Origin of the sequence: Rhodococcus sp. 14-1411-2a, from assembly GCF_002259485.1 — a bacterium.
In the GTDB taxonomy this organism is placed as follows: Bacteria; Actinomycetota; Actinomycetes; order Mycobacteriales; family Mycobacteriaceae; genus Rhodococcoides.
On the sequence record NZ_NPGA01000007.1, the window covers coordinates 55,921 to 113,591 of the forward strand.

The following is a 57,671-nucleotide window of genomic DNA, read 5'->3' on the forward strand; positions in this document are numbered from 1 at the left end:
TGCCGATGATGCCGAGTGCTGCTGTGCGCGGGTCGACAGGCCTGAATTCCCCTGCCCTGACGCCATTTTCGACGACCGTCACGAACTCCTTGAGCACGTGCCTGCGACTCTGCTGGTACGTCCGCGAAATCTCCTCGGGCAGATCGGCTTCCGACCTGATGATGAGCTTGAAGCGGTCGGCGGTTTCGGCCTGGTTCAGGGCGATCGCGGTGGCCATCTTGCGTAGCTTCTCGGTAGGGCCGAGATCGGATCGCGCATTGATCTCGTGCAGAACTGCGGCCGGGGTCTCGGTGCTCTCGCTGATCAGGCGCGAGAGTAGCTCGTCCTTGTTCGCGACATAGTGATACAGCGCCGGGCGGGTCAGACCGGTCGCGTCCGCGATGTCCTGCAGTGTGGTGCTGGCAAAACCCTTCTCGGCGAACAATCGCGTGGCCTGGTCGAGAATTTGCTTCTCGACCAGCTCCCGACGCGGATTGCGCGCCGATCCTCGTGGTGAGTCCTCGCGTGTCATGACCGAAGAATAACCGTCACCGTCGTCGAGAACCGACAAACACGAGGTGGGTACGCGCACTGACCAGACCTGCCACCGCATCGGACAAACACTCCTCCGGCACGTCGACGACGACGAGCGCACCGGTGCTGCGCATCATTCGCTCCGCGACATCGAGTCGGGTCAGGACGTGATCACGCTCGCCGGACCCCGTCAACCACACCGTGGAACTTGCCCTGGACTCGTCGACGATGGCCGTCGCCTTCTCGTTCCACGCAGATTCGACGTCGACGGAGACCACCGTCGTCGTCGGGTCTTCGCGCAGATCGGGCGGGGCGAATCGATCGGAAAACGACCGCCCACCGTGTTCGATGCGCCGCGAGAGGATCCAGCGGGACACATCGGCAGGAACCTCCGAGTCCGCGGGAACCCGCGCGTAGCTCGCGATTCCCTTCCACGCCACCTCGGGAGCAGATTCGAGGAATCGCTCGAGACCGACCTTTCCGGCGCGCGTCATGTACGCCACCATCAGTTGGTCCACGGGCAGATCCATGCGCTGCGGAAAGGACTCCCACCACTGTTCACTTCGCACGGCAATCTGCTGAAGGTGTTCGACCGCGGGGCGACGCACCCGTTCGTACTCGGTGAGGGCATCGCCGACGGTCGCAGCCGACGCCAGTGCCGCATCGAGGGCGATGGCGTCCTCCATCGCCAGCTTCGTTCCCGATCCGATCGAATAGTGCGCAGTGTGCGCGGCGTCTCCGAGAAGAACTATGTTGTCCACCGACCACTTTCGACACTTGACCGTTCGGAACTGCATCCACCGGGTCCGGTTTCCGATGAGGCTGTGATCCTGAAGAGTGACGGAGAACGCTTTCTCGAGATAGCGCAACGATGCCTCGTCGCTGTGGGCTGCGCCCGTGGCAGTAGTTGTGACGTCGAAGCCCGCCCGGTGCCAGGTATCGAGATCCGTCTCGATCAGGAACGTACTGCGATCCGGCGCATAGGGATACGCGTGGGCAACGAACGTGCCGTGCTCGGTGGTGACGGGTACGAATATGGCGCTCTCTAGTGCGAAATCCGTTCCACACCAAAGGTAGAGGCCTGTTCCGGTGGTGATGTCGGCACCGAATCGACCGTCGGCCGTACGGGTCGCGCTGTTGATTCCGTCCGAGGCGATCACGAGGTCCACATCGAGGTCGGCGGGTTCGCGGCGTTCGCCGAACTCCAGCCGAACTCCTGCATCGCGCGCTTGTTCCTGCAATACGGACAGCAGAGACGTCCGCGCTATCGCGAGAAGATCACCGTGAGCCAAGCGGGCCGTTCTGTTCCCTACCTGCATCGACATCTCGTGTGAGTACGCTTGAGCGACAATCGCATCGAGTGACGCAGCGTCGGCCTGACGGAGATTCCGCTGTGTCCGTGAGGCGAGGCCGACTCCGAACCCGAACGTGGTGTCCGGTGAACTCTGTTCGTAGACGGTGATCTCCGCCTTGGGATTGGACAGTTTCAGCAGCCGTGCGGCGTAGAGGCCGCCGGGGCCCCCGCCGATGACTGCGACGCGGTCGAGTTTCATGGTTGCCTCTCGAGCTTCGCGGCGATGTCCAGCCGCAAACGCTTCTTGTCGATCTTGTTGACGTTGGTTCGAGGAAGCGCGTCGAGCCATTCGAGGCGCTCCGGCCATTTGAACTTGGCCACACCGAGACCCGCGAGATGCTCCTGCACGTCGGCCATCGTCAACGGGTCCCCGTCGGTGACGAGATACGCGCACGTCTTCTCGCCGAGTCGAGGGTCGGGCATCGCGACGACGGCCGCGCCCACGATCGCCGGATGGTCGAGGAGGAGCAGTTCGACCTCCTCGGCATTGATCTTCTCGCCGCCGCGGTTGATGAGGTCCTTGATGCGCCCCTCGATCGTGATGTACCGCTCGCCTTCTACGACGGAGATCGACGCCAGATCGCCGGTCCGGTAGAAGCCGTCCGAGGTGAAGGCAGTCCGATTGTGCTCGGGGGCCCCGAAATACCCGGTGATCGTGTACGGGCCACGGCAACACAATTCGCCGACTTCCCCGTCGGACAGCTCGATCTCCGTGCCGGGATCGAGGATGCGCACCTCGTCCTCGGCGCAGACAGGAGTGCCGACGGTGGTGATTCGAGCGTGGCGAGGGGCGGCTACCGGGGTGACGGTGAGCAGCCCCTCGGACATCCCGAACAGCTGACCCGCCCAATGGTCTCCGCCGTCGTCGACGCGGTCCATCAGCGCCGGTGACACTTTGGCCCCGGACAGGATCACGTGCCGCAGACGCCCACGCACCCGATCGAACTCGGGACTCAGTACGGCCTGGTAATGACCGTGGCCGATCAACACCTCGGTGGCCTCCGCACGCTCCATGAGGTCCAACGCCGATCCGACATCGGCGGTGGAGAGCACGAGACACGCGCCCACCGAATGCGAGGCGTGCAGACCGCAGGCAATGCCTGCGTTGTGCACGATGGGTATCAGATGGGCGACGCGGCTGTCCGACGTCCACTGCAGCCGCTGCGCATACATGAGTGCGTTGTTCCAGTATTCGGCATGGATCCGCGGAATGACCTTGGGTACTCCCGTTGTGCCGCCGGACAATTGGAACGCAACCACATCCTCGGGAGCCGTCTCGGCCTCGATGGCTTCGACGAGAGCTCGGGCCTCGTCGGGGTCGATGTCGCGGCCGATGTCCTCCAACCGCAGTCCGTCACCTTCGTTCGCCCCGACCGTCACCACGTGGCGAACGGTCTCGCTCCCTGCGGCGTGTTCGTGGGCGAACGAGACCAGGTCGAACGACGGCAGACCGGCTTCGACCACGTGCGCGACCGCGCCCACCGCGGCACCGATGTGCGCGATCTCGTGCATTCGGTGCGCGGCCAGTGTGGCGACCGGAACCAGTCCGGCCTTGATGCAGCCGTACCAGGCCAGCACCGTCTCGAGCCGGTTCGTCATCTGGAACAGCACAGGGTCCAGGCGCACCAGTCCCTGTCGAATCAATCCGGCGGCGATGGCATCGGTACGACGATCGAGTTCGGCGAACGTCATCGAGCCCTCGGCGCTGATGATCGCGAGCCTGTCGGGATACCGAAGTGCGATGTCGTGGAACCGGCGACTCGTGGGAAGTGAGCTCCACGAACCACTCCGGCGGTAGCCCTGCGCGCGATCCTCCGGGTATCCCACCAGCCTGCCGTCCCAGTCCGAGTGGGTCGTCTCCGTGGTCACCGTCATCGTTCGGCCACCGCAGGAAGTAGTCGAGAGATCTCCAACGAATGATCGGGATGATCGGCAGGAACGATTCCCGAGTACACGGCAGTCCAGCATCCCGGGCAGCACAGCTGACGGAACACGATGGGTGTGTCGACGTAGATGGAGGGATCCGATGTCACCTGCGGCCCCGCCGCCGAGGACGGCCCCTCGTAGCGAGCCAGATCCAGTACACCACTCGACTTCTCGTCACCGAGGAGCCGGCCGCACTGTGCGCAGGCGATGACCCGAACGTCCCCGACGGTCACCTCGGACAGGTTGTCGTCGAGACGTCTTGCCAGCGAGAGATCCATGGTGGGAGCGTCGGAGTGCTGGGTGGAACGCGTGCGCCGTTCGTCGATCATGTCTCGACGTCGTCGCGCAGTTGCTGCCTCGTCCACCTTTCCCGCGTCGATGACCACGCCGTAAACGACGTTCGCCCCCTCTGCGGTGACCTTGCCCTCGCGTAGGTCCACGACCACAGCCGCCGGATCGCGATGCAACGGATCTCCGTAGCCGCCGCCTCCCTGCCAATGCATGTACAGCACCTCACCGGGAGCGACATAGCTTTCGGCGTAGCACGCGCCGAATTCCTTTCCGCCGCCAAGATCTTCGAGGGCTCCGGGAATCTTTCCCGCTGCGAACTGCTCGATGACGTCGGTACTGCGCGCCAGAATTTCGAGTCCGGTGTTGCCGGGGTACCCGCCGGCCAGGCCGTTGTTCTGCGCCACGGCTTTACCCGCCGAGGCGAGGACGAGGCCCATCGGGAGCGAGGTGCCGTACGGCGTCACAGCGAGCGATGCACTGACGCCACCGCGTTGACGACCGGGTCCACCCGAGTCGGGCTCCTCACGACGCCACAGTGTGAGCAGCGGGTAGAGGAACTCGGTCATTTCCGTATCGGGGATGCGCCCCATCGGAATACAGAAGAGTCCGCCGGTGTCCATGCCGTCGGCGGTCGGTCGTGCGCCGTAACCGCCTGCCATCGGTTCCATCATGATGTTCAGGAACGGAACGGGTTGGTCCCCGCGTTCGTCGAGGCCTGCGATCACCGCGGTGTCCCAGGTACCGCAGCACGCGGCCTGCACGCTCTTGCCGAGGTCGACCGATCGGTCGAGCATCTGCGACAGGCATTCCGCGATGAGGGTTCCGGTCAGCCAAGCGGGTCCGATGGGACCACGGCTGACCGCTGCCGGGAAGCTCGCGTTGTTGATGGTGCCCTCCTCGGACACCAGGTCGAAGCAACGCATCAATCCGCCTGCGGACCAGGGAATGTCACCCGCGAGGATCGGAAGCAACGCGAGCATGACGCCGCCGCGCATCCCAGCGTAGGTGCAGTTGATGACGCCCGTCTGCTTGTCGGTGCCGGTGAAGTCGAACGTGAGATGGTCGTCGGTCTTGCTCATCGCGACGGTGATCTTGTGAACCTCGCGGTCACCGGTGTGCGACTGGTCCTGGTAGCCGGTGGCCTTCCAGGTCCCGTCGGGGAGCGAGGAGAGCTTGCTGCGCAGTCGCCCTTCGGCGTCGGTCATCATGCGCTTCATGACGGCTTTGACGGTGTCGGCACCGTACTGCTCGATGACGGCCAGCATGCGGTTGCGTCCGACGGTGTTCGCCCCGATCTTGGCACGCAGGTCGAGTCCGACCAGCATGGGAACGCGGGAGCGTCGAACCCAGAGGTCTGCGACGTCGCGTTGTAGCTCGTAGTCGCGGACCACCTTGACCGGTGGAGTCGGAAGCGATTCGGAGAAAACATCTTTCGCCGACGGATCGAACGATCCGAGACCGGAACCACCGAGATCGGGTTCGTGGCAGATCGCGCTGGTCCAGGCGAACAGCTTGCCCTCGTGGAAGATGGGTTGGTAGACGATGACATCACTCTGATGTAGTCCCCCGCCGACCCATGGATCGTTGCAGAGGAACATGTCGCCCTCCACGATTCCGGGGTTGGTGGCGCGGTGCTGCAAGGTCCAGTAGATCGCCAGGTCAACGGCTCCGACCAGCATGGTGTTGTAGAGGCCGACCTGAACCTCTTGTCCCAGTTCGTCACTGATCGCGAAGTCGAAATCGTTCGCGTCGGTGACGATGGGTGAGCCGGACATTCGTTTGAGTGCCTCGCCCATCTCGTCGGTGACCGACCAGAGTCGGTGCCGGATGACCTCGTAGGTCAGCGGGTCGAGTTCGTCGATCTGCTGCTGGGTGACGGTGTGCACCGGCAGCGTCGGCGGGAGCGCGCGGGCGAGGGCGTCGGGGTCGACGGGGCGGGACGAGAAGATCTCGGACCCGGGAATCGCTGATGTCATGTTCGGTTCTCCTGTGGTCTCAGCCGGCGACGATGTTGAGGTTGCCGAGGCGGTCGACAGTTCCGGTGGTGCCGTGCGGGACGACGACAGTGGTCGTCGGGACTTCGACGATGGCGGGGCCGGCGAGCACATGCCCGGCGGCGAGCTTGCTGTAGTCGTAGATGTCGGTGTCGACATAGCCGATTCGGCCGTCCAGGTTGACCTTTCGAGTGCCGATGCGAGCGATCGAGGCGTCGGCGGAGTCGGCGGACTTCAGTTCGGGGAGGGTAGGCGAGAACGGCAGGACGCCGGTTGCACGCACGCGATAGGTGATTGCTTGGATACCTGCTTCACGGAATCCGCTGTCCTTGCCGTACAGATCTGCGTAACGCTGCTCGAAGAGATCGGAGGCGTGTGCGACGCTCGCCGAGTCCAGCGAGCCCTCGGGAATGGTTGTTGCAACCTCTGCCAACTGCATCGTGTACCGCATGTCGATTTCACGTTCGACCTGGACAGACGTGAAATTGAGCCCTTGTCGACCGAGGGCTTCGCGGACGCGCTTCTCGAGACTGTCGAAATTCGCTTCTGCGCGAGCAGGATCGAGCGGCATCGCTGCCGGGTCGGACAGCTCGGCCGCGAGCACGATGTTCGACGACGCAAGACCGTAGGCCGAGAACGCCGATGCCACCTGCCCGAGCGGAACGATGACCTCCTTGACGCCGACTTCGGCTGCATAGGCGGCGCAATGTGATGGGCCGGCTCCGCCGAACGCGTAGAGAACGAAGTTGCGCGGATCGTGCCCGGCTTCGACGACGGTCTTGCGCAGAAGGTCGCCGGTCTGTGCGTTCTGGACGGCATAGATCGCGGCGGCTGCGTCCTCGACCGACAGACCGAGCGGTTCCGCGATGCGGCGTCGAATGGCCTCGCGCGCACGCTCTTTGTCGAGTGGTTTGCGTCCTCCCAGCAGGCCGCGCTCGGGGAGAATCCCGAGGACGAGATTGGCGTCGGCGTTGGTGGGTTCGGTGCCGCCCTGCCCGTAACAGGCAGGTCCGGGTACCGCCTGGGCGCTGTGCGGACCGATCTGGAGGTTGCCACCCGCATCCACCCACGCTATGGCACCGCCGCCCGAGCCGATGGCGTGCACCTGCAGGGTGGGGACATTGATCGGGTGGTGGTTGATGATGGTGCTCGACGCACGCACCGGCTCACCGTCCACGACGAGGCCGACGAGGAATGTGGTTCCGCCGACGTCGGTGGCGATGATGTTCTTGTGACCGAGCTGCTTTCCGAGTGATACCGCTCCGACCACGCCGCCGGTCAACACGGACCCGACTGTGCTGATGGCGTTCTTCGGGGCCTCGGCTGCGGCAACGGCACCGCCGTTGCTCTGCATCACCAGCAGTGGTCCCGCGAGATCGAGGGCACGTAGCTTCTTTTCCAACGAGCCGAGGTAATCGCGCAACCCTGGGCCGATCTGGGTACTCATGATCGTGGTTGCGTTACGGGCGAACTCGCGGATGCGCGGGCTCACCTCGGAGGACAGCGAGACGAACATGTCGGGGTCGATCTCGTGCACGAGTTCACGAATGCGTTGCTCGTGCACGGGGTTACGGAACGACCAGAGCAGCGAGACCGCGATGCCGGAGACACCGTCGTCGACGAGGCTTCGGATGGCGATACGTGCGGACTCTTCGTCGAGGGCTACGACGACGTTGCCGTCTCGATCGAGGCGTTCGGTGACCTCCAGCGCATGCCGCTTGGGAACGAGACCGTGGGACTTGCTCTGCCCCAACACGTTCTGCAGTTGCTCGGGCGAGCCACCGAGGTACCGGCCCTCGACGTTCATGATGTAGATCGAATCGCGATGCCCCTTGGTGGTCAGGAACCCGACCGGCGGGACGTTACCCATCACCAGAGCGTTGAGCGAGGACGTGGTGCCGTGCGCGATGTGGTGGGTGTTCGCCAGCATTTCCTGCACCGGGCATCCGAGTTGCTCGGCCAACGCTTCGAGAACGTCGATGACGCCCTGTGAATAGTCGGGCGGAGTCGAGGGCGCTTTTGCAGCGACCACGGTCCCGGAACTGTCGTCGAGTACTGCGTCCGTGAACGTTCCGCCGACGTCCACTCCGATCACATAGGTCATGCCGGTGTGCTCCTTAGGTCCGAGTCGAAGACGTCCTGGCGTGTGAGAGCGAAACACCCTCGAACACTGCTTACGTCTGCGTCGAGTATTCGACGTAGACGACAACATGTCAAGCACGAATGTGAGTGCTGTCACCCTCCTCGATACTGCACGAACGGACGCATCGATTCGATTTCCCTGGTCCAAGCAGCTTGACGAATCGTCGCAGACGTCGAATACTCGTCATCAGCGTCAATTACCGAAAGGCAGTTCATGAGTATTCATCGTGTGGGCTTGGTCGTACCGAGCTCCAACGTCACCGTGGAAACGGAGATGCCCGCATTGTTGGCGCGACATCGACATGCCCGGTTTTCGTTCCACTCCTCGCGCATGCGCATGCAGGCCGTGTCGCCGGAACAATTGCGGGCCATGAATGCCCAGCGCGAACGGTGCATCCTCGAATTGGGCGATGCCGGAATCGACGCTGTTCTCTATGCGTGCCTCGTCGCCCTCATGGTCGCCGGGCCCGGGGAACACCAACGGGTGGAGGGGCTCGTCGCGGAACAACTCGCCACGGGCGGGTCCGATGCAGCCGTCAGGTCGAGCGCGGGCGCTCTTGTGGAAGGCCTTCGTGCCCTGGACGCCAAGAACATAGTTCTCGTGACGCCGTACATGCGACCACTCGCGGAGAAGGTCGTCGACTACATCGAGGCCGAGGGCATTCGCGTACTCGATTGGCGCGCGCTGGAGGTGTCCGACAACGCCGAAGTCGGCTGCATCCCAGGCGAACGAGTCATGGACGCGGCACGGTCGTTGGATCTCACCGGTGCCGACGCCCTGGTGATTTCCGCGTGCGTACAGATGCCGTCCCTACCGCTCGTCCAGGCTGCCGAGGACGAATTCGGCATCCCCGTTCTGTCGGCCGCGACGGCAGGTGCCTACAGCCTGCTCCGCGCGCTGGACCTACCCGTCGATCTTCCGGACGCCGGCTCACTTCTTCGGGCAGACGCCGTCGTCACGTCCTAGATCGTCACTTTCGTAGAGAGGAAATCTTCATGTCCGACTTGCCACACAAGGTGCGGGGCGTCGACCACGTCGCCTACCCCACGTTCGATCCGGCAGCAACGGTCGAGTTCTACCGTGACGTTCTCGGGTTCCCCGTCGTCCACTCCATCTGCGCAGCAGGATGGGGCCCGGAGAAGCATCCGGACTTCATCCACTTCTTCTTCGACATCGGCAACGACGACCGACTCGCGTTCTTCTACTACTTCGGTCTCGAACCGTTCGACGGAGGACCACAGGGTGATTCGTACTCGCGCTTCGCCGAGGACGTACCGATCTTCTTCATCCGCTCGCGTCATCTCGCGATTCACGTCGACAGCGAAGCGGACCTGATGGAATATCGGCGACGGTTGGACGGCAGTGATTGGCCCGTGGAGATGCAGATCCAACACGAGACGATCGAGTCGATCTACACACACGATCCCAACGGCTACATGATCGAGCTCACCCGCGCGATGCGTCCGGTCACGCCGCAGGAAGATCTCGACGCGAACCTGACGATCGACGCCCTGATCGACGTAGTGCGCGGACCCGACCCGAGCATGGCGAACCTGTTGACCCGCAAGGCCGAACTGATCGTCGAACGTGCGGCCGACTGGTCGGCCGAGAACGAGGTGGGAGTGTCGTGACCACGTTGTACGTACTCGACATTCCCGAGAACACCAGTATCGCCTCGGTGGCCGACGTCGACCCAGCCGTACGCGTCGACCACGTCGGCCCGTACTTCCGCATAGTCTCGGACAAGGACATCGTCATCGACCGTCGGGCCACCGGATGCAGGCACGCCGTCTGGTACAGCAGCGTCTCCGGCCTGTCGGAGTCTCGAATCACGCAGTGGGACAAAGACGCCCTGCGCGTCGAGCAGTCATGAATCGGACCCGACTCGGTGCTGGACGCTACCTCGATGCGGCCGAGGCACCGACGAACACCGTCACGTCGACGCACGAGCTGACCACTGCCGATGGCGCCAAGGTCAGTGGAGTGTTGAGAACGGTTCCCGGCGCGGACCTCGTCGTTGCGTTGATGCACCCGCGCCAGGATCTGACGCATCACGTTCTCGTGCCAGAGCTGCTTGCACGCGGATACGCAGTGTGGACCCAGGGCACGCGATCGGTGAACAACGACATCTCGCTGGTGCACGAGCAGGCTTTGCTCGACGCCGCGGCCGGGCAGGTGTTCCTTCGCTCCCGCTCTTTCGACCACGTTGTCACACTTGGACACTCGGGCGGTGGACCGCTGTTTGCGTTCTACTGCGAGCAGGCCGGGCTCACGCCCGAGGAGCGGCTGGCAGCAACGCCGGCCGGCCGACCGATCGACCTCGCATCCGCGGAGATGCCCGTACCGGACGGTGCGATTTTCATGGCTCCACACCCGGGACAGGGCGCGCTGCTGCTGCGACTGATCGATCCGTCCGTGGTCGACGAATCGGACCCCATGTCCGTCGACCCGGCACTCGATCCTTTCGACAGTGCGAACGGATTCGTCGAGGCACCGGAAAGCTCTCACTATTCCGCCGATTTCGTTCAGAAGTACCGCGCCGCTCAGCTCGAGCGCGTCACTCGCCTCGACGCGATCGCGCGGTCACGGGTCGCCGAAGCATCCGAGGCCCGACGGCGTTTCAAGACAAACGGCAACGCCCACGACCGTCGAGAGGCGTTGGCACCGCGGATATTGACCGTCTATCGCACCGATGCGGACCTGAGATTCACCGACCTGTCGCTCAGTTCCAACGCCCGCCCCTACGGTTCACTGTTCGGCCGGCGGCCCGATCTGACGAACTACGGACTCGTCGGCTTTGCGCGCTTGTCCACGCCGGATGCCTGGCTGTCGACGTGGTCCGGTCTGAGCTCCAATGCCGACTTCGTTCGGTGCGCACCGTCGGTCACGGTCCCGTCGTTGTTCGTCGAATTGACCGGCGATCAGGCGTGTTTCCCGGAGGACGCGTCGAGAATGGTCGAGGCTCTGGGCTCAGTGGACAAGTCTCACGTGGCGATCGAGGGCACCCACTTCGGTGGCCCCATTCACGATGGCGCGCCCACCGGCGCGTCTCTGGCCGCCGCCGATATCGGTGACTGGTTGTCCCAACACTTCATCTGACCCTCTCGCGAGCGGAATATCATGTCACGTAACACTTTTTCTCCCGTCGTTGCGCTGTGCCTGGCGGCCTTGACGTTGGAGGGGTACGACCTTCTGATGTACGGAACGGTGGTGCCGTCGCTCCTGGCGTACGAGCCGTGGGACCTGGATCCGGCGACCGTCGGTGTACTCGGATCCGTGGTGGGAGTCGGCATGCTGGTCGGGGCACTCGCCGCGGGCAGCATCGCGGATCGTTGGGGCAGACGACGCGCCTTGATCGCCGCGGTCGCCCTGTTCTCGGCCGCAATGGGATGCTGCGCAATTGCACCCTCGCCCGAATTGTTCGGAGCAGCGCGATTTGTCGTCGGCGTCGGTGCTGGGGTTCTGATGCCGACCGCGGCGTCGATGCTGATCGAATTTTCCCGCCTCGACACCAGAGCGAGAACGGTCGCACTGGGGTTCGTGGGCACCAGCGTCGGCGGTATCGCAGCGGGGATCCTGTCGCTGTGGCTCGTCCCGGCATTCGGCTTCCGAGCGATGTTCGCAGCTGGGATGATCCCGGCGTTGTTGATTCTGCCGATGATGATCGGATACCTCCCCGAGTCGCCCGCCTTCCTCAACGCGCGGGGTAGGACGGATGCAGCACAAAGGATCTCGACTCGTTACGGACTCGAGGACACAGTCGAGGTTTCCGGTGGTGAGCCGACATCGACAGATCGCGGAATCGCTGCACTGTTCACCGCGAACCGTGCGCGAGTGACGTTGTCCTTCTGGGTGATGACCCTGCTGTGTCTGCTCGTGTTGTTCGGCGTCGCGACCTGGTTGCCTGCAGTGATGCGATCGGCCGGATACCCGCTCGGTGCCGCCCTGTCATTCCTGCTGGTGCTCAACGTCGGCGGTGCAGTGGGCGCGCTCGGCGGCGCTTACCTGGCGGACCGGTTCGGCATCAAGCCGGTGACGACCCTCGGATTCCTTTGTGCAGCAGTGTCGTTGGCATTGATCGCGACCACTCCCCCGATCGGGATCGTGTACGTTCTGGTGCTGATCGCAGGAATGGGAACGACCGGGACGCAGATCCTGCTGAACACCTTCATCGGTGGCTACTACCCCGTGTCCTGCCGGACCACAGGACTGGGCGTCGCGCTCGCGGTGGGGCGACTGGGCGCGATCGTGGGTCCTACCTACGGTGGACTGTTCGTCGCCGCGGGTGCGGGAACCAGCACTCAGCTTCTGGCTTTCGCCTTGCCGGCGATCATCGGAGCCGGGGTGACGATTCTGATTCCGGCGGGACGACAGCTGCGTAGCAGCCGAGCCTCTACGTCGGAAGGTCTACACCAGGTACCCGAGGCAAAATGAGTGCATTCACGATCGGATTCACTTTCCGGTCCATATCGGGTCCCGTTTCTGCATGAAGGCCATGATTCCCTCGACAGTGTCCGCCGATCGGCTCAGTGACTCCAGGGCCTGTTCGCTGAGTTCCCAGCTGCGGGCTTCCGTCTCGATCTCGCCGTCATTGATCCCGCGAGCGACGCGCTTGCTCGCCTGAACAGCGAGAGGTGCGTTCGCGGAGATGACGTCTGCGAGGGCAAGAGCAGTGCTCATCACTTCGGCCTGAGGAACGACGCGGTTGACCAATCCCCACCGGAGCGCGTCCTGGGCGCTCATGGCGTTCCCGGTCAGCAGTAGCTCCAGCGCGACAGCACGCGGCAGGGCTGTGGTCAATCTGAAGACCCCTCCCGCTCCGGCGATGAGACCGCGCTTCACTTCGGGAAGTCCGAAGGTCGAATTCTCCGCGGCTACAACGAGATCACCGGCCAATGCGAGTTCCGTGCCACCGCCCAGGGCGCTGCCGTTCACTGCGGAAATCACCGGTTTCGCAATGTGGTGTTTGACGATTCCGGCGAAACCCCAGTGCGCGGTCTCGGGTGGAGTCACTCCCGCGGGCCCGGATGTGCCGAGAGCTTTCAAATCTGCTCCGGCGCAGAAGATTTTGTTGCCTGCGCCCGTCAACACCACAACTCGAATGTCGTCTGTCTCCTGCGCAAGCTCCCATGCAGCGCCCAAACCGCGGTGCACATCGGCGTTGATGCTGTTGGCTGCCTCCGGCCGGTCGATGGTGACGACGAGGGTGTGTCCCCGCACTTCGGTGAGTACCACTTCGGACACGTCGATCCTCATTCCTTCGGGCCGTGAGACCCCACAACACTAATTCAGACAGTCACTGTCTGCAATGGTTCGGCCTGTAGCCCGGTCGTTCAACGGCTAACTCAACGCTCGCAGAACGGTGTCGACGACCACTGTCGAGTGGTCAACGGCAGCAGTGGTTCTCGATCCTGAGTGCGCCTGCGAGAAGAGCGCACGCGCCAACACCGCTCCCGTCACGAGTTCGAGCAGTAACGTCGTCGACGTGCCCTCGGGCAGCTCTCCACGCGCGACAGCCCGGCGGACGATGCGTCGAGCAGTGACGAGGCGGCTCTGGTTGAGAGTGTCGGTGAGATGGGACAACAGGTCCGGATTCACCCTCGCGTCGAGAGTCACCCGTAGCGAGACCAAGCCGGAGAGCTCCCCGTAGCCGACGGCCAATTGTTCCGCGAGTTCGACGAGGTCCCCACGGACCGATCCGGTGTCGATCGGCGTCGACAGCGGCGACCGAGCTTCGAGCGCCTGGACCAGAAGTTCTTCCTTGTCGGCCCAGCGGCGGTAGAGCGCTGCCCGGCCGACCTTGGCCCGCCGCGCGACTGCGTCGAATGTGAATCCGCGCCAACTGGTTTCCCAGTACACCTCGAGCACGGCGGTGTACACGCGGTCCTCCATGTCCGCGTCACGGGGCCTGCCCGGTCCGCGGGGAGAATCTTCAGACATGACTGCATCCTCTCACCGGTCTGCCGGCCGAACGCGACGATCACATGCAGAAATCGACGGCAAGGTTCCCTTCGCTGTCCACCAGGTCTATTCGGCGTCCGACGGCCGACTCGTTCTGCACGGACACGAGGTCGTGAAGCGTCGTTGCGAATTCATGTCCAGCTCGGCCCGCTACCCGCGCCCCATCGTCGGTGGCAGCCACGACAAACGCTTGCTCCGGCAGGCCGCTACGGTCGTACGTGACCGTAGCCGTCTCGATGGTCGCCGTTCCCGAGTAGCCGTGCACGACGCGTGCCGGCGTACCCGACACAGTCACCTGCTCCGGGTCGCCGATGTATCCGTCGCGATGAGCTCTCGTGGACAGCAGCACCACGTGCTGGTACGTCAGATAACCGCCGTTTGCATGAACCAATGCGACTCCGGAATTCTTGCGCAGCAGTCGCGTCGATTCCGCAATGGCATGGAGCGAGTAGCTGCTCAACGGCCCACCGAAGAACGAATGTCCTCCCAGGACAGTGGGAGTCGCCCCCTCGGTCAGGCCGAGCTCGTCGGCCAACAGGTTCGGCACGATCGGAAAGCAGCTGTATGCATCGACGAATGCCAGGTCCTCGCTGGCCACCTCGGCCCTCGACAGTGCCCGCCGCACGGCCGCGCGAAGAGCTGGTGCGTCGTCGAACACCGGGCGCGCCAACACATCCGGATTGTCGACTGCACCCGCACCACCCCACAGGTACACGATTCGATCCTCCGCCACACCGGCCTCACGGGCGGTCGCCAAGGAACAGACCATGACCGCAGCTGCTTGATCGACGAACGGCATGGCGTTCATCGATAGCGGATAGCAATCGGACACAGACCGATTCGATGAACTGACGGTGCCGATGTCTTCCGGCGTGCGTGCAACAGGGCTCCATGCAACGGGATGTTCGGCCGCAATTGCCGAGAAGCGGGAGTACATGTCGGCCGATTCGCGCAGCCCCTGGTCTGGGTTCAGGCCACGGCTGTGGGCACGCGCGTTCTCGAAGAGCGGGTAGATCTGTACCGGTGCCAGGATTCCTGCTCGCTGCATTTCGGCGCTGCCGAGGTCCTCGGGCGAGAACGACGGAGGGCCTCCCGGTACGGTCGTCCAACCCGATTCACCGGGGTCCACACCCGCTTTCGTCATGGCACGGACGGAGGCCTGCGCCTCGCCGCCCACCACCAGTGCTGCAGCAGTGCGTCCTTCGGCGATATCTCGACCGACCTGGTCGAGTAGGCGCGCGGGGTGATGCCCACCGATCGTGCTCGAGGAGCTGGATGTGAGGGTGACGCCCAACCTCTCGGCGACCAGAGCCGGAAGATCGGCGTAGTTCCAGCTCGTGGTGCGAACTGCATGTATCGCATCGACCTGCGCGCTCAGACCCGGTGCTCCTGTGTCCTCGATCGCCGCATTCACAGCGCGCAGAACGAGATCGAGCGGCTCGATGGCGCTCTGCGCAGTGCCGTCGCCTGTGAACTTCAGGTCACCCACACCCACGATGACCGGGACTCGTTCCGCATTGATGGACATGCACACAGGCTATACGGACACAATTTGTCTGCAATCGATAACCGTCCTGTCAAGAACAGCGACTCACCGAGTGACCGCCGGCCGAATTCGGAGCGTCCGTGCACCCACTCCCCCACCACCCCGACCTGGTGATTGACATCACAGGGACCGGCCGCTATCTTTCAAACTGACATCAGTTCAGTTTGACGAACGTTGCGGCTGGTTCGAGCGCGTACGTGAAGTCTGCGATCGATGTCGCCCGACTCCACGTCAAACGATGGCTCGCCGAGTTCTTGGGAAGTCATCGACGTGCCCGAAAGGAACGCAGGCATGAATAAGTTCAGGACGACGCTCGTTGCCGTGATTGCAACGGCCACGATGGTAGGCCTCACCGCATGCGGAGGCTCGTCTTCCACCGCGTCCGCTCCGGTGGAGGGCGACTGGGATGCCGTGATCGCTGCCGCGAAGGAGGAGGGCAGTGTGATGCTCTACTCCAGCCAGAAGCCGGCCAACCTCGATGCGCTGACAGCGGCTTTCGAGGCGCAGTACCCGGAGATCGACATGGAGTACGTGCGCGGCACCGACTCCGAGATCAATCCCAGGGTAGAAACCGAGAACCGAACGGGGGCAGGGATCGCTGACGTCCACATGACCACCGACGCCTCCTGGATCGAGAATGCCGCCGAATCCGGCCGATTCTCCACCGACCTCATCGGCCCCGACCTGGATGCGCCCGCTTTCGATCCTGCGGACAGCGTCATCAACGATCGGTTCTTCCTCTCCAGCGCAGCGGTGTTCGGACTCGGGTGGAATACCGCAGCGGTGCCGGACGGCGTCGACGCTCCCGAGGACCTGATCGATCCGAAGTTCCAGGGCAAGATCGGCATCGTCAACCCCACCGGGTTCGCGTCGTACGTCGATCTGTACAAGTACTACTCCAAGACCTTCGGAGAGGACTACTGGAACCAGATCGCCGAACTCGCGCCCCGGGTGTACCCCAGCGCACTCGCAGTAGCGCAAGCTCTGACCTCGGGTGAAGTGACTGTCAGTCCCATGGTTCAGCCTCTCGTCACCGAGGTTGCCGCAGGCGCGCCGGTCGACTGGGCATTGCCGGACAGTCCGTGGGGAACACCTTGGTACTCAGAGGTTCTCGGTGCTTCCCAGCATCCCAACGCAGCGCAGGTGCTCGCGAACTTCATGGTGACAGCCGAAGGACAGCAAGCACTGAACGGCGGCTACGCGGCCGTTCTGCCGGATATCGAGGGTGCAGTCGCGCGAGCCCAGGACATCGCATCGCCCGACCTCGCCGAACTGACGCCGGAAAAGGTCGAGCAATACTCACAGGAATGGCAGACCCTGTTCCAAGGCTGACCCTCCACTGTTACCGAGTTCGCCTGGGCGCTCGACCCACGACATGCACTGTGACAGCCACGCACACCGATACTCCGAAAGTGAGTACGCAATGACCTCTCGATTCGCGGTCTCCGGACTGACGAAGAAGTACGGTACGAACGTCGTCGTAGACAGCCTCGACCTCGAGATCGAGCAGGGCGAATTTCTGGTCCTGCTCGGGCCGAGTGGTTGCGGCAAGACCACGACGTTGCGGTGCCTCGCCGGACTGGAGACACCCCAGGGCGGCTCCATATCTTTCGCGGGCCGGACAGTGTTCGATGCGTCGTCGAAACTCCATGTGCCTGCGCACAAGCGGAACATCGGCATGGTGTTCCAGTCGTATGCGCTGTGGCCCCACATGACGGTCGCAGAGAACATTCGGTACCCGTTGACGGTGCGCAAGCTGAAGAAGGCGATTGCCGACGGCGCGGTCGAGACGGCCGCGAACATGGTCGATTGCGGTGCGTTGCTCGACCGGTACCCCTCGCAGCTCAGCGGCGGCCAGCAGCAACGTGTCGCGGTCGCTCGCGGGCTCGTGGCGCAACCGGATCTGGTGTTGTTCGACGAGCCTCTGAGCAATCTCGATGCGCGCCTGCGAGATCAGGTTCGATCGCAGATTCACCAGTTGCACCAACAGCTCGGTTTCACCGCCGTGTTCGTCACTCACGACCAGTCCGAGGCGTTCGCTCTCGGCGACCGTCTCGCGATCATGAAGGCCGGAAAGATCGAGCAGTACGACGAGCCCGAGCACGTCTTCGAGAATCCGGCGTCGGAATACGTCGCCGCGTTCATCGGGATGGGTAATCGGCTCGAACTGATGCGCGGCCACGACGGATGGGTCACGAGCGGCTCGGACGTCATCGACCTTCAGACGGCCACCGTTCGTGAGCGTGCCGACGAGGGCACTCGTGCCGTAGCGCGGTTCCGACCGGACGACGTGCTGTTGCACGACACTGCCGACCAGGTGCCGCCCGGAAACATTGCCCTGCACGCAGAACTCGTGACGTACGAATACGGCGGTCGGTACTTCGACGTGGCAGTCAAGACCGGCGACGAGCAGTTGACGCTGCGAGCCACGGCTACCGAACACAGTGCGGCGCTGCGGCGTAGCAGGCCCGGACAGCCGGTACTCGTCAGCTTCGCGCCGTCGTGTCTGCGGGTGTACGCGCTGCCCGACGCGTCGTCGGCCGCGAGCTCCGAGCTCGTCGGTTCCGCAGGAAAGACCTCGTGATGGCCACGCTCGTCGACGTCGAACGTCCCGAGTCCACCGAGACGACCGGTAAGCGCTCACTGGCGATCTCGCCGAATTGGCGCGCGCGAATCGGGTACGCCGCCGTCCTCGCCGTGTTGGCCTACCTGGTGGTACTCCCCATGGTGCGTCTGCAGATGCTCGCGTTCGAGGACGGAGCTGCCGGATACCGAAGTCAGTACGGCCGCTTCGACATCGGCGTCACCCTTCGAACCACGGTGGCGTTGGCGCTGGGTTCGTTGGTGATCGCGATGGTGCTGGGAACGCTGCTCGCGTTCGCCGCGAGCAGGCTTCCCGCCAAGCTCGGTTGGCTGCGTGTCATTCCCATCCTGCCGATCGTGATGCCGGCGGTGGCAAGCGTGGTGGGGTGGGCATTCCTGCTCTCCCCCGGGCCCGGTTACCTCAATGTGGTGTTGCGCCTGCTGCCGTGGTGGAGCGGATCGGACAGTGGGCCGATCGACGTGTACACCGTCCCGTGGATCATCGTTCTCACCGGCTTCGGTCTGACGTCGTTCGTCTATCTGTTCGTCAGTTCCGGCATGCAGAACATCAGCTCCGAGCACCTCGAAGCAGCTCAGGTCAGCGGATCGTCCACGGTCGGAATCTTTTTCAAGATCGTCCTCCCGCTGCTTCGACCGTCCCTCATCTACGGCGGCGGTATCGCGCTGCTCCTCGGACTCGGCCAGTTCACCGGCCCCCTGCTACTGGGTGCGAACACCGGAGTCAAAGTGCTGACCACCGAGATGTACCGCCGGGTGTCGGAGTCCCCGTCGGACTTCGCCGCGGCAGCGGCCGCCGGGTCTCCGCTGGTGATCTTCGGACTGGTACTCGTGCTGGCGCAGAAGGCGTTGCTGGGCAACCAGACTCGTTTCGTCACGCACGGCGGCAAGGCATTCGCGCCGTCCACCGGTAAAGCCACGTGGGCTACGGTCACCATCGTGGTGTTCGCACTCTTCGCCCTGGTCATCCCGCTGGTCGGTCTGATCATCGTCTCGTTGACGCCGTACTGGTCGGGATCGTTGTCGCTGAGTCTGTTGACGCTGGACAACTTTCGGGCACTGATGGATACGACGGCGGTGGTGGAGTCGGTCCTGACCAGTGTGCTGACCTCACTGGGCGCGGTCGCGATCTGCATTCCGCTCGGATACCTGATGGCAAACCTTCTCGTCCGCGGTCGTCGGTTCAGAATTCTCGCGCTGATCGCAGACCTCATGACCGCACTGCCACTGGGCATCCCGGCCGTGATCTTCGGCGTCGGATTCCTGCTCACGTACACCGAACCGCCGCTGATCCTCTACGGAACCAGAACGGTGATCATCCTCGTGTACATCGTGCTGATGCTGCCGTTCTCGACGAGGATGCAGATGACGGCCATGCTCTCGCTCGGCAACACGTACACCGAGGCGTCGGCCACCAGTGGCGCGTCGCCTTTCGTGACGAATCTACGAATCATGTTGCCGCTGATGCGTCCGACGATCCTCAGTGCCGTCGCGCTCATGTTCATTCTGCTGACCCATGAATTCGCCGCGTCACTTCTCGTGCGAGCGTCCACCACTCAGGTGATGGGCACGCTGCTGTTCGACATGTGGCAGAACGGCTCCTACCCACTCGTGGCTGCAATGGCACTACTGATGACTGCTGTGACCACGATCGGTGTCGCCGCGGCGATGCTCGTCGGTGGGCGCAACGTACTGAGCAAGCTGTGATGGGCGCGCAGTCCCGCCTCCAGGACAAGGTCGTTCTGGTCACCGGGGCAACCGGAGGAATCGGCACCGCGATCGTCGAGCGTCTGGCCTCGGAAGGGGCCGTGATCGTGGTGACCGACGTCGACGGTAACGCGTGCGCAGCCCTCGTGGCGGACCAGGCCGACAGTGAACGCCATCTCCCGATCGCACTCGACATCACCCGGGAAGATGAGTGGCACAGCGCTGTCGAGGCAGTGGCCGCGCAGTACGGTCGGCTCGACGCCGTGGTCAACAACGGTGCCATCGGTAGCCTCGGAACCGTCGTCGACGAGGATCTCGACCGCTACAACCGAGTTGTCGAAGTCAGTCAGACCGGGACGTGGCTCGGAATGAAGCATGCCGGCGCGTATGTCGAGCGCTCCGGCGGAGGATCCATCGTCAACATCTGTTCCATCCTCGGCAGCGTCGGCGGCCTCGGCAACAGCTTCGCCTACGCCGCGGCCAAAGGCGCTGTGCGCACGATGACCAAGAATGCAGCCCTGCACTGGGCCACCAAGGGTGTTCGAGTCAACTCCATCCACCCTGGCTTCATCGGCACAACGCAGTTGCTCGAACGCTACGAGGGCTCCGAACGTCACAGCGCCATGATTGCGCACACTCCGATGGGTCGACTGGGGACCGGGGCCGAAGTGGCTGCCGCCGTTGCCTTTCTGGCCGGGGACGACTCGACGTTCGTCACCGGGACCGAGCTGTACGTCGACGGCGGTTGGACCTGCGACTGACCGCTCGGGTAGGGCTCTCGGGGCGGATGCTTCAGCAGGTGGTGAAGAAGTCCACCCCGTTGGAGGTCCGCGCCGACAGTCTGCCGCGCTGGACCAGAACGTCCAGGTGCGCCAGCGTCTCGCAGGTCGCCACCATCTGGTTGAAGCTGTCCAGGCTGGCGAACGATCGATCGTGCCGAGTCCACGTCAGGCCGGACGCCACGTCCAACCCGGTTGCGCGAGCGGCAGATTCGACGACGCTCTCGGTAGCGGCGAGACGGCGATCGTGGTGTTCGAGCAACTGCCGGCAGCGCTCGTGCACGCCGGCACCCGGATGGCCGTGCGACGGCAACATCGCCCGGTCCGGTTCGTCGAGCATCGCGGTCAGCGACGTCAGGTACTTGCCCAATGGAAGGTCCCACTCACCGAGCTCGAACCCGATCGACGGCGTGATCGTGGGCAGAACGTGGTCTCCCGTGTAGCACACGTTCCGGTCGATGTCGTGAAAAACCATGTGGCCCTTGGTGTGCCCGGGGGTGTGTACAGCGACAACCGCATGGCCGGGAATGTCGACGGGACCGGGTTGCAACCACGCGTCCGGTAGCTCCCAGTCCGAGGCGTCGAAGGGTTCGGCCTTCCCGCTCTCGGAGGCGGTGCAAGCGATCTCGAACGCGCCCGCTCGCTCGAGTTCACGGATCGAGCTGACCGGCACGTTGCTGCGCAACCGACCGATCGCTTCGATGCCCGGTGCCTCTGCGGCACCGAGATGCACCCGGGTTCCGTATCGACGACGCAGCTCGACGGCGAACGTGTAGTGATCACGATGCACGTGGGTGACGTACACGTCGTGAATTTCGGACGGCCGACGTCCGATGCGACGCAAGGCGTCGACGAGCTCGTCGTGGGTGGAGGCTCGGTGCCAACCGCCGTCGATCAGGACCAGCCCCGTGTGAGTCTCCAGCACATAGACATTGATCGCGCGCAGACCGTCCTGAGGCATCTGCAGAGGAACGCGATGGACGCCGTCTGCCACTGCAAAACAGCCTGGATCGGCCCACGACGAGGTCATCCCGCGTCGCTCGCGAGAGGCACCATCGTCTTCTCGTCGCCATACCACATCATCCGTCGACCACCCATGGTCCCGACGTGGTCGACAGCGGCTTTCCACTCGTCACTGGCCAAGGCGGCCTCGAGCGCGTCGCGCGACTCGAAGCTGAGCACCGACAGCCCGTCCCACCCATGGGACTTGCTCCCGAATGCTTCGAGTAGTTCGGTGTGCTGCCAACGGAGCAAGCCGGGCAGGGGGTACGTGACATCGGCGTGCTCCCCGCGCCACCACGTGATGAACTGCTCGTGCGTCCACTCTTCCGGACGGGCGGCTACGAGTACCAAATTGTACATTTCTCTCCTAAGTGAATTCTGTTCAGTTCAAAAGAGGGTCAAGGTCCGCTGCAGATACAGCTCGCGCTGTTACTTGCGGACCACTCGGATGGCGGCGTCCGTCACCAGTGCAGTGATGTCGTCGATGGTCAGTCGGCCGTCGGGCCGGTACCACCGCCATACGCTGACCACCAGAGCGAGCACCAAACGCGCAGACATCGTCGGATTCGACTCCGCGAACTGGCCCGCCTCGATCCCCCGCACGATCAATGCGGTCCAGTTCTTTTCGATCCGTTGCACGAGTTCACGGCACTCGACCCGTTCGGCCTCTTCCTTCGCGGACTGACGTTCGGTCGCCAAGAGGTCCATGTGGTTGTGCAGAATGCGACGGGCCAATGCGTCCTGAGGAGATGCCGCCAACGACGCGGCAATCGCCGCGCGCAGTGCATCCTCGGCATGCGTCACGCCGTCGGTGGCCGCCACGAAACGGGCGGCGGAGTCGGCGAGTTCGATGCGCATGATCGTCAGCAAGCAGTGCGCTTTGGATTCGAAGTAGTGATAGAGCGCGGTCTGACCGATACCGACCTCGTCGGCGATGGACGCCCACTTGGTGTGCTCGTATCCCACTTTGCCGAAGTGGTCTATTGCTGCCGTCAGAATGCGCGTTCGCTTGGACCGCGGGCTCTCGCGCCGAACATCGGTTCCTACGGTCATGACTGCCCCTACTGATAGAACGTACAACCCTCCGGTGGGAGTTTACATTTTTCGATGTGAATTCGAGTCAGTTGCGGCCGCAAGCTGTCGAGCCAGCGCCGTCGCATCGGGCCGGGACAGCTTGCCGACACGATTCTGCGGTAGGTCGGCGACGGTGAAGACGTACTCCGGCCACTTCGACTTGGGGAAGTCGTCGTGTGCCAGCTGCGCCGTGACGTCGTCGAGTCCGAGGTCCTCACCACCGGTGACCACGAGAGCTGCTGCGCGCTCCCCCAGCAGATCGTCGGGCACCGGAACGACACACACCTGCACCACGGACTGCAGCGATGCGATGGCCGACTCGACCTCGTTGATGTCGATGTTGCGTCCGCCGCGGATGATGATCTGCTTCTGCCGACCCATCACACGAATCGAACCGTCCGACGCGACCTCCACGAGATCACCGGTCGGAAGGAATCCGTCGGGCGTCAACTCGGGCGGGACCGGAGTCCCGGCTCGGGCGTACCCGACGAACAGCGACGGGCCCTTGACCTGGGCGGCACCGATATCGTCCGCGGGGAGCGGACGGCCGTCCGAGCCGACGGCCCGCACGGTGGTACCGGGAAACGGCCGACCGTCGCGTCCGAGGCGGATCGACGTCGGGTCGTCGAGAGCAGGTGTGGTGTGCCCCAAGCACTCGGACATTCCGAACACCCGGAGGAACGTGGTCTGCAGCCACTGTTCGGCCTTGGCGAGCGCGCGCTCGTTCATCGGTCCGCCGCCGACCGTCATGGCGCGCATCGTGTCCAGCGCGCCTTCGGAGTTCGGTGCGACCGAGAGCTGCAGCGCCATGGTCGGTACCAGCATCGTCCAGGCAATCCGGTGTTCCTTCGCTGCCCGCAGAGCCGCCTCCGGGGACCACTTCCCGATGGCGACCATCGGACCTCCCAGTAGCGCAGGCAGATACATTCCGAAGCAGAATGCGGCAACCGACGACAGCGGAACGAAGGCACCGATCGCCTCACCCGGGCGGAGGCCGACGGCATCGATGGTGGATCGAGCCGCATACCTGATGGCGTCCTCGGATTGCACCACGCACTTCGGCCGGCCGGTCGAACCCGAAGTCATCGCGATCGCATCACCTCCGTTCCATCGGGCGACGGAGGCGAACGGTGCATTCGATGCCCGCACGCGATAAGGGCCGAAGGCGGGCTTCTCCACGGGAAATCGGTCGTCGGGCACACCCCAACGACGCAGGGTCTCGGACGTTCCCACGACGACGTCCGGTCGAATGTCCTCGAGTGCGAGCGCGAACTCCGACTCCGTTGCATGCGGGCTGACCACCGCAACCACACCGCCGCCGAGACCGACTGCGAGCGCAGCCGCGACGGTGCCCCAGGTGTTGTCCGCCTGAATCACCACGGTCGGCGGGCTCGGGTCGATCCCACCGAACGCGTCGGCAAGGGATGTCGCGGCCGCGACCACGGTCTCGATCGTGTGACTGCCGTCCTCGTCGACGACAGCAACGGCATCGGGGGTCTGTTCGGCGCGGATGACCATCTCGCGAGCAAGCCGTTTCACTGGTGTGACTCTTTCCTGGTACGTGATGCGCTCATGTCGAGAACTGCACGGCCGGTGACGGATCCATCCCGCAACCGGTCGTATGCCGAGATCGCATCGGTGAAGGGGAAGGTGGTGATTTCAGCGCGCAGCAGGCCGTCCTGCGCAAGTGCGACAACGGCTTCCAAATCGGCACGCGTACCCCAGAACGGCGCATCCACTGTCCATCCCGCGGCCAGACCGACGTCCTTCCCGGCTGTCAGTCGACCGCCGGCACTTCCTACCACCACGAGTGACCCACCTGAACGAAGCAAGTCGGCCGCAGGCGCGGTCGTGGTCGGCGCGCCGACGAAGTCGAGGACGAGATCCGCACCGTTCGGTGATTCGACCCGTTGCGCCGCAGCGGAAACGGAATCGTAGAACTTGTGCGCTCCTGAGGACTCGGCCAGGGCACCGGCCTCGGCCTTGGAATCGATCGCGATGATGTGCGGCACGCGCATGGTGCGCAGGATCTGCAGGGCAAGGTGGCCGAGACCGCCGACTCCGATCACGGCCACGTTGCTTCGGTCGTCGATCACGGCGGAGTTGGTGCGAATGGCGTGATACGCGGTCAGTGCCGCGTCCGCCAAAGGCGCGGCACCGAGAGGATCGAGATCACCGATCGGAACCAGTACGCGCTCGGACGGCACCAGCATCAGCTCCGCGATGCCGCCCGGGTACCCCAGACCGTTTCCGATGGGGGCCAGCCGACCGTCGGGACGCCGAGCGAGGCTGCGACAGTAGTTCTCTCTGCCCCGGAGGCAGTTCGGGCACGTTCCGCAGCTCCAGATTCCGTGTACGACAGCGGCGCGACCGATCCACGAAGGGTCTGCCGACGGTCCCGCCGAGACGACCGTTCCGGCCACTTCGTGCCCCAGAGTCAGCGGCAGGTCGTAGTCGAAAGTCTCTGCGCTCGAGCTCATCACGTGCAGATCGGATCCGCACAATCCGGCGGCATCCACCCGAAGCAGAAGTTCGTGGCCGGTCGGCACCGGGTTCGGCACCTCCCGGAACTCCGGTGCGCTCCCCCACTCGCGGACCTGCACGGCCAACATCAGCGAGCAGTCCATCCGCCGTCGACCACCAAGGTCTGACCGGTCATGTAGGAGCTGGCGTCCGAGGCCAGAAACAGCACGGCACCGTCGATCTCGCCGTCGATGCCGCCGCGTCCGAGCATGGTGTTTCGCCGCACCCACCCTGCGGACTTGTCGTTGGTGAACAGGCCATCGGTCATCTCGGTATCGAACCACCCCGGCACCACGGCGTTGACGCGAACGCCTCGACGACCCCACTGACCGGCGAGTTCACGGGTGAGGCCGAGCGTGCCGGCTTTCGACGCCGCATAACTTGCACCCCCGATGGGAGCCGTGGACACCAGGCCGATCACCGAGGAGATGTTGATGATCGAGGTCGCGGTACCGCTCGGAATCTTGCTCACCGCGTACGTGGCCAGATGGAAACCGGCGACGAGGTTGAGGTCGAGGATGGACTGGAAACCGTCCAATGTCTCGTCCTCGGCGTTGGGAGGGCCGGGCTTTCCGGCATTGTTGATCAAGACATCGAGCCGGCCGGATTCTTCGAAGCAACGGTCGACGAGAGCTTTTCGGTCTCCGTCGTCGGTGACGTCGCACCGAACGGGCACGATGGCCGGGATCTCGGCCGACAACGCTTCGAGGCGGTCGAGCCGTCGCGCGGCGGCGTACACCGTGGCTCCTGCCGCGGCTAGAGCCCGGGCGAAACCGAGGCCGAGCCCCGACGAGGCACCGGTGACCACAGCGACGCGACCGGTCAGCGAGAACATGTCCTGGGTCATGTGTCCACTTCCAAACTGATTGTCGGACAATACGAGTGATCGGTCAATACACGGAGGTACGGCCGCCGTCGACCGGGATGATCGCGCCCGTCGTGTATCCGGCTTCGTCCGAGGCGAGATGGGTGATCAATCCGGCAAGCTCGTCGGGCCGCCCCAGCCGCCCGGCCGGGAGCCGATCGACAATCTTGCCGATGAACTCCTGGTCCCAGTTCTCGGACATGTCGGTGGCGAAACCGCCGGGCATCACACAGTTGACGCGCACGGTGGGTGCGTACTCCTGAGCGAACGCGCGGGTCAGTGCATTGAGCCCGTTCTTGGCTGCTGCATACATCGCCTCGGGTGGGCTCGGCCGCTCGGCACCGATGCTCGAGATATTGATGATGGATCCACCTCCCGCAGCCGCCATCCGGTCCCCCGCCACGGCCATCAACCGGAACGGACCCTTGAGATTGACCTCGATCGTCTTGTCCCACAGTCCTTCGGTGACCGACACGAGGTTCGCGGCCAGCGGCGCGATCCCGGCGTTGTTGACGACGATGTCGAGGCTCCCGAATCGCGTGATGATGTCGTCGACGGCCGGTTCGATGCTGTCCCAATGCCCCACGTGCAGTGCGTACGGATGTGCGCTGCCCGGGCCCGAGTCGCCCAGGCTCGCGACTGCACTGTCGCAGGCGTCGAGTTTGCGGCTCGACACGATGACCGTCGCTCCTGCGTCCTTCAGTCCGCGCGCGATCGCCAGACCGAGCCCACGGCTCGCCCCTGTCACCAAGGCGACCTTGCCGTCCAATTTCGGTGTGCTCATGAGTACCTCTTCACCTCGAGTCGAGCGATGGTCCGTAGATGGACCTCGTTGGGGCCGTCGGCAATCTGCAGAGCTCGGGTGATGGCATACAGCCGAGCGAGAATGGTGTCGTTGCTGACTCCGGCCGCGCCGTAGGTCTGCACCGCTCGGTCGACGACCTTGTGGGCAACTTCCATCGCCGCCACCTTGATCGCGGCCACTTCCGAACGGGCCGAGGCGTTTCCGCGAGTGTCCATCAACCATGCCGACTTCAACACCAGCAAGCGGATCTGATCGATCTCCATACGGCTACGAGCAATCCACTCACGCACCACACCTTGATCGGACAACGGTCCGCCGAACGCCTGCCGAACGAGCGAGCGCCGACACATCATTTCCAGAGCACGCTCGGCCATGCCGATCGCCCGCATGGCGTAGTGCATGCGGCCGGGCCCGAGTCGGCCCTGTGCGATCGCGAATCCGTCACCCTCCTCTCCCAGCATGTTGGCGGCGGGCACGCGCACGTCGGTGAACTGAACTTCGCCGTGCCCCAGCCGATCCTGAAACCCGAACATGGGCAGGTCGCGCACCACCTCTACGCCGGGGGCGTCGGCGGGAACCAGAATCATGCTCTGCCGGCGGTAGGTGGAACTGTCCGGATCCGACTTCCCCATGAAGATCATGAGCTTGCAGTCGGGATCGAGAACGCCGGAGGTGTACCACTTTCGGCCGTTGACGACGTACTCGTCCCCGTCACGAGTGATGGTCGAGGTGATGTTGGTGGCGTCCGAGCTGGCGACATCGGGTTCGGTCATGGCGAAGGCAGAGCGAATGGTGCAGTTCAACAGCGGCTTCAGCCACTGCTCCTTCTGCGCCTCCGTGCCGTACATGGCCAGGATCTCCATGTTTCCGGTGTCGGGTGCAGAGCAGTTGATCGCTTCGTTCCCGATGATGGAACGGCCCACTATCTCGGCGAGCGGCGCGTACTCGAGATTGGTCAGCCCGGCACCGAGGTCGTCGTGGGTCATGAACAAATTCCACAACCCCAGTTCACGAGCGCGTGCCTGCAGGTCTCGCATGATCTGCGGTTGCTCGTGCGGATTGTCGTTCGCGGCGATCTGAGCGTCGTAGACACTCTCGGCCGGATAGACGTGTTCGTTCATGAATGTTTCGAGCGTGGCCGACAATTCGGCCGTCCGCTGTGAGTAGGAAAAGTCCACTTCCGTGTGCTCCTGTCGAGTGATGGTGCGTCAGCGCGCGAGCAATGCGGTGCCGGTGTCGATCAACCTGCGGATGGTCGCGGGCAGCTTTTCCTGATCCGGGTCGATATGCCGCCCCTCGCGGTGCCGACGCAGGTTGTGGCCCATGATCGCCGCCATCTTCAGCCGTCCCAGGGCGTCGAACCAGGTCATGTCCGGCAGCGCCGGACCGCTCCCGGTATAGCAGGCGATCAGTTCGTCGGTACTGGGCAGACCGGGCACGTCGCGGCCGACACCGGGAAAATTGGTGCCGTCGGCGAAGACGAGAAACCATCCCAATTCGACGCGTGGATCACCTGCGCTCCAGATCTCCCAGTCGATCAGAGCCGCCGGCTCGAGACCGTTGGAAATGATGTTTCCCAACCGATAGTCCCCGTGGACGAGTGTGGGTGTGATCGCGGTCGGAATGTCTCGGCGGAGCAGTCGAACCAGCTCGTCGGCACCCTCGACGAGTTCCACCGGAACCGCAGCGAGCGTCTTGGACCATCGGTCCAATTCGTCTGCCGGCGAGAGAGTGTCGCCCGTATCGGGAATGCGCTCGAGCGGCACGGCATGCAATGCCGGCAGCACCTCTGCGGCTCGCCGCATGCGAGCGGCAGCGATGCTCGATTCCACCTCGGGGTCGTCCAGGACCGGTTCGAGTGATTCACCGACGACGAGTTCCATCGCGAACCACGCCGGCTCCTGCTCGTCGACCGCCACGATTGCCGGTACCGGCACGTCTGTGTCGGCGAGCGCACGCAGAATGGATGCCTGCCGGAGCATGTCGTGCCGCCCGACCGAACGCTGACCCTCCGGGACGGCCTTGACGACGAAGTCGCCGTCGGACGTTCCCACTCGATACGTCAATCCGGAATGGCCGCCGAGGAGCGGTTCGAATGTACTGACGGTGACGCCCAGCTCGGCATGCAGCGCGGCGGTCACACGAGTGCGCAGTGAGGATTCGGTCACGGTCGTGGCTCTCTCGGCAGACCGAGCACACGCTCGGCGATGATGTTGTGCTGAATCTCGTCGGTACCGCCGGCAATTCGATATCCCGGGGCCCCGAGTAGGTGCTCGGACCACGCGAACGTGCCCCACCCTCCCGAGTCGGACGTCAGTTCACGCCCGAGCAGCAAGCGCGCGACTTCGGAGGTCCTGGCCATCGTGTCGGTGGCCAGGAGCTTTCCCAACGATGCTTCCGGACCTGGATCGTTGCCGGCGATGACGGCACCGGCCACTCTCATGTTGCCGATTCGCTGCACGAAACTACGTGTCACCAGATCGGCCACGGCGTCGCGCTCGATCTCGGTCAGCTCGCGGCCGAGGTTCTGGGCAAGGGCCACAGCGCGATCCGCGTTCGCCAGACCGAGGTTGCCGCCGTCGAGACGTTCGGCCGCGAGCACCGTCAGTGCGACCTGCCAGCCCTTGCCGACCGGACCCAGCCGGTAGTCGTCGCTCAGGTGCACGCCGTCGAGATACACCTCGTTGAACGAGCTTCCCCCTGTCATCTGACGAATGGGGCGTACGTCCACCCCCCGCGCGTCCATCGGGATCAGGAACATGGTCAGACCGGCGTGCTTGGCGACGGTGGAGTCGCTGCGGCACAGAGCGACTCCGTAGTCCGCGACCCGCGCCCCCGACGTCCACACCTTGTGCCCGTCGATCGTCCATGAGCCGTCGTCGGCCTGCGCCGCTCGTGTCCGTACCGCCGCGAGGTCGGAACCGGCCTCGGTTTCGGAGAACAACTGACATGCAATGACGTCGGCACGAAGCATCGCGCGGACGAACCTCGTCCGCTGCTGTTCGGTGCCCCACTGCGCGATGGTGGGTGCCACCAACTGCTGAGTGACAGAGAACATCTCGGTCCTCTTCGGCACGTCGAACATGTCCTCGACGCGTTTGAATGCCAGTACGTACGACAGTGGCAGATCGCGACCGCCGTACTCGATCGGTGAGTTCAACGCGCCCCACCCGGCATCGAACTTCGACTGCTCGTACGCAGCGATTTCGTCGGTGTGCGCCTGCTCTTCCTCCGCGGTCCAGTTCTCGAACACGGCTACCGTGTCGGGACCGACGCCCCAGATGGAGTCTGTTCGCGGTGCTGCAACGGTTTTCAACCACTCCGTTGCCTGGTCGGTGAATTCACCGATGTCCGAAATCGTTCCTTGTGTCACTGTATTGCCTCGGGTTCGTGTCGTGTCAGACTGTCAGCACGGTGCAGGCGCTGATGCCCGGTGCGCCGTACACGTGGGTGAAGCCCACTCGCGGATTGCCGGGCACCTGGCGTTCGCCGGCCTCGCCACGTAACTGAGTGACGATCTCGTGCACCTGGCGGAGACCGGAGGCCCCGATGGGTTCTCCGTTCGCGATGCATCCACCGTCGGTGTTGATCGGCAGTCGCCCACCGATGTCGGTTTCCCCCGCCGCGATCAGGGCTTCCTGCTCGCCGGGCTCACAGAACCCACATTCGGCCATGTGCATGATTTCGGCACCGCTCTCGGTGTCCTGAAGCTGCGCGACGTCTACGTCCTGCGGGGTGATACCGGCCTGCTCGAAGGCTGCGCGTGCAGCGTCGGCGCTCACACTCGTCGGCTCGCCCTCACCTTGGATGGACGGACTGAACACCTCGAAGGATCCGAACCGGCGGGTCCGGTGGGTGATGGCGGCGAGCTTGATCGGACGACCACCCGCGCGCTCGACGTATTCCTCGCTGGCAACGACGATCGCTGCTGCCCCCTCACCCGGCGAGCAGAACATGTAACGGGTGAGCGGATCGTTGACCATGTCGGCTTCGGCGATGGTCGTGGCATCCATTGCTTCCCGACGCCAGGCATTGGGGTTCAGAACTCCGTTGCGGTAGGCCTTTTCGGCGACCAGGGCCAGCGTCCGACTCGAGATGTCGTGTCGCCGCATGTACCGGGAGATCTTGGCACCGAAGAACTGAGTGGTCACCATCAAGCCGGCCTCGCCGTAGCCGTCGGGTAGTCCCCATTCGGCCGGTCGTGGATCGAAAGCGCCGCGCGGATGTTTGTCGAAACCCACCGCCAAGGCGACGTCCGCGGAGCCCGAACGCACCGCGTTGACGGCCGAGAACAACGCGCTTCCGCCTGTTGCGCAACCGTTCTTGACGTTGGTGAACGGGATACCGGTGAACCCGAGTTCGGCGACTAGAGTATCGGCGAGACCCGAGCCGTCGCTACCACCGAACGCGACCTGCACATCCGGCCAGGCCAGACCGGCATCGCGCAACGCGCTGCCGATCGCGGTGACGGCCATCTGACGACCGGACACTCCTGGCTGGCGTCCGAATTTGGACAGACCGGCACCGATGATCGAGACATTCTGTGTCACTGCGTCATTCCTGTCGATTCCGGTCGCGGACCGAGTGTGTCGACCGCGAATCGGGGCACCGGCACGGTGGACGTCAGACGCACCGGTGCCCCATCCAGTTCGTCGAAGCTCTCACAGTCGATGATCGCTTCGATCTTGATGCCCTCGGGCAGTTCCACGTAGCCGACTGCGAAGGGCACGAACCCTCCGACCGGTGGCACGTATGGAGGAGACTTGGGCGCGAAACGCTGAATCGTGTAGGCCCACAGGTTGCCTCGCGTACTCAGGGTGATGTTCTCCGCAGTGGGTGTGGCACACCTGCTGCACATCTCACTCGCGGGGAAAGCCACGGTACTGCACACCGTGCACTTGCTGCCCTCGAGTGCGACGGCCGTTGCCTGCTCCATTGATGCTGCCTTTCGGGCTGTTCGGTCAGAACGCGGACGTGGTGCGGATCAGCGCCCGACCCACTTGGGCTCACGCTTCTCGAGGAATGCGGTGACGCCCTCCTTGCCGTCCTCGGACTGGAGTGCATTGCCGACTGCGAGATGCTCCATGACCATGAGCGACTGGATGTCTGCATCCAGACCGCGGTCGATGCACATCTTGGTCAGCTTCATCATGAACGGGCTCTTGTCAGTGAGGTTCCCGATGAACTCGTCGACGGTCTTGTCGAGGTCCTCGGCCGGCGCGGACGCATTGATCAGGTCGAAGTCGACCGCCTCGGTGCCCGAGAGCAGCTTGCCGGTCAGCATGAGTTCCTTGGTCTTCCGGATACCGATCATGCGGGGCAGGCGGTAGATCGGGCCGGCACCACCGAACAATGCACGGCGGATGTGGAAGTCGCCGATTCTTGCGTCGTCCGCCGCGATAGCGAAGTCGCACGAGATCATCAGTTCGAATCCACCGGCGGTGACGTAACCCTCAAGCACCGCAACGGAGGGAGTGTTCATGGAGTACAGACGATCGCACACCTTCGCCGACAGGACGGCGACGTCCATTGCGGTAGTAGTGCCGATGAAGTCCGACAGCAATTCGTCGAGGTCGAAGCCCGAGCAGAAGGTGTTGTTGACTCCGCGGAGCACGAGAACCTTGAGGTTCGGATCGTTGTCCACCTCGACGATGATCTCGTCCAGACGATGCAGCAGCTCTACTGTGACAGCGTTCTTCTTGTGCGGGCGGTTGAGCCAGACGCGAGCGACGTCGCCGTCCTTCTCCAACAGAATGTGGTCGGTGTCGATCATGTGACAGCCTTTCGAGAGTGTGCAATTTGAACTGGATTCACTTCAGTATTGATCATCGAGGCGATGGCGTCAATAGCCGATCCCCGGCGACCGCAGCAATCGGTCTACACGGCAAGGAAATCGGCGATCCGCGCCCGATGTGCCCGCGAATCCCCCTGCAGCGCTTCGTTTCCCAGAACTCGGCGGAAGTAACTGTGTGCAGCGTGCTCCCACGTGAACCCCACTCCCCCGTGCAGTTGCACGGCCTCGTAGGCCACGTGCACCGCGGCGTCGCCACACACAGCACCCGCGACGGCAATCGCCAGACGGGCCTCGTCGGGATCCTCGTCGTGCACCGCAGCGGCATACCGGGCGGCCGATCTGGCCCGCTCGAGTTCGATCAACATGTCTGCCAACCGGTGTTTGATCGCCTGGAACGAACCGATGGGACGGCCGAACTGATGACGCGTCTCGACGTGATCGAGAGTCATCTGCAGTAGGGCGTCGGCGATACCGGTGTTCTCGCACGCGAGCGCCAGAGTCGCCACGTCCTGTATCCGCGCGATTGCGTCGCCGGCCTTCTCGGCCGGCACCAGAAGCGTCGCCGGGGCGCGGTCGAACGAAACGTCCGCTTGTCGCCTTGTGGAGTCGACGACGCGTCGATCATGCAGCGCGGAAAAGCTTTTCGCAGACACGCCGAAGAGTGCGACGCCGTCCGGGCATCGGGCACTGACGACCACGAGATCGGCTGCTCCACCTCCGACGACGAACCGCACCTGTCCGCTCAGGACCCACCCGTCGTCGGTCCGGTCGGCATCGACGTCGTCGGACTCGGCGGTCAGTGCGCTCACTGCGGCAACCGTGGTGCCGCCGAGAACTCCCTCGAGCAGGTTTGAGTTACCCGCCTCCATCATGGCGCGAACGCCGACGGCCGCATGCTGATAGACGGGTTCGACAACCAGAGCGCGACCACATTCCTCCAGAACGATGCCGAGCTCGACCATGCCGTAGCCGAGTCCACCCGACTCCTCCGGAACAGCCATGGCGGTTACGGACATGTCGTCGACCAGGCGTTTCCACAGTTCGACCGAGTAGCCAGGGGCAGAGTCCGCAGCGGCGCGCACCTGCTCGATCGTCGAGTACTTGGCGAGCACTCCACGGATGGTCTCGCGTATCTCGGCCTGCTCGCTGCCGGGCGTCAGCGCCGGCGGCTCCGAACGAGGCCAGGGGACTTGTGCGTCGCGGTGAGATGAGGTCATGTCGCTCCACTCGAGTTGAATTCAATTCTTGTACGAACTCTAACGGGTGAAACGCTCGACAAACAGGGTTTGCCTGAACTAAGTTCAATTCATGCCATTGGAGATTGTGGAGTATTACGCCACCCTGGACGCCGGGCACCTGGACGAGGCGGTTGCGATGCTCGCCGAGGACGTCGCCTTCTCGATGATCCTGCCGGGCGGGGCCAATCGAAAGACCGGACGGGCCGCCATGCTCGAATACCTGGCGGGTCGGCCTCCCGTCGACCGAAAGCACCGAGTTCTCCGATCGTCCGTCGACCACGACCTGCAATTCGTACACGGCGCGGTGACCGAGGGCGATCGGACCACGGGCTATTTCGTCGGGGTCATGCACATGCGCTCGGACGGCCTGATCGACCGGTACCAGGTCTCGTTCGATGCCGAATTCGCCCTCCTCGATACCGATGAAGGATCGTCGATGAACTCGAACATGCAACCGACGCCGACTCTCCAGCGCTGGTTCGAGTACATGGATTCCGACGACCCGGATCGGGTCCTGACCATGATCTCGGCGGACTTCCGTATGTCCGTGCAGTTTTCCAAGGGACACGGCGAGGCAGCCGAGTTCGTGGGCGACCGCGACGGGCTCGTCGCCTACCTCCAGCAACGCGAGAAGAGCACCCTGATTCATCATCTCGATCGCGGCGCGTCGGTCGACGGCACCGAGATGGTGCTGGGACGGACCACCCGCGACGGAGCCTTCGAGGCGTCGTTCAACGCCTCGGCCCAACTCGACGACAACGGGCACGTCCGACGGTTGCTCATCGCCCGCACGCCGGAATTGGCGTTCGACTAGGAGCCGATCGGCTCGCGAAACAGAGAAGAAAAGAGCGAGATGCCTGAGCAAGCACTGATTTTCGAGGCCATTCGTACCCCGAGAGGCAAGGGGCGCAACGGATCGCTGCACGGCACCAAGCCGGTGGACCTCGTCGCGGGGTTGATCACCGAACTCCGGGCTCGATTCCCCGATATGGATCCATCCGACATCGACGACGTCATCCTCGGCGTCGTCTCTCCTGTCGGAGAACAGGGCGCGGTCATCTCGCGCGCAGCCGCATTGGTGGCGGGCCTCCCGGAATCGGTCCCCGGCACCCAGATCAATCGTTTTTGCGCGTCCGGGCTCGAAGCGACCAACCTGGCCGCCCAGAAGATCGCGTCCGGCTGGGACGATCTGGTGATCGCCGGCGGCGTCGAGTCGATGTCTCGGGTACCGATGGGCAGCGACGGCGGTGCCCTGTTCACCGACCCGGCCACCGCATACGACCTCTACATCGTTCCGCAGGGAATCGGTGCCGACCTGATCGCTACGGTCGAGGGTTTCTCTCGTCACGACGTCGACACCTACGCGGCGGAGTCCCAACGACGCGCCGAGGCCGCCTGGAGTGCAGGCTATTTCAAGAAGTCCGTCGTTCCGGTCGAGGACTTCAACGGCGTCACCCTGCTCGACCACGACGAGCACCGGCGCCCGGGAACCACCACCGGCAGCCTGGGCACATTGAAGCCGGCCTTCGCCGCGCTGGGCAAAGCCGCGGGTTTCGACGACGTAGCGCTGCAGAAGTACGTCGATGTCGAACGCATCGATCATGTTCACACCGGCGGTAATTCGTCGGGGATCGTCGATGGTGCCGCCCTGGTTCTCATCGGTAGCGACGCGGCCGGAGCACGCGCAGGCCTGGTTCCCCGTGGCCGCATCGTGGCCACCGCTCAGGTCGGCAGCGAACCGACGATCATGCTCACCGGTCCGACCCCGGCCACGGTGGCCGTGTTGAAGCGAGCGGGCCTGACCGTGGACGACATCGACGTGTTCGAGCTGAACGAGGCATTCGCCTCCGTGGTGCTCAAGTGGATGAAGGACCTCGACATCCCGCACGAGAAGACCAACGTCAACGGCGGAGCGATTGCGATGGGCCACCCGCTCGGGGCCACCGGCGCAATTCTGGTGGGCACCGTGCTTGACGAACTGGAACGAACCGGTGGCCGCTACGGCCTGATCACCCTGTGCATCGGCGGCGGCATGGGTGTTGCCACCGTCATCGAACGCCTCTGAACTGCCCATCGTCGACACAGAGAAATACGAGAAAACATGAGCGAGAACATGATCGGATGGGAACGCGGTTCCGACGGCATCGTCGTACTCACGATGGACGACGCAGGCAAGAGCGCGAACACGATGAACGATACGTACATCGCGTCGATGGCCGCCACTGTCGAGCGGCTCGAAGCCGAGAAGGACGACATCACCGGTGTCGTGATCACCTCGGCCAAGAAGTCGTTCTTCGCGGGCGGCGATCTGGGCGACATGACGGCCGACCCCGGCGATGCAGACAAGCGCGACGTCGCACGTGCCTTGACCGAACGGATCGACGGGATCAAGGGCGTTCTGCGACGGCTCGAGACTCTCGGTCGCCCCGTGGTGGCCGCGATCAACGGCGCAGCTCTCGGCGGCGGCTTCGAGATTGCGTTGCACACCCATCACCGCATCGCAGCGGACCTGCCGGGCACCCGAATCGGTCTCCCCGAGGCCACGCTCGGATTGTTGCCCGGGGGCGGCGGGATCGTCAGAACGATCCGGCTGATGGGAATCGATGCCGCCCTGGCGAAGGTATTGACGAAAGGCCAGCAGCACTCGGTGGCCGACGCGACGAAGCTCGGGCTGATCGACGCCACCGTTGCCGGTGTGGACGAGTTGATTCCGGCGGCGAAGGCGTGGATCGCCGAGAACCCGTCGGCTGTGCAGCCGTGGGACGTCAAGGGTTTCGAGATTCCCGGTGGTGGACCGACCGATCCTGCCGTTGCTCAGAATCTGCTGGCCGCAACGGCATTGCTGCGTAAGCAGCTCAAGGGCGCACCCGCCCCGGCACCGAGGGCGATACTCGCCGCCGCAGCGGAGTGCGCGTCGGTCGACGTAGACACCGCGGATCGCATCGAGACCCGCTACTTCGTCTCTCTGATGACCGATCGAGTCGCACAGAACATGATTCGTGCGTTCTTCTTCGACATGCAGACCATCCGACGCGGCACGTCACGCCCGGCCGGCCACGACACGTTCACCGCCCGTACCGTAGCGGTCGTCGGGGCAGGAATGATGGGTGCCGCCATCGCCTACGTGTGCGCCAGGGCCGGTATCGAGGTCGTACTGAAAGACCTCGACCAGGCCGCTGCTGACCGCGGAAAACTCTACGCCGAGAAGCTCGAAGCGAAAGCCCTCGAGCGGGGGTCGACGACGGCCGAGAGGTCGGCGGCACTGCTCGACCGGATCCGGCCGACCGCGGACGCGGCCGACTGCGCCGCAGCCGATCTCGTGATCGAAGCGGCATTCGAATCCGTGGACGTCAAAAATCGGGTGTTCGGGGAGCTCGACGGTATCGTTCCCGCCGATATCGTCCTCGGCTCCAACACCTCCCAGCTTCCCATTTCGATCTTGGCCGACGGCGTCAGCCGACCCGAGAATTTCATCGGAATCCACTTCTTCTCCCCTGCCGACAAGATGCCCCTGGTCGAAATCATCCGTGGCCGAGAGACTTCCGACTCGACAGTGGCCAAGGTCGTCGATTTCGTGTTCCGGATCGGCAAGACCCCCATCGTCGTCAACGACAGTCGTGGGTTCTTCACCTCACGGGTGATCGGCGCGTTCCTCGACGAAGCGATGGCCGCGGTCGGCGAGGGCGTCAACCCGGTATTCATCGAGCAAGCGGGTGCGCAGGCCGGCTACCCCGTCCCACCTCTGCAGTTGATGGACCAAGTGACTTTGTCTCTGTCGCAGAGGATCCGCAAGGAGAACGAACGCGCGCTGGCGAGCGAAGGCAAGCCGCCTCGCCGACACGGCTCGGATGCGGTGATGGACAAGATGGTCGGAGAACTCGATCGTCCCGGGCGTGCCGGCGGCGGCGGTTTCTACAGCTACGACGAATCGGGCACGAGAACCGGGATCTGGCCGGGCGTACGCACGTCTTTCGATTCGGGTTCGACTCGAATTCCTTTCGTGGACATGCAGGAACGGATGCTGTTCGCCGAGGCGATCGAGGCGGTCAAATGCCTCGACGAAGGTGTGTTGACGAGCGTGGCCGATGCGAACATCGGGTCGCTGCTGGGTATCGGATTCCCGTCGTGGACCGGGGGCGTCATCCAGTACATCGATCAATACGACGGCGGGCTGCCCGGCTTCGTCGACCGAGCACGAGAATTGGCCTCGAAGTACGGGGCTCACTTCGAGCCACCCCAGTCTCTGGTGAACAGAGCAACGCGCGGAGAGCGTGTCCATACACTCGCGTCCTGAACGAAGAGAGAATGCTGTGAACGCACTACGTCGATCGGTGATGTCCGTCGGAATTGCCGCAGTGACTCTCGTTGCTGCGGCGTGCGGGCAATCCTCGCAGGAAGCCGAATCCGGACCGGTACAGGGCACATGGGACGACGTTGTGGCCGCGGCCGGTGCCGAAGGGACCGTGCACCTGTACTCCAGTCAGCATCCCGAGAACCTCGCGACACTGGAGACCGCTTTCGAAGCGAAGTATCCCGACATCGATCTCGAGTTCACGCGCGGCAGTGACGTCGAGCTCAACCCGCGGGTGGAGACCGAAGCCCGGACCGGCCGTGGAACGGCCGACGTACACATGTCGACCGATCCGGCGTGGATCGCGACTGCGTCCGAATCGGGCACCTACTCGACAACGATAGTCGGGCCGGCCTTCGACGACTCGGCGTACGCTCGGTCGACCAGCGTGCTGAACGATACGTTCTTCCTCACCAGCGCAGCAATATTTGCGCTCGGGTGGAACACCGATGCAGTTCCTGCCGGGCTTTCCTCCCCGCAGGACCTGTTGGATCCGGTGTTGAAAGGCCGGATCGGCGTCGTGAATCCTGCCGGGTTCGCCGCGGTTGTCGACGAGTACCGATTCTTCGACGAGAACTGGACCGGTGGCGGTTTCCTGGACAAGCTCGCTGCGCAGGAACCTCGGGTCTACCCGGGCGCGCTGGCCGTCGCTCAGGCATTGAGCTCCGGTGAGATCGCCGCATCGCCGATGGTGCCGCCACTGGTCCGGGAGAAGGACGCAGGCGCACCCGTCGACTGGACACTTCCCGATCCGGCGTGGGGTGCGCCGTACTACTCCCACGTGTTGTCCTCGGCTCCGCATCCCAATGCCGCACAAGTGCTGGCCGACTTCATGGTGTCGGCCGACGGGCAGCGCGCTCTGTCGAAAGGCTACGGCAGCGCCTTGCCCGACATCGAGAACTCGGTCGCGTCGGCCCAGAACATCCCGCTGCCCGATACGGATTCACTGACGCCCGAGAAGGTCTCGCAGTTCCAACAGGAGTGGGAAAGCAAGTTCAACTGAAATCTCGGACTCGAAGGAAGCCCAGCGCGACCATGAACAGCCGAACCCTCTGCCTCACCTCATATCCGAGCGGAAAACTCACGACCGAACAGCTGGAGCTGACGGACATCCCGCTCGCCCCACTGCTCGATGGCGAAGTGCTGGTACGAAATACCTGGCTCTCGATCGATCCGTCGATTCGTCTGCGATTGGGTGAATCGGCACCGTCCGGATATCTCCCACCCCTCCGGAGCGGAGATGCGCTGGTGGGATTGGCACTCGGCATCGTCGTCGAGTCACGGCACGAGGACTTTCGGCCCGGAGATCTGGTGTCGCACATGCACGGCTACCGCGACTTCGCAGTGGTTTCCGCCGCGGCCGGCGGGCTGGGCGGCGCGGGCACCCTCACCAGAATCGACGCCCACGACTGGCCCCAACAGTGGTATCTCGGCCCGCTGGGCAGTTCCGGCCTCACGGCCTATGTCGGCCTCTTCGAGGTCATGGGCATCCGACCGTCCGATACCGTCTGGATCTCGGCCGCCGCAGGAGCAGTCGGCAGTATCGCTACCCAGCTCGCCGCCCACCACGGGTGCACGGTGATCGCGTCCGCAGGCAGCCGACGCAAGGCCGATCACCTGGTCGATGCCCTCGGAGCCTCCAGCTCGTTCGATTACCACGACGGCGACGTGGGCAGCCTGCTCGCGCGGGCTGCCCCGGACGGGATCGACGCATACTTCGACAACGTAGGCGGTTCTCACTTCACCGCCGCCCTCGACGCGCTCCGACCCCAAGGACGGGTCGCGATGTGCGGCGCAATTTCCACCTACGAGTCATCGAACACGTTGCCGTCGAACCTGTTTCAGATCACCGCCAAGAGCTTGTCGGTACGAGGGTTTCGAGCCGGCTCGTTCGGCCATCTCTACGACACGATGCGATCCACTGTCGGAAGCCGACTGACCGACGGAACCATGATCTACGAGGAATCGATCTACGACGGCCTCGAGCACGCCTCCGCCGCACTGGTCGATCTACTCAACGGACGAACCAGCGGAAAGACGCTGTGCCGACTGTGAACCTCTGACGCACCGGTTCAGAGCGGTCCGGCGTTCGACTGCACGACGCGCGGCGGCGTCCATCGCTCGCTCAGGGCATCCTCGGCCGGTTGATAGATCCTCAGGACCAGGAAGAACGGATGCTGGGGCGCCGGAAGCCAGGCGTGGTCGGGACGGTCGGTCGTGAGCGGCGATGCGCTCACTGTGATCGTCGACGGTCCCGATGCTCCGTCGCCTCCATTGACCGCTGATCCCACCGAATGCTTCTTCCCGGGTGCGTCGTACAACCAGCCGGTCTTTGCGTCGTAGAGTGTGATGCTCCAAAAGGCCTGTGCCGGAGGTAAAGCGAAAAATTCGATGCGGTATTCATCTCCGCCTTCGCACGACAGTCGTTGTCCATCGTGGTCGACGTAGGTGTTGTACGAGCAGTTCTCCTCGACAACGTTCGCGCCGAGACCGACGTAGTTCATGACCGCACGTGCAAAGAAGTTGTGCCCGTGTGCACCCTTGCCGAGCACCCGCGTCCAGCCGGTTTCGGTACGACGCCCCAGCAGCGATCGAGAGCGGGACAACATCGTCATCGCTGAATCGAAACCCTGTTCCAGGCCTTTCTGTGTGTCCTCATCGAGGTCGTGCACGGAAAAGGTGCCCGTACCCACCCCGAGCTGAAGAAATTGGTGCACGTGGGCTATGTCGGTGAACGGCACTCCGTTCACCGACAGCGACACATCGAGGGCCGTGAAGAACGCCTCCGAGGAGACTTCGACCGCACGAGGATCGACCGCCGGCCACGCGTGTGCCGACGCGGTCGGTGCGTCGATCGTGACCGCATCCTGCAGACCGTGCACGGTCGGCAGGTCCGAATCTCCGAACGCCTGTATCCGCATCAACAACCACATGATCGGTGTGGCGACTCTGAACACCTCCATACCGTCGGGAACCGAACCGGTCCAGTCCGAACACGCCACGAGCAACGCACGCGGCTGTTCGGGGTGCGTACGCCGACTGACATTGCTGGCGTTGCTGTAGGCGTCCAAAAAATTCAGCGTGTAGTACCGACTACCGAAATCGGGAAGTACGACGACGATCGGTCCATCCGAAAGGTCCAGCCAGGCATTGGAATACAGCGTATCGACATTGGGGACCCGGAAGGCCTGGAAATCTGCACCGGCAATCGTACGCTCGTGAACCAGAGCGTTGAGCGCCCAAGGCCCGTCGCTGACGGCCGGGGCACACGCGTCGCACATCCCGGCGTACTGATACACCGATGGCAAGCCGTAGACCACGGCGTGCATCGCCAGTGATTGCGCCCAGTGCTGCCGGTCGATGGCCTCCGACGGGTGTACGTCCGCCGCATCGATCGCAGCGATCTGATCGGCCGAACTCGGGTCGTAAGTGCGCATCGGTGAAAAGCCTCGTCTCGTCGAACGATCACACCGCCCTTGGGAAGTGATTGACATCACGTACCTTACCTGGTGAACTGATCTCAGTTCAAACAGGAGGACAACACATGCGACATTCGGTCCGGACGAAACACATCATCGCGATGCTCGTCGCCACATCGACCGTCGCGCTCAGCGCGTGCGGATCGTCGGGCGGAGACACTGCATCGGTGGAGGGAAACTGGGAAGACGTAGTCTCGGCGGCCGAGGAAGAAGGCTCGGTGACGCTCTACTCGAGCCAGAACACCACCATTCTCGACAGTGTCGAAGCCGCATGGAATGTGAAGTATCCCAATATCGCTCTCGAGTACGTGCGAGGTACCGATGCGGACCTCAACCCGCGTGTCGAGGTGGAGAACAAGACAGGAAAGGGGATCGCCGACGTCCACGTCGTCACCGATACAGCGTGGATCGCGTCCGCCGCGGATTCCGGGAGTTACTCACAAGAGCTACGCGGCCCGAGTTTCGACAACCCCGAATACGACCGGGACTCCAGCATCAAGAACAATCGCTTGTTCCTGAACGTCGCGGCCACCTTCGGCATGGGCTGGAACACCGATGCGGTTGCAAACGGCCTGGCCGATCCCCGAGATGTTCTCGACCCCGAATACAAAGGGCGCGTGGGCGTTGTCAGCCCTGTAGGCATCGCATCATACGTCGATCTGTACCGCTTCTACGGCGAGAATTTCGGCGACGACTTTCAAGAACGGCTCGCCGCGCAGGAGCCGAGGATCTACCCCAGCGCCCTCGGCATCGCACAGGCGCTGACATCGGGCGAAGTAGTCGTAGCGCCGATGGTGCAGCCGCTGGTTCAAGAGGTGGCGACCGGTGCACCGGTGAATTGGGCTCTTCCGACCCCATCGTGGGGTACCCCCTTCTACGGTCACGTCACCTCGGTAGCGCCACATCCCAATGCGGCTCAGGTTCTGGCGGACTTCCTCGTCAGCACGGAGGGACAAACTGCGCAGGCCATCGGAGTAGCGACAGCACTGCCCGGTATCGCTGGGGCGACGGCTGACGCACACGATGTACAAGCCCCCGACCCCGAGCAATTGACCAAGCAGTACGTCGATCAGCAGTCCGCGGAGTGGGAACAGCAGTTCGTCAGGTAGCGACCAGCAGCCGATCAGAATCGAGCGCAGGCCGTGACGGGATCGCACCGTCACGGCCTGCGCTTTTTCCACATCACCGTGATGACGCGGTCCAGATGACGAAACTCAGGGCGATCAGCCCGAGGGTCGGAATCAACAGTGCGATGGCATGGGCACGAAACGGAAACGCCGGCGGCCTCAGCCTTTCGGCACCGGCATTACGTGCGGCTCTCGTCCGCGCGACCCATCCCGAGATCAGCAGCACCGCCGCGCCGAAGCTGACGAGGACGGCCAGCGCGACCAACACCGGCTGGCGAGTGTGCGCGCTCAGGCGGATGCCGATAGCTGCACACACGGCGACCGCCGACTCCGTTCGCGCCCACGCCAACTCGGTTCTCTCGACTTGCAGACCTCCGTCCCCGAGTGTGCCCCCAGGCCGCCCGGAGGGACGCTCACGACGGCCTCGCCGCATCATCACAGGACGGACCAGAGCACCAGAACTCCGACCGTTGCGAGAATTGCCGCCAGGGGCAGGGCGATACGAGGAGACGGAAGGGCCTCCGAGTTGCGCATGGACTTCTCGGTCCGCGCCCAGCCCCACCAGGCATGTAGTGGAACTCCGATCGATGACGCGATCAGCATCACCGAGGCGACCACACTCGGCGTGGACCCGCCCCCGATGTCGAAGACCTGCAGAGCCACCCCGGCTGCCATCAACGCAAGTGACGTTCGAATCCACGCGAGATAGGTTCGCTCGTTCGCAAGACTGAAGCGTGGATCGGGCTCGACACCAACGGAATACACCGACCGGGGAAATCTGCGACGCGTGCCGTCTTTCACATCGACCTCTCGAACTCCACTGCAATCGCAGCATCGCCGTGTCCAAGTTTTCACGTATTACAACCTTCGATACGTGCTCCAGACTACAGTGGAGGTGAATTCAGTTCATCTCAAGGGGGCCTCCGTTGCTCGACACCGAATCAGAACGTACCGATCTGCGCGACGATGCGTGCGCACTCCAGGTCTGGGGATTCCCCGTGATCTTTGCCCAACGCCTCCGGCTGCGGTTCACCGATCCGTCGAGTCCACACTCCCAGCGGCCTTCCACGTCCGCCGGTGCCCCACTGAATTGTCTGGGCCACCAACGTGAACTCTCGAATCCCACGCTGACGGCCGGTGTCGCCCCGAATGTCGACACGCTTTACTCGTTGGCGTTCGTCGACCTGGCCTCCGGCACCTTCGAGCTACGCCTACCGGACTTCGGAACCCGTTACTACAGCGTGCAGATCGGCGAGGCGGACTCGTCCACCAATATGGTTGTCGGACAGAGGACTCACGGGTCTCGAATCCCTCAGATCACCTTGTTTCGACCGACATCCGCGCCGACCGAGGTTGCGGACGGATGGATCGCCTGTCGGTCGAGATTCGTGATGATCGCCATCCGAATTCTCGTCGATCCATCCCGGGGCGGAGACATGAACACGGTGAACGAGCTACAGAACCACATCGTTCTGTCCGGCCCGCCTACACCGCCGGCTGCGCGTGCCGACCTCGCCCTGAGCAACGTCGACCGTTCCGACGAACTGCGGCGTCCCGTCGAATTCCTCGCTGCCCTCGATCAAGCGATCGGCAACCTTGCCGATTCGGACGTACCGAGCTGGGTAGGCAAGGCGTACCGCCGTCTCGTCGATGCACTCGACCGCGATGCGCCGGAGCACGACATCGCCAGCGGCCTACAGACCGGTCTCGGAGACATTGCTGCGCAGGTGAAATCGATGGGCCGCATTGTCAACGGCTGGGCAATCAACGACGCCGGGGCGGACTTCGGCGCAGACGATCTCCTACGGGCCGCCGTTGCTTACTCCCAGATCTACATCAACCCGGCAGCCGAGGCTTCTTACCCTGTATGCGAGCAAGACGAGGAGGGCCGTCAGCTCGACGGCTCGAACAACTACACCATCACTTTCGGGGCCGACCAGTTTCCACCCGCGGACTATTTCTGGTCTCTGACCGTCTACCACGCGCAGGGACTGCTCTACGCCAACGAACTCGACCGGTACGCCATCACCGACCGCACACCGGGCCTGAAACACGACAAGGACGGGTCACTGACCATCGCGGTTCGAACGACCCGTCCGTCCGATGAAACCACGCCCAATTGGCTACCTTGCCCGCCTGGCGAATTCAGACTCATGCTCAGAATTTACGGACCCCGGCCGGGCAGCTGGTCTCCCCCACCAGTGAACCGAGAAGAGTGAGCTGGTTCAGCGTGTTCAGCAAACCATCGATGCCGCTGGCGTATGGCTGGTCCAATTCCGTCTTCGCCGAGCAAGATCCGCATGCGCCCTGCCAGATTATTTCGGCAGGACTCGGCGCATGATGGAACGTGCCGCAGCGACGACGGTCAACCGGTCGTGGGTCAGTAGGAACTCGAACCGACGGTCGTGGTCGGCCCCGTCGTCGCCTAGGTCGCGGGCTATGAGCGCAGCGCAGTAGTGAGATCCGACGATCGTGATGGTCCATTCGCCGACGAACCGTTCATCGGGGTGAAGTTCCGCACCGCGCACACCTGCTGCGGGTTCGGTGTCCATCCCGACTCCCAAGGCCGCCACGAACGGGTTGACAGCGGCAAGCCTCGCATAGCGGTCGGCCACCGACTGCGTGAACCACGCCGAGTCTTGAAATGCAGCCTGAATGGTGAGCGGATCGGGCATGTGGCGCGCGTGATCTTCGAGTTGCCGGGTCAACGCCAGCAGCAACGATTTACTACCCACCTGCGCCGACGAAGTTGTCAGAAGGTCCGACGGAACTGAGGGCACCGCTGTGTCCGCTCGCGCGTGCGCACCTGATTTCACGGACAGGGTGGGTCGGGCAGAGATGGCACCCGAGTGCTGCCGGTCTCCGAGGGTCGGAAGCGGCGCGGGACGGCCGAGCATCCAGCCTTGTCCGAAAGCGGCTCCGAGCGCGGTCGCACGACGAAGGTGAGCATCTGTTTCGATGCCTTCCGCTACTATTCGTGCCCCACTCGACTCCACGTACGCAGCGACGGCGAGGACGACGGCAGCCTGCTGCGGCGATGGATCCGACTGCGAGAGAGTGTAATCGAGCTTGATGATGTCCGGGGCGACGAATTCCAGCAGAGCGAGCGAGTCGGGATGCGATCCGACATCGTCCAGGGCTATCAGACAACCGCTCTTTCGAGCACGCCGCACCGTTTCGAGTAGCTCGGCGGGGTCGGCCAACAGTGAGCGCTCGGTGAGCTCGACTACGACATTCAACCGGGTCGCAGCCGTACCGATGATCTCACGCGCGTACGCGGGAACGATGCGCGTGGAGAGCGGCTCGATATTGATGAACAGCGAAACATCCTCTGACATACCGGCATCGAGTGCGCCGGTCATAGCAGCGCACCGGCAAGCCCAATCGACCTCGTCGATCACTCCGCATTCGGCAGCACTCGAGAACACAACACCGGGGTCCACCGACGGGTGGCCCGGCCACCGTGCAAGAGCTTCGTAGCCGACTACGTTGCCACTGTCGAGTTCGACGATCGGTTGGTAATGCGGGCGAACGGACCGAGGATCCGCGAGGATGCTGCGAACGGCGCTGGAGTTCAAGGTTTCCTCGTGCTCCTCTTCATCATGGTCGGGCCGGTCGGTGACCAGGAATCGCGTCTGCGGCCGTAGGTGCAGCAACTGTGGCCCGGGAGGCACGGCGCTGGCGGTACAGGTCCCTGTCTGCATTTTCGATCACATCGGCGACTGTGTCCCTCTCGCGCGCGAACGCGATGCCGCATGTGATCGCTATGTCATCGCTTGCGCGAAGTCTGGCTTCGATTACATCGGTGGTGTCGTCGATGTCGAGAGCAGCCGGACCGAGCACGGAGAAGATGAACTCGTCGCCGCCGTACCGCAACAGGGTGTCGTCGCAGTCCAAACGATCGTCGATGACCTCGGCGACCCGTCGGAGTATGCGATCACCGGCCGGATGTCCGTCGGTGTCGTTGACGGCCTTGAGGCCGTCCACATCGACAAAACAAACGACCATGGCGGTACCCGAGTCGCGGGCGATACCGAGGCTGCGTTCGAGTTGACCGATCCCCGCGTCCCGGCGGTATGCAGAGGTCAGCTCATCGGTGGCCGAAGTACGGCGATCATGCGCTGCTGCGATTCGATCCTGGCGGGACGCGGACCCATCCGCGCCGGCCCGGGCACGGTCACCGGCCGCCGTGAGCCGATGCGCTCGGCCCCGCCTGTGGCACTGATCGTGGGATCGGTCGTCACAATCCAAGCTCAGGGCCACCGCGTCACGGGCATCAGCAGCACGGTCGGCTCGATCGGCTACGACGTCGCGAGCCGCTGCCGCGACGTCACGATCGTCACCGGCATCCGGCACGGGCCGAACACACGGGGGCGAATGGCTGCATATCCGAGGCACAAGCAACTCCTGACAATTCGAGACCTCACACGCAGTGAACGACTGTCGCGGAAGTAGGCGCGCACGGGCCCCCCGAGCCGGTTACTGAAGCCTACGGCGAGAAACTACGCCGCGCTGACCGACAGCCCAGTTCACGGTCGAAGCCGTCGGGCCGAATCGGTCCCGTGCGCTGTGCGGGCACCGACCTCGCCGACAAGATCCAGACCGGCGAGAGATGTCCCCTCGATGGCACGTGGGCGCGAGATGCAGTGCATCGGTGCCGTCGCCCCTGGGAGCATCGCGAGGGTATGTTTTGGTGTATGAGCTCGCCGTGTCGCGTGAGACCAACGGGCATCGAGTCGCTGCATCAGGACCGCGAAGAGGGAGGCGGCATGGCCGAGGAACATTCCACACGGCCGCTTTTTCGCAACGGCGCCGGCAGCGCCGCACTGATCCTGGGCATCATCGCTCTGGTCTGCGCGTTCGTACCCTTCATCGGGGATTTCGTCGCTATCCCCACAGGGGTCGCCGCGGTGGTGTGCGGGTGGGTCGGCGTCGGTCGGGACGAACAGGGCCACGCGACCAATGGCCGCGAGGCCATGATCGGCGCAGCTCTCGGCGGCGCGGCCATGTTCGTGGTGTTCGTGGCGTACGCGGCCACCGTCGTGTGAGCGATGAGCAGTAATACGAAAACCTCTGTTATCGATTGCTGTGCAATACCTCTCGCACGATTGAGCAGAAGCGACACCTCTTTGGGGGAACTATCCCCGCCGCCTCAACACGACCAGAGCCGCACCTGCCACCAGAACCGACACCACAGAGATGCCTGTCGACATCCACACCCACGTGCTCGGCGAGAACGTGGGGTCGAGCTCGACCAGCGGAGAGTAAGCGGTCCAACCGAATTCGGCGACGACGGGAACCGACATCACGATGGGCGTCGTCACCGACATCACCGCAACAGGGGCGGTTGTCGGCAACAACGATGCATAAACCACGCCCACCCCGAGCGGCAGAACAACGAGAGTCGCAACGATATTGACGGTGTCCAAGGGTGGGCCGGTGAACACTCCCGTAGCTGCGACGACGGCCAGTACTACGAACCCCACCATCGGAGACGGCCGGCGATGGCCGACCACCCCGCCCAGCACCAACATCGCGACGAACACCAGAGCTGTCCCCCACGTCAGGGATCCCACTGTCGGGGCCGATAGGAAGGCAAGTGCCGCGAGCAGGATCGCTCCTGTCACCGCGGGCAGCACGAACGCCGCACCGACAAGTAGCGGTATCACCGCGAGACCCAAGAACCACCGGTTCTGCATTGCACCGCCCGGACCGAGCGAGTTCACCGACCGCTCGAACAGCCAGTACAAGACCAGACCCACGAGAGGAATGACGATCCCCACCGCGAGCACTCGGCCGCGCGACTGCACCGGCGATACTTCCTCGAACACTTTCGCCCACGACGACACCGCCAGCAGCGCCGCGAAGACGACCAGGGCGAGCAGCACTGGCGTCTGCGGTGCCTGCTGGAAGGCGGAACCGGCGTAGTCCACATACTGGCTGGGAACGTTCTGCAACACACTCGATGCCGCAACACCGGCGATAGCGCCGAACAGCAACGCGTGCTGCAGGATTCGACTGAGGGCGGTCACCGCTGCGGCACCACCCAGGATCAAACCAGCTGCCATCGCCCGAAGCTGCAGTTCTGCAGGAATCGGCACCGACAGTAGAACCGACAGGGCCGCGACGCCAACGGCCGCCACAATGAGAGCTGACTGCTTCCGCGTCGCAAATACCGCGGTGACGACGGTAACGATCGCGCCGAGTGACCAGGCGGACGCGCTACTGTCGAGCAGGATATCGAGCCTGTCGCCGCCAGCAACGAACGCAAAATTACGCGGTACCGGCGTCGTCAAAGCCAGGATCGCCGCGAACGCACCGACGAGAACGGTGACGGTCGGAAGTAGTCGTCGTGCAGCGGTATTCATCGCGTCACCCGAGTGGGGACCGCTGGCGTCGACACCCACAGGTTTCTCACGCGTCCACCCTGTCACATCGTCAGCATTCTCAGCGTGTGTAACGGAGCGCTGGGCGATGGCGACCTACCGAGCATCGCCGCCGAAGGTTGCGTTCGCAGTGTCCGAACGCTCGCTCAGCACCGCAGCGGGCCACTGCGTGCAATTGTTCGAAGGCACCACCCTCGGTGTCTACCGGGTGTATCGGACCCAGCCCGTCGAGGGCGGTTGCCTGTTCTTCAAAGAAGGCGGACTGTTGAACTCCATCGGCCTTGCACACTTCCCCGACGGCGCACCGTATATCGGTGAGCCCCAGCACGAGGGCGACATCGGGTACGAGGAGTTCGACGGCGACTGGTTCCAGTTCGAGCAACTGTTCTGATGATTCAGTTGCCCTGGCCCGCAGAGAGACCGGGGATCATTGCGGTTTTGGTCAGCTTTGAACCGTGCGCGGATCGGATGCACATGACAGGTATCTTGACGCGGTGAGCAGACTTGGTCCTCAGCGTGCCGGGATGTGGGCCGATGCGCTCACGATCGTGTCCATCGTCGCCATCGGGGTGTGCGTTGCAGCCCTCGTCGAGCGAGGCGCACCACCAGAGCAGCCCGATAACCGCGCCGAGTCAGTAGCCACGACCACAACGCACTCCATCACTCCCGGCCCTTCCGAACCCGTCGACACCACCTACAGAACGCCCGAGGTGATATTCCCGACGGCTATCTCCGGATGCGAGGTCGTCGAACCTCCGGACGGGACGTCATCGGTGTGGGGACGGATCACCACCAGCGAGGATGCATACGACAACCCCCAGGCTTCGTGGTACTCGGGACCCAGGTCGGTGATGATGACCGACGCCGTCGCCGAAGCCCTTCCGGATGGTGTCGAGGTTCTGTTCGCAAGCCTGCGCGAGTCATTGGTGTTTCAGCCGATCCCCCAAACCTCCAGCGAACCAGGCCGGCCTCAGGAACCCGGTTGGGCAACGGCATCGGCCGAGCTCGGACGCGGCAACACACTCGGCCTGCTGGCAGTATCCGTGGCGCAGGACAACACGGGTGTGCCACCGTGCAGGGCCGGGTCAGTACAGGATCGCACGACATCGGCGGACGGCACCGTGGTCGACACCAACGAATCGTGGTCCGAATTCGGCGGTACGAGAACCAATTACCGCACGGTCACCGCGTATGCACCCGACGGCACGCACGTCACCGCAACCGCATCGGACGCTCAGGGATTTCAGTCGACCAACACCGGGGACCGCGACATCGTTCTCACCATAGATGAGCTGAAAGTTCTTGTGACACTGCCGGAGCTGCGGATATCGGCACCTGTCCCCGCCGACACACCCGAACCCCGCGAAGGATGCGACGACTCCTTCGGCCTCTTCTCCGGCGACACAGCGATCGACGCCGAACTTGCCACCACCATGAACACCACGTTGGAGCACGTCGATGCAGGTGAGCGGTTCGATCCCGGATTGAACACGCTCAGGCTCGCCGACTTCGAGACCGGCGTGGTGTGTACGCACGTCGATGCCGTCGGCACCGGCGCCGACCTGTCCATATCCATACGAGGCGGACAGGAACTCCCCGTGATGCCGGACATCTACGACCCCGCCTACCAGAATCGGCCGACCGACTTCGAGACGCTCGACGGCGGCGCGGTGCTGCGGATCGAAGAGGCACCCTACTCGTACTCGCCTGCACCGCCCGAGGGACCGAACGGCGGGATGCGCCGTACCGTGACCGTCACCTACCCGTCGGGAACCGAGGTCGAAGTCCGATCGCACGCCGAGCGTCCGGACGAACCACTGAGCGCAAACACATTGCGCACCATTGCCACCGCCGACGGATTGGATGTGCTGTGAACCCGTACCGAAGGCTTGCCGTCACTGCTGCGGTGGCTTTCGCAAGCGTCGGCGCAGCCGTCGCGCTGGTGGCAACGGCCCCACAAGACGCCGAACCCCTTGCAGCACAGACTCCGACGTCGCCCGGCGCTGCGTGGACGCTCGACGCCACCGACGTGCTCGGCAATCCGTTCGCCACCTTCGATGATCCCGTGGGTGGACGATTCGGCGAGGTCGAGGGCGGTGTCATCGACGCCGACGACATTCTTGTCGCCAGGGCAGGGTTGATAAATCAGGAGACGGACGAGTTCGAGCAGTCCCAACTGATCGGGTTCGATGCGGCAACCGGTCAGGTGCGGTGGAAGACACCCTCTGACGGGATCGAAAGTTGCTCGTCCCACGTCCTCGACACCCTGTTGCTGTGCCGGAGCACCGATCAGATCGTGACGATCGACAGTGCGACCGGAACCGCCACCCGATACGACACCGACTGGAACATATTCTCAGTCGGCACCGACGGCGAAGACCTCTATGTGGTCGAGGGCGAGAAGGACGGGTACACCGTCCGGATCCATCGAGGAACGATCGACGACCCCGACGCGTCGTGGTCCCTCACCCTCGACGACACCTGGGTCGACCCGTACAACTCACGAGAAATCCTCGCGTTCGCAGGAAATGCGGGAGTGGCCCGGTTCTCCTCGGGCACAGCGCTGTTCGACGCCAGATCCGGTGACATCACCGACAACATCTCCTCCCCCGACTGCGCGCGCGACCAGTTCGATCGAGGCGATCAGATCTATGTTCTCGCCGGCCGCCGATGCTCTGACCTGTTCGAGTTTCGCACCGACCTGGTCGATTCCACCGGACGAGTTGTCGCGACCACCGACGAAGAGATCTACCAGCGCACGACGGTAGACGCAGCGAACGACCCCGACGATCCGGTTGTGTTGGGCAGCAGCGCGTTCGACCCTACGACGGGGCAGAAACTGTGGACTTCGGACGACGCCAGCACCGGGGGTGACATCGCGATCGTCGGTGACGTTGTCCTGGGTGTCGGTCCACTCACACGCAATCTGTTCACCGGGGAGCCAACGTGGGGTCCCGACGTCGAATCACTACCCTTCATGCCTACCGCTGTGCGCGAGGGCCTGGCCTACGTCGCCGATTCTCGGGAGATCCTCGTGATCGAGCCCGAAACCGGCGCTCGCCTCGAAACAATCGCGATCGAGGATTTGCTCGGCAATACCGGTGGACGGTCCGAGAGGGTTGCACTGCTTGCCACTGACGGCGGCGTTGTGGCCGTCAACGAGAAGCGCATGAACTTGCTTGGTTGAGCCCCGACTCGAGTCGATCTGCTTCGGCCGAACCGCGACCGTTGCGACATCCGATCCGGCGCTTGGGAAACCAGTCGATCTACGAACGACGTCTCCTTGCTGCAAAACTGGGATTGCTTCGAACGACGCCCACAGGCTGTGAAAATTGTTGCTGTAGAACAATATTTGCATGCTCGTCGTGGCATTGGTCCCGCGGTCGATACTGAACGCAATCACCGATCGTCCGCGCCAACTGGGGTTGGCCCATGAACGGTAGCGTGTACCTACGCACCGTGTTTCCTTGAGCACTCGATACACGGGCTCCCTTTGGAATGCGAGGAGTTGACGAGGAATTTTCCGAGCGGGAAGAGGTGGGTCTTCTTCTGGTCGGCGCTGGCGTTGCTGTGGTCCGTTGTTTCGGTGGTTCGAACTCAGGACGGTGAGTCTTCGGTCTGGTCATGGGTGGCTACTTGTTTGCTTGCTGCCGCCGCAATCCTGACCGGACTTCGTACATTTCGCCGCAGGCAATGACGACGGGCACGGACCGATGACCAGGTAGGGAGTTCATTGCTGCATCGCGGGGCGGTCAATTCGACACCCTCGTCGACAGGAGTCCCGGCACAGTCGTTCCTCGGATGGCCTGAGCTGCCCGTTCTCGGTGTGACGTGTCGAGTGGTAGACGTTGTAGGGCGGGAATGACGAATTTTTCGAAAAGCTCTTCGGTTGAACCACAGTGGGGGTGGCCCGCGGGGAGGTCTCTATTTTTGCGTTCACCACCCGCCTCGCGCTGTATGGTGACCGCGGGGATCGGTACGGCTCGGGAAGAATGTCGGGGGATCATGACTCTGTTCGGTGTGCTCGATCGCGTATTGACTCGACAACTACCGCTAGAGCCTCCGGACGATCCCCATGCCGCGATCCTTCCGACCCCGATCGACAACGATGCCTTCTTCCTCACCCCTCCCGGCATCGAGGACCTCGCACCCGGCGCGGTGATCCGGCAGCGCACGACCCGCGGTCTGGTGCCCCGGCCGCGAACCGCCCTGCATCAGTTCATGGTGCGATCGACCGACGCGCGGGGTCTCCCCGCCGGCGTCACCGCCTCGCTGCTGATCCCGAAGCGGCCGTGGACCGGGCGCGGACCGCGGCCCGTCGTCGCCCACAACGTGGCCATCGATTCGCTCGGAGCCAAGAGCACGCCGTCGTACCGGCTCGTGCACGGCGTCGGGGCCGACCTCCCGCCGGTGATGCCGCTCTGGCTCGCCCGGGGATACGCCGTCCTCGTCGCCGATCACCAAGGCCCGCGAATGTCGTACTCCGAAGGCACGATGGCCGGCCATGCCGTCCTGGACTCGCTGCGCGGGATGACGGTCGCCGCCCCGGAGCTCGCCGACAGCCCAGTGGTGGCCTACGGCTACAGCGGCGGCGCGATCGCCACCACATGGACGGCGCAACTGCAGCCGAGGTACGCGCCGGACGTGCGGTTGGTGGGTGCCGTCGCCGGTGGAACGCCCACCGACTTCTCGATGCTGCTGGACACCATGAACGGCACCGTCGCGGCCGGCTTGCTGGGTGCGGCGAGCATGGGTCTCGCGCGTGAGCACCCCGAGATGGTGGAGTTGTTCGGCCCGAAGGCGCTGCTGTTGGCGTCCTGGGTGAGGGACATGTCTGTCCTCCCCCTGGCCATGGGCGGGTTGATACGCATGCGAATCGAGGACTTGGCGTCCGAGCCCGACCCGTTCGACTCCGACATCGCGCGGCGGGTGATTGCCGCGAACCGTCCCGGTGCCGACGCGCCGTCGGCGCCGGTGGCGTTCTTCCACGGTTCCGCGAGCAAGTGGATCGGCGATCGCTTCATCCCCGAGGCCGGCGTGACTGCGCTGATCGAGCAGTGGCGCAGCAAGGGTGCAAACGTGCACTACGAGCCCGTGGCAGGCGAACACTTCATCGGTGCCATGACCGGTCTGCCGTTCGTGTTGCGTTGGACCGCAGCGCAATTCGCGGTCAACGGTTCGGGTTGACTCGCCGCCCCTTAAGAAATATGGTGCCACCAGTCGGACCAGAACCGACACTGTGCGGATTTCAAGTCCCTGGAAATGGATCCACATGAACGTCAACGGACCTGATATTTGTTTAATTGCAACGGTTTTCATGCATCGGCGTCCGAACGAGTCCATGCTCGATCGCACTGACTGTCACACTCTCGTGACACCGAATTGCCGCCAGCATGGGTGCGTGCGGGACAGCCGTTTCTGCTGCGTACAGAGTGTCACTGCGTGCCGGAGATCGACCTCACCCTGACGTTCCTTCGCGCCACACTGTACGACGCGGAACGCACTGCGTCACCACGGTCGAATACGGCCTTTCACACCCGGGACGACATTGATTGAACCCGATCGTGAACGTGTGTGTGCGCGTTCGGAGGTGGCGGTCGGCACCTCCGATGCTCCCGGTTCGCCCACGAAGGTTGCGAGGCCAAGACCCGACTCTGTGCGGCTTGCAATCACGAAAGCGCGCGCTCCCGGCGGTGACACATCAGCGATGTTCGCCCGGGTATGACGGTCAGTCCCCCGGGACGCTCTCGATCGTGTCGAGGAACTTGCGAATACCGAGGTTGCCAACGAGAGCGGCCTCGACGTCGAGGGCGATACCACTGGTTTTATCGGCAAGAGTGATGTGCAGGACGGTTCCGCGCTGTCGATGGGTGATCTCGAGGTGAGTACGCGCGATTTTCACCAATAGCTGTTGGTGACGCCACGATCCGAACAACCCCGATCGCCGCCGACCAAGCGCATACAGAGTCGTCTCCGATACAGCGAGCACCACCGACGGCGGCATCTTCTGCCTGCGGGCAGCACTTCCCCGGCCTACCATCAGACCGCCGACCTCCCACGCCGTGGTCGAAGATCCGCCACCGCCGATCGCTGCACCCAGGCCCATGCCCACAGCGCCAGCGAACGTCGACCCGCGAGGGACCGTCAAAGCGACATCGAGGACTCGATCGTCTCCGACGGCGGCCTGCGCACCTGCACGGGCTTTTGTTTCACGTGACATAGCTCGTTCCTCCGAAAATCGCGTCGAGCAGCGTCGGCCTGAGGGTTCTGTCGCAACAATTGAATACGAGCGACAGGTGAATTCTTTTTTCGTCTTGCGAACGCTACCAAATCGACCTAAACCGGCAGGTGGTTCGAACCGCGGCGAAGTTCTGGCGTCAGAGACTTTTGCACCGCCGAAAGGAAGGGAATTACGCAAGTAAACCGCATTGAGTGCGGAATCGAATACCCAATAAACAGCACCGGAATAGGTCGCACGAATGTCATCCAAGACGCTGAAATGTACTGGCTTCTGTGGAAAAGTTTTCCAGAGCAGAGATGAAGGGGAGACCCCGTGACCTCAACTCGGACCGAACCATATTTAGTCGCAGAAACACATCGCCATCGAATACCAGCCGAGCACCGCGTGCTCGGCCTCGACCGACGAACAATCCCACCCGCCTTGTTCGTCCTCGCGGTGTTCCTCGTCCTGACCGTCATCGTGCCCCGAGTGAATGCCTCCATAGGTTGGGACGACCCGGTGCGCGCCGGTGAACAGCTGGCCCTCACCGACACCGTCGTCTTCACCCCGGCCACTGGATGGAACGTCGAATCCGGCTTCCGCGTCGTCGACGAGCAAGTTCGTTTCGGCGGTGCGACCATCGCCGGTGACGGCGTCACCGTCGAGGTTTACCCCGATTCGTTCGACGGCACCGCCGATCAGTTGCTGGATCAAGTCGAGAAAGTCACCTCCCGCACTGCCGACCCATCGTTCCGGGTCGACGGGAGCCGCAGCACCCTCACCACGACGACGGGCCAGACCGGCATCGTTCAGCCCTACAGCAGCCTGAGCAACGATGGACTGGTCGCTGCCTTCGTCCTCGACGGCACCGGCATCGAGATCACGGCGTACGGTCCGCCCACCCAAATGACCGCAGCGGCGCAGACCATCCGAGACATGATCGCCAGCATCCAGACCATCGACGGGAACAACGCATGAGCACCACCGACACATCGGCAGTGTCCTCCGACGCGCTGCGCCGTCAAAAGGAAGCGATCGAGATCTCCGGCTGGGGAGAGCGCTTTCATTTCGTTCAACCCCATAACCTCTCCTTCTGGTTGTACTTGGCGCTCACAGCAATCGGAGCGTTTCAGGCCTGGGCCTACTACGCACCAGGGGCCGGTTTCTACGCCGGAGGTCTTGCAATAGCGGCAGTGCTGTGCGGCTTGGGTGGTCTCGCCTGGTTCGCCTGGTTCCGGCACATCGACCGGTGGGAGCGTCAACCCGGCCTACTCATCGCGGCCGCACTCTTGTGGGGTGCCATCCCGGCGACGTTCGCATTCGCGATGACCGTCAACACCGCGATGCTCGGCATCTACTCCAAACTCTTCGGTCAGGAATGGAGCGCCAGCTGGGCCGCCGGTGCCACAGCGCCGTTCACCGAAGAAGCCGCCAAACTGTGCGGATTCATCCTGCTGATGAGCCTGGCCCCACGCCTGATCCGCACCGCCAACGACGGCCTCATCGTCGGAGCATTCATCGGACTCGGGTTCGCGGTCTTCGAAGACTTCCTCTACGCCGCCAACTCCGCAGCCGCGACCTTCGGAACCGACCCGGTCGGCAACGCGTCGCAGACGGCCATCGGACGTATTGCCGCCAGTTTCGTCTCCCACCCACTGTTCAGTGCATTGGTGTGTGCCGGTGCCCTCTACCTCATCGGAACTGCCGCGCAGCCCCGCAGAATCGGGCGCGGGCTGGCCTTCATCGTGGCAGGAATGCTCCTGCACTTCACGTGGGACGACGCGACCGGGCTCGGATTCGGCAACCCGTTCGTCATGATCGCAGTCATGTTCGCCTCCGTCGTCATCGGCTTCACGATCCTGAGGATCGCCTTCCGGAAAGCCGCGCCGCGCGAACACCAATTCGTCCGCGACATCCTCGCACCCGAAGTAGAAGCAGGAACCCTCACCGACGCAGAGGTCGACGGAGTGCTGGACCGTAAGGCGCGCAAAG

At 63.7% G+C, this 57,671-nt stretch carries 52 protein-coding genes and 1 pseudogene (2 of these 53 only partly in view); 24 read left to right on the forward strand and 29 right to left on the reverse strand.

Annotation, left to right across the window (positions count from 1 at the left end; genetic code table 11):
• The 5 genes in view from CH291_RS02200 to CH291_RS02220 are tightly spaced (at most 19 nt apart) and all read right to left on the reverse strand, a layout consistent with a single transcriptional unit that may run on beyond the window.
• Nucleotides 1-511, reverse strand: partial view of a TetR/AcrR family transcriptional regulator gene (locus CH291_RS02200; RefSeq protein WP_255183352.1) — the 5' portion only. Its footprint begins 212 nt before the window's first position; the window shows 511 of its 723 coding nt (coding positions 1-511); the start codon lies at nucleotides 509-511; its stop codon lies beyond the left edge, outside the window.
• A gap of 16 nt (nucleotides 512-527) precedes the next feature.
• Nucleotides 528-2,066, reverse strand: a complete 1,539-nt coding sequence (locus CH291_RS02205; protein ID WP_094671483.1) for an FAD-dependent monooxygenase — start codon at nucleotides 2,064-2,066, stop codon at nucleotides 528-530.
• Entirely contained in the window at nucleotides 2,063-3,742 is a 1,680-nt protein-coding gene (locus CH291_RS02210; RefSeq protein WP_068046748.1) for a (2,3-dihydroxybenzoyl)adenylate synthase, read from the reverse strand. The genes CH291_RS02205 and CH291_RS02210 overlap by 4 nt, the downstream gene beginning before the upstream one ends.
• Entirely contained in the window at nucleotides 3,739-6,060 is a 2,322-nt protein-coding gene (locus CH291_RS02215; protein WP_068283571.1) for a hydantoinase B/oxoprolinase family protein, read from the reverse strand. The genes CH291_RS02210 and CH291_RS02215 overlap by 4 nt, the downstream gene beginning before the upstream one ends.
• A 19-nt stretch (nucleotides 6,061-6,079) precedes the next feature.
• Nucleotides 6,080-8,182 carry a hydantoinase/oxoprolinase family protein gene (locus tag CH291_RS02220; RefSeq protein ID WP_068046742.1) on the reverse strand — a complete coding sequence of 701 codons (2,103 nt, stop codon included), beginning with the start codon at nucleotides 8,180-8,182 and terminating at the stop codon, nucleotides 6,080-6,082.
• A gap of 252 nt (nucleotides 8,183-8,434) precedes the next feature.
• Between CH291_RS02220 and CH291_RS02225 the strand changes: the two genes are divergently transcribed.
• From CH291_RS02225 to CH291_RS02245, 5 genes are read left to right on the forward strand one after another with little or no spacing between them, the layout of a single operon-like run.
• Complete coding sequence (locus CH291_RS02225; protein ID WP_068046738.1) at nucleotides 8,435-9,187, forward strand: maleate cis-trans isomerase family protein; 753 nt, start codon at nucleotides 8,435-8,437, stop codon at nucleotides 9,185-9,187.
• 29 nt (nucleotides 9,188-9,216) lie between these two features.
• A complete protein-coding gene (locus CH291_RS02230; RefSeq protein ID WP_094669987.1) occupies nucleotides 9,217-9,852 on the forward strand; it encodes a VOC family protein in 636 nt (211 codons plus the stop codon).
• A complete protein-coding gene (locus CH291_RS02235; protein ID WP_068046732.1) occupies nucleotides 9,849-10,094 on the forward strand; it encodes a hypothetical protein in 246 nt (81 codons plus the stop codon). Before CH291_RS02230 ends, CH291_RS02235 begins: the two co-directional genes overlap by 4 nt.
• The gene (locus tag CH291_RS02240) at nucleotides 10,091-11,320 is read left to right on the forward strand and encodes an alpha/beta hydrolase (protein WP_094686612.1); all 1,230 of its coding nucleotides are present in this window, start codon (nucleotides 10,091-10,093) and stop codon (nucleotides 11,318-11,320) included. Before CH291_RS02235 ends, CH291_RS02240 begins: the two co-directional genes overlap by 4 nt.
• 21 nt (nucleotides 11,321-11,341) lie before the next feature.
• On the forward strand, nucleotides 11,342-12,655 hold the full coding sequence (locus CH291_RS02245) for an MFS transporter (protein ID WP_068046725.1): 1,314 nt from the start codon (nucleotides 11,342-11,344) through the stop codon (nucleotides 12,653-12,655).
• A gap of 18 nt (nucleotides 12,656-12,673) precedes the next feature.
• Here CH291_RS02245 and CH291_RS02250 read toward each other — a convergent pair whose 3' ends face one another.
• The 3 genes from CH291_RS02250 to CH291_RS02260 all read right to left on the reverse strand — a co-directional run bounded on the left by CH291_RS02250 (nucleotide 12,674) and on the right by CH291_RS02260 (nucleotide 15,710).
• Complete coding sequence (locus CH291_RS02250) at nucleotides 12,674-13,465, reverse strand: enoyl-CoA hydratase-related protein (protein ID WP_094686757.1); 792 nt, start codon at nucleotides 13,463-13,465, stop codon at nucleotides 12,674-12,676.
• A gap of 96 nt (nucleotides 13,466-13,561) precedes the next feature.
• Entirely contained in the window at nucleotides 13,562-14,161 is a 600-nt protein-coding gene (locus tag CH291_RS02255) for a TetR/AcrR family transcriptional regulator (protein ID WP_094639735.1), read from the reverse strand.
• A 40-nt stretch (nucleotides 14,162-14,201) separates the two neighbouring features.
• Complete coding sequence (locus CH291_RS02260) at nucleotides 14,202-15,710, reverse strand: acetyl-CoA acetyltransferase (RefSeq protein WP_256980701.1); 1,509 nt, start codon at nucleotides 15,708-15,710, stop codon at nucleotides 14,202-14,204.
• Nucleotides 15,711-16,019: 309 nt separating this feature from the next.
• On the opposite strand from CH291_RS02260, the gene CH291_RS02265 reads away from it, so the two are divergent.
• From CH291_RS02265 to CH291_RS02280, 4 genes are all read left to right on the forward strand, one after another.
• Complete coding sequence (locus CH291_RS02265) at nucleotides 16,020-17,060, forward strand: substrate-binding domain-containing protein (protein WP_068046718.1); 1,041 nt, start codon at nucleotides 16,020-16,022, stop codon at nucleotides 17,058-17,060.
• Between the two features lie 91 nt (nucleotides 17,061-17,151).
• Nucleotides 17,152-18,312, forward strand: coding sequence for an ABC transporter ATP-binding protein (locus CH291_RS02270; protein WP_068046715.1), 1,161 nt, complete (start codon nucleotides 17,152-17,154; stop codon nucleotides 18,310-18,312).
• A complete protein-coding gene (locus CH291_RS02275) occupies nucleotides 18,312-20,036 on the forward strand; it encodes an ABC transporter permease (RefSeq protein WP_082898894.1) in 1,725 nt (574 codons plus the stop codon). The genes CH291_RS02270 and CH291_RS02275 overlap by 1 nt, the downstream gene beginning before the upstream one ends.
• A complete protein-coding gene (locus CH291_RS02280; RefSeq protein ID WP_094686613.1) occupies nucleotides 20,036-20,797 on the forward strand; it encodes an SDR family NAD(P)-dependent oxidoreductase in 762 nt (253 codons plus the stop codon). Before CH291_RS02275 ends, CH291_RS02280 begins: the two co-directional genes overlap by 1 nt.
• 31 nt (nucleotides 20,798-20,828) lie before the next feature.
• On the opposite strand, the gene CH291_RS02285 is transcribed toward CH291_RS02280, so the two are convergent.
• From CH291_RS02285 to CH291_RS02350, 14 genes are all read right to left on the reverse strand, one after another.
• Entirely contained in the window at nucleotides 20,829-21,845 is a 1,017-nt protein-coding gene (locus tag CH291_RS02285; protein ID WP_094686614.1) for an MBL fold metallo-hydrolase, read from the reverse strand.
• Nucleotides 21,842-22,177 (reverse strand): EthD family reductase, encoded by a 336-nt coding sequence (locus CH291_RS02290; protein WP_094669981.1) that lies wholly within the window; start codon nucleotides 22,175-22,177, stop codon nucleotides 21,842-21,844. Before CH291_RS02290 ends, CH291_RS02285 begins: the two co-directional genes overlap by 4 nt.
• 69 nt (nucleotides 22,178-22,246) lie before the next feature.
• Nucleotides 22,247-22,870, reverse strand: coding sequence for a TetR/AcrR family transcriptional regulator (locus tag CH291_RS02295; protein WP_068046703.1), 624 nt, complete (start codon nucleotides 22,868-22,870; stop codon nucleotides 22,247-22,249).
• Between the two features lie 42 nt (nucleotides 22,871-22,912).
• Nucleotides 22,913-24,430, reverse strand: coding sequence for a class I adenylate-forming enzyme family protein (locus CH291_RS02300; protein WP_094686615.1), 1,518 nt, complete (start codon nucleotides 24,428-24,430; stop codon nucleotides 22,913-22,915).
• Nucleotides 24,427-25,503 (reverse strand): NAD(P)-dependent alcohol dehydrogenase, encoded by a 1,077-nt coding sequence (locus tag CH291_RS02305; protein ID WP_094686759.1) that lies wholly within the window; start codon nucleotides 25,501-25,503, stop codon nucleotides 24,427-24,429. Before CH291_RS02305 ends, CH291_RS02300 begins: the two co-directional genes overlap by 4 nt.
• Nucleotides 25,503-26,261, reverse strand: a complete 759-nt coding sequence (locus CH291_RS02310) for an SDR family NAD(P)-dependent oxidoreductase (RefSeq protein WP_094686616.1) — start codon at nucleotides 26,259-26,261, stop codon at nucleotides 25,503-25,505. The genes CH291_RS02305 and CH291_RS02310 overlap by 1 nt, the downstream gene beginning before the upstream one ends.
• A 43-nt stretch (nucleotides 26,262-26,304) precedes the next feature.
• Nucleotides 26,305-27,063: an SDR family NAD(P)-dependent oxidoreductase gene (locus tag CH291_RS02315; protein WP_094686617.1), complete on the reverse strand. Its 759-nt coding sequence runs from the start codon at nucleotides 27,061-27,063 to the stop codon at nucleotides 26,305-26,307.
• Nucleotides 27,060-28,262 carry an acyl-CoA dehydrogenase family protein gene (locus CH291_RS02320; RefSeq protein ID WP_094668586.1) on the reverse strand — a complete coding sequence of 401 codons (1,203 nt, stop codon included), beginning with the start codon at nucleotides 28,260-28,262 and terminating at the stop codon, nucleotides 27,060-27,062. The genes CH291_RS02315 and CH291_RS02320 overlap by 4 nt, the downstream gene beginning before the upstream one ends.
• A gap of 30 nt (nucleotides 28,263-28,292) precedes the next feature.
• A complete protein-coding gene (locus CH291_RS02325; protein WP_094686618.1) occupies nucleotides 28,293-29,252 on the reverse strand; it encodes a phosphotransferase family protein in 960 nt (319 codons plus the stop codon).
• The gene (locus CH291_RS02330; RefSeq protein ID WP_256980702.1) at nucleotides 29,249-30,457 is read right to left on the reverse strand and encodes an acyl-CoA dehydrogenase family protein; all 1,209 of its coding nucleotides are present in this window, start codon (nucleotides 30,455-30,457) and stop codon (nucleotides 29,249-29,251) included. Before CH291_RS02330 ends, CH291_RS02325 begins: the two co-directional genes overlap by 4 nt.
• Nucleotides 30,458-30,482: 25 nt before the next feature.
• On the reverse strand, nucleotides 30,483-31,634 hold the full coding sequence (locus CH291_RS02335) for a thiolase family protein (protein ID WP_094639730.1): 1,152 nt from the start codon (nucleotides 31,632-31,634) through the stop codon (nucleotides 30,483-30,485).
• A complete protein-coding gene (locus CH291_RS02340; RefSeq protein WP_068046677.1) occupies nucleotides 31,631-32,020 on the reverse strand; it encodes a Zn-ribbon domain-containing OB-fold protein in 390 nt (129 codons plus the stop codon). The genes CH291_RS02335 and CH291_RS02340 overlap by 4 nt, the downstream gene beginning before the upstream one ends.
• 48 nt (nucleotides 32,021-32,068) lie before the next feature.
• On the reverse strand, nucleotides 32,069-32,857 hold the full coding sequence (locus CH291_RS02345; RefSeq protein WP_032366859.1) for an enoyl-CoA hydratase/isomerase family protein: 789 nt from the start codon (nucleotides 32,855-32,857) through the stop codon (nucleotides 32,069-32,071).
• Between the two features lie 104 nt (nucleotides 32,858-32,961).
• Nucleotides 32,962-34,095, reverse strand: coding sequence for an acyl-CoA dehydrogenase family protein (locus tag CH291_RS02350; RefSeq protein ID WP_068046675.1), 1,134 nt, complete (start codon nucleotides 34,093-34,095; stop codon nucleotides 32,962-32,964).
• A 91-nt stretch (nucleotides 34,096-34,186) separates the two neighbouring features.
• Here CH291_RS02350 and CH291_RS02355 point away from each other — a divergent pair.
• The 6 genes and pseudogenes from CH291_RS02355 to CH291_RS02380 all read left to right on the forward strand — a co-directional run.
• Nucleotides 34,187-34,483: pseudogene (locus CH291_RS02355) on the forward strand (nuclear transport factor 2 family protein); the annotation flags it as partial.
• Nucleotides 34,484-34,552: 69 nt separating this feature from the next.
• A complete protein-coding gene (locus tag CH291_RS02360; protein ID WP_068046924.1) occupies nucleotides 34,553-34,930 on the forward strand; it encodes a hypothetical protein in 378 nt (125 codons plus the stop codon).
• A 39-nt stretch (nucleotides 34,931-34,969) separates the two neighbouring features.
• Nucleotides 34,970-36,181 (forward strand): acetyl-CoA C-acetyltransferase, encoded by a 1,212-nt coding sequence (locus CH291_RS02365; RefSeq protein ID WP_068046672.1) that lies wholly within the window; start codon nucleotides 34,970-34,972, stop codon nucleotides 36,179-36,181.
• A gap of 36 nt (nucleotides 36,182-36,217) precedes the next feature.
• A complete protein-coding gene (locus CH291_RS02370; protein ID WP_094686619.1) occupies nucleotides 36,218-38,410 on the forward strand; it encodes a 3-hydroxyacyl-CoA dehydrogenase NAD-binding domain-containing protein in 2,193 nt (730 codons plus the stop codon).
• Nucleotides 38,411-38,450: 40 nt separating this feature from the next.
• Nucleotides 38,451-39,470: an ABC transporter substrate-binding protein gene (locus CH291_RS02375; protein WP_094686761.1), complete on the forward strand. Its 1,020-nt coding sequence runs from the start codon at nucleotides 38,451-38,453 to the stop codon at nucleotides 39,468-39,470.
• 32 nt (nucleotides 39,471-39,502) lie between these two features.
• Nucleotides 39,503-40,522 carry an NADP-dependent oxidoreductase gene (locus tag CH291_RS02380; protein WP_094686620.1) on the forward strand — a complete coding sequence of 340 codons (1,020 nt, stop codon included), beginning with the start codon at nucleotides 39,503-39,505 and terminating at the stop codon, nucleotides 40,520-40,522.
• 17 nt (nucleotides 40,523-40,539) lie between these two features.
• On the opposite strand, the gene CH291_RS02385 is transcribed toward CH291_RS02380, so the two are convergent.
• A complete protein-coding gene (locus tag CH291_RS02385; RefSeq protein ID WP_176460572.1) occupies nucleotides 40,540-41,904 on the reverse strand; it encodes a DUF1254 domain-containing protein in 1,365 nt (454 codons plus the stop codon).
• A 107-nt stretch (nucleotides 41,905-42,011) separates the two neighbouring features.
• On the opposite strand from CH291_RS02385, the gene CH291_RS02390 reads away from it, so the two are divergent.
• The gene (locus tag CH291_RS02390; RefSeq protein WP_256980703.1) at nucleotides 42,012-43,055 is read left to right on the forward strand and encodes an ABC transporter substrate-binding protein; all 1,044 of its coding nucleotides are present in this window, start codon (nucleotides 42,012-42,014) and stop codon (nucleotides 43,053-43,055) included.
• A 73-nt stretch (nucleotides 43,056-43,128) separates the two neighbouring features.
• Here CH291_RS02390 and CH291_RS02395 read toward each other — a convergent pair whose 3' ends face one another.
• Together CH291_RS02395 and CH291_RS02400 are read right to left on the reverse strand one after the other, a co-directional pair.
• Nucleotides 43,129-43,509 carry a DUF202 domain-containing protein gene (locus CH291_RS02395; protein ID WP_094686621.1) on the reverse strand — a complete coding sequence of 127 codons (381 nt, stop codon included), beginning with the start codon at nucleotides 43,507-43,509 and terminating at the stop codon, nucleotides 43,129-43,131.
• Nucleotides 43,509-43,838 (reverse strand): YidH family protein, encoded by a 330-nt coding sequence (locus CH291_RS02400; RefSeq protein ID WP_231893899.1) that lies wholly within the window; start codon nucleotides 43,836-43,838, stop codon nucleotides 43,509-43,511. The genes CH291_RS02395 and CH291_RS02400 overlap by 1 nt, the downstream gene beginning before the upstream one ends.
• A gap of 161 nt (nucleotides 43,839-43,999) precedes the next feature.
• Here CH291_RS02400 and CH291_RS02405 point away from each other — a divergent pair, with 161 nt between their 5' ends.
• Entirely contained in the window at nucleotides 44,000-45,292 is a 1,293-nt protein-coding gene (locus tag CH291_RS02405) for a DUF1214 domain-containing protein (protein WP_094639723.1), read from the forward strand.
• Between the two features lie 96 nt (nucleotides 45,293-45,388).
• Here the strand turns inward: CH291_RS02405 and CH291_RS02410 are convergent, their stop codons facing one another.
• Both CH291_RS02410 and CH291_RS02415 read right to left on the reverse strand, forming a co-directional pair.
• Nucleotides 45,389-46,651: a sensor domain-containing phosphodiesterase gene (locus CH291_RS02410; protein WP_179276427.1), complete on the reverse strand. Its 1,263-nt coding sequence runs from the start codon at nucleotides 46,649-46,651 to the stop codon at nucleotides 45,389-45,391.
• Nucleotides 46,652-46,673: 22 nt separating this feature from the next.
• Nucleotides 46,674-47,429, reverse strand: coding sequence for a GGDEF domain-containing protein (locus tag CH291_RS02415; RefSeq protein ID WP_179276428.1), 756 nt, complete (start codon nucleotides 47,427-47,429; stop codon nucleotides 46,674-46,676).
• Nucleotides 47,430-47,842: 413 nt separating this feature from the next.
• On the opposite strand from CH291_RS02415, the gene CH291_RS02420 reads away from it, so the two are divergent.
• Complete coding sequence (locus tag CH291_RS02420; RefSeq protein ID WP_068046628.1) at nucleotides 47,843-48,121, forward strand: hypothetical protein; 279 nt, start codon at nucleotides 47,843-47,845, stop codon at nucleotides 48,119-48,121.
• A 90-nt stretch (nucleotides 48,122-48,211) separates the two neighbouring features.
• Here CH291_RS02420 and CH291_RS02425 read toward each other — a convergent pair whose 3' ends face one another.
• Nucleotides 48,212-49,441: a hypothetical protein gene (locus CH291_RS02425; protein ID WP_094686763.1), complete on the reverse strand. Its 1,230-nt coding sequence runs from the start codon at nucleotides 49,439-49,441 to the stop codon at nucleotides 48,212-48,214.
• Nucleotides 49,442-49,547: 106 nt separating this feature from the next.
• Between CH291_RS02425 and CH291_RS02430 the strand changes: the two genes are divergently transcribed.
• The 4 genes from CH291_RS02430 (at nucleotide 49,548) to CH291_RS02445 (ending at nucleotide 54,646) form a co-directional block, all read left to right on the forward strand.
• Nucleotides 49,548-49,850: a hypothetical protein gene (locus CH291_RS02430; RefSeq protein WP_094639720.1), complete on the forward strand. Its 303-nt coding sequence runs from the start codon at nucleotides 49,548-49,550 to the stop codon at nucleotides 49,848-49,850.
• A 103-nt stretch (nucleotides 49,851-49,953) separates the two neighbouring features.
• A complete protein-coding gene (locus CH291_RS02435; protein WP_094686625.1) occupies nucleotides 49,954-51,333 on the forward strand; it encodes a hypothetical protein in 1,380 nt (459 codons plus the stop codon).
• Nucleotides 51,330-52,646 (forward strand): PQQ-like beta-propeller repeat protein, encoded by a 1,317-nt coding sequence (locus CH291_RS02440; RefSeq protein ID WP_256980704.1) that lies wholly within the window; start codon nucleotides 51,330-51,332, stop codon nucleotides 52,644-52,646. The genes CH291_RS02435 and CH291_RS02440 overlap by 4 nt, the downstream gene beginning before the upstream one ends.
• 818 nt (nucleotides 52,647-53,464) lie before the next feature.
• On the forward strand, nucleotides 53,465-54,646 hold the full coding sequence (locus tag CH291_RS02445; protein WP_094686627.1) for a lipase family protein: 1,182 nt from the start codon (nucleotides 53,465-53,467) through the stop codon (nucleotides 54,644-54,646).
• 541 nt (nucleotides 54,647-55,187) lie between these two features.
• Here CH291_RS02445 and CH291_RS02450 read toward each other — a convergent pair.
• Nucleotides 55,188-55,679: a hypothetical protein gene (locus tag CH291_RS02450; protein WP_094639716.1), complete on the reverse strand. Its 492-nt coding sequence runs from the start codon at nucleotides 55,677-55,679 to the stop codon at nucleotides 55,188-55,190.
• Between the two features lie 489 nt (nucleotides 55,680-56,168).
• On the opposite strand from CH291_RS02450, the gene CH291_RS02455 reads away from it, so the two are divergent.
• Nucleotides 56,169-56,657 carry a hypothetical protein gene (locus tag CH291_RS02455; protein ID WP_143545869.1) on the forward strand — a complete coding sequence of 163 codons (489 nt, stop codon included), beginning with the start codon at nucleotides 56,169-56,171 and terminating at the stop codon, nucleotides 56,655-56,657.
• Nucleotides 56,654-57,671 carry the 5' portion of a PrsW family intramembrane metalloprotease gene (locus CH291_RS02460; RefSeq protein ID WP_094686628.1) on the forward strand. It continues 182 nt past the right edge of the window, so only the first 1,018 of its 1,200 coding nucleotides appear in the window; the start codon lies at nucleotides 56,654-56,656; its stop codon lies off the right edge, out of view. The genes CH291_RS02455 and CH291_RS02460 overlap by 4 nt, the downstream gene beginning before the upstream one ends.

What these genes read in the sequence shown, in the direction of transcription:
- CH291_RS02265 (WP_068046718.1), top strand. Translation starts at nt 16,020, where the DNA reads ATGAATAAGTTCAGGACGACGCTCGTTGCCGTGATTGCAACGGCCACG.
- CH291_RS02315 (WP_094686617.1), bottom strand. Translation starts at nt 27,063, where the DNA reads ATGAGCACACCGAAATTGGACGGCAAGGTCGCCTTGGTGACAGGGGCG.
- CH291_RS02225 (WP_068046738.1), top strand. Translation starts at nt 8,435, where the DNA reads ATGAGTATTCATCGTGTGGGCTTGGTCGTACCGAGCTCCAACGTCACC.
- CH291_RS02345 (WP_032366859.1), bottom strand. Translation starts at nt 32,857, where the DNA reads ATGATCGACACCGACCACATTCTGTTGGAGAAGGACGGCGACGTCGCT.
- CH291_RS02425 (WP_094686763.1), bottom strand. Translation starts at nt 49,441, where the DNA reads ATGAATACCGCTGCACGACGACTACTTCCGACCGTCACCGTTCTCGTC.
- CH291_RS02385 (WP_176460572.1), bottom strand. Translation starts at nt 41,904, where the DNA reads ATGCGCACTTACGACCCGAGTTCGGCCGATCAGATCGCTGCGATCGAT.
- CH291_RS02380 (WP_094686620.1), top strand. Translation starts at nt 39,503, where the DNA reads ATGAACAGCCGAACCCTCTGCCTCACCTCATATCCGAGCGGAAAACTC.
- CH291_RS02365 (WP_068046672.1), top strand. Translation starts at nt 34,970, where the DNA reads ATGCCTGAGCAAGCACTGATTTTCGAGGCCATTCGTACCCCGAGAGGC.
- CH291_RS02260 (WP_256980701.1), bottom strand. Translation starts at nt 15,710, where the DNA reads ATGTCCATCAATGCGGAACGAGTCCCGGTCATCGTGGGTGTGGGTGAC.
- CH291_RS02450 (WP_094639716.1), bottom strand. Translation starts at nt 55,679, where the DNA reads ATGTCACGTGAAACAAAAGCCCGTGCAGGTGCGCAGGCCGCCGTCGGA.
- CH291_RS02220 (WP_068046742.1), bottom strand. Translation starts at nt 8,182, where the DNA reads ATGACCTATGTGATCGGAGTGGACGTCGGCGGAACGTTCACGGACGCA.
- CH291_RS02280 (WP_094686613.1), top strand. Translation starts at nt 20,036, where the DNA reads ATGGGCGCGCAGTCCCGCCTCCAGGACAAGGTCGTTCTGGTCACCGGG.
- CH291_RS02205 (WP_094671483.1), bottom strand. Translation starts at nt 2,066, where the DNA reads ATGAAACTCGACCGCGTCGCAGTCATCGGCGGGGGCCCCGGCGGCCTC.
- CH291_RS02375 (WP_094686761.1), top strand. Translation starts at nt 38,451, where the DNA reads ATGTCCGTCGGAATTGCCGCAGTGACTCTCGTTGCTGCGGCGTGCGGG.
- CH291_RS02215 (WP_068283571.1), bottom strand. Translation starts at nt 6,060, where the DNA reads ATGACATCAGCGATTCCCGGGTCCGAGATCTTCTCGTCCCGCCCCGTC.
- CH291_RS02285 (WP_094686614.1), bottom strand. Translation starts at nt 21,845, where the DNA reads ATGACCTCGTCGTGGGCCGATCCAGGCTGTTTTGCAGTGGCAGACGGC.
- CH291_RS02340 (WP_068046677.1), bottom strand. Translation starts at nt 32,020, where the DNA reads ATGGAGCAGGCAACGGCCGTCGCACTCGAGGGCAGCAAGTGCACGGTG.
- CH291_RS02360 (WP_068046924.1), top strand. Translation starts at nt 34,553, where the DNA reads ATGAACTCGAACATGCAACCGACGCCGACTCTCCAGCGCTGGTTCGAG.
- CH291_RS02230 (WP_094669987.1), top strand. Translation starts at nt 9,217, where the DNA reads ATGTCCGACTTGCCACACAAGGTGCGGGGCGTCGACCACGTCGCCTAC.
- CH291_RS02210 (WP_068046748.1), bottom strand. Translation starts at nt 3,742, where the DNA reads ATGACGGTGACCACGGAGACGACCCACTCGGACTGGGACGGCAGGCTG.
- CH291_RS02275 (WP_082898894.1), top strand. Translation starts at nt 18,312, where the DNA reads ATGGCCACGCTCGTCGACGTCGAACGTCCCGAGTCCACCGAGACGACC.
- CH291_RS02290 (WP_094669981.1), bottom strand. Translation starts at nt 22,177, where the DNA reads ATGTACAATTTGGTACTCGTAGCCGCCCGTCCGGAAGAGTGGACGCAC.
- CH291_RS02420 (WP_068046628.1), top strand. Translation starts at nt 47,843, where the DNA reads ATGGCCGAGGAACATTCCACACGGCCGCTTTTTCGCAACGGCGCCGGC.
- CH291_RS02390 (WP_256980703.1), top strand. Translation starts at nt 42,012, where the DNA reads ATGCGACATTCGGTCCGGACGAAACACATCATCGCGATGCTCGTCGCC.
- CH291_RS02270 (WP_068046715.1), top strand. Translation starts at nt 17,152, where the DNA reads ATGACCTCTCGATTCGCGGTCTCCGGACTGACGAAGAAGTACGGTACG.
- CH291_RS02395 (WP_094686621.1), bottom strand. Translation starts at nt 43,509, where the DNA reads ATGATGCGGCGAGGCCGTCGTGAGCGTCCCTCCGGGCGGCCTGGGGGC.
- CH291_RS02350 (WP_068046675.1), bottom strand. Translation starts at nt 34,095, where the DNA reads ATGACCTCATCTCACCGCGACGCACAAGTCCCCTGGCCTCGTTCGGAG.
- CH291_RS02430 (WP_094639720.1), top strand. Translation starts at nt 49,548, where the DNA reads ATGGCGACCTACCGAGCATCGCCGCCGAAGGTTGCGTTCGCAGTGTCC.
- CH291_RS02255 (WP_094639735.1), bottom strand. Translation starts at nt 14,161, where the DNA reads ATGTCTGAAGATTCTCCCCGCGGACCGGGCAGGCCCCGTGACGCGGAC.
- CH291_RS02295 (WP_068046703.1), bottom strand. Translation starts at nt 22,870, where the DNA reads ATGACCGTAGGAACCGATGTTCGGCGCGAGAGCCCGCGGTCCAAGCGA.
- CH291_RS02310 (WP_094686616.1), bottom strand. Translation starts at nt 26,261, where the DNA reads ATGACCCAGGACATGTTCTCGCTGACCGGTCGCGTCGCTGTGGTCACC.
- CH291_RS02370 (WP_094686619.1), top strand. Translation starts at nt 36,218, where the DNA reads ATGAGCGAGAACATGATCGGATGGGAACGCGGTTCCGACGGCATCGTC.
- CH291_RS02445 (WP_094686627.1), top strand. Translation starts at nt 53,465, where the DNA reads ATGACTCTGTTCGGTGTGCTCGATCGCGTATTGACTCGACAACTACCG.
- CH291_RS02245 (WP_068046725.1), top strand. Translation starts at nt 11,342, where the DNA reads ATGTCACGTAACACTTTTTCTCCCGTCGTTGCGCTGTGCCTGGCGGCC.
- CH291_RS02305 (WP_094686759.1), bottom strand. Translation starts at nt 25,503, where the DNA reads ATGTTGGCCGTGCAGGTCCGCGAGTGGGGGAGCGCACCGGAGTTCCGG.
- CH291_RS02240 (WP_094686612.1), top strand. Translation starts at nt 10,091, where the DNA reads ATGAATCGGACCCGACTCGGTGCTGGACGCTACCTCGATGCGGCCGAG.